General features: G+C 70.4%; 51 protein-coding genes and 1 pseudogene (2 of these 52 running past the window's edge). 26 read left to right on the forward strand and 26 right to left on the reverse strand.

Annotation, left to right across the window (positions count from 1 at the left end; translation table 11 throughout):
- The 6 genes and pseudogenes from OG787_RS43935 to OG787_RS43960 all read left to right on the forward strand — a co-directional run.
- Positions 1-210: the 3' end of a cysteine hydrolase family protein gene (locus tag OG787_RS43935; RefSeq protein WP_405539037.1), read on the forward strand. The gene continues 465 nt to the left of window position 1, outside the view; 210 of the gene's 675 nt are visible here — the last part of the coding sequence; its start codon lies off the left edge, out of view; its stop codon occupies positions 208-210.
- A complete protein-coding gene (locus OG787_RS43940; RefSeq protein ID WP_405539038.1) occupies positions 207-1,541 on the forward strand; it encodes an NtaA/DmoA family FMN-dependent monooxygenase in 1,335 nt (444 codons plus the stop codon). The genes OG787_RS43935 and OG787_RS43940 overlap by 4 nt, the downstream gene beginning before the upstream one ends.
- 1 nt (position 1,542) lies before the next feature.
- On the forward strand, positions 1,543-2,955 hold the full coding sequence (locus tag OG787_RS43945) for an MFS transporter (RefSeq protein ID WP_405539039.1): 1,413 nt from the start codon (positions 1,543-1,545) through the stop codon (positions 2,953-2,955).
- On the forward strand, positions 2,955-3,455 hold the full coding sequence (locus OG787_RS43950) for an NAD(P)H-dependent oxidoreductase (protein WP_369029993.1): 501 nt from the start codon (positions 2,955-2,957) through the stop codon (positions 3,453-3,455). The genes OG787_RS43945 and OG787_RS43950 overlap by 1 nt, the downstream gene beginning before the upstream one ends.
- Positions 3,452-3,952: a flavin reductase family protein gene (locus OG787_RS43955; protein WP_405539040.1), complete on the forward strand. Its 501-nt coding sequence runs from the start codon at positions 3,452-3,454 to the stop codon at positions 3,950-3,952. The genes OG787_RS43950 and OG787_RS43955 overlap by 4 nt, the downstream gene beginning before the upstream one ends.
- Before the next feature lie 114 nt (positions 3,953-4,066).
- Positions 4,067-4,720 (forward strand): annotated as a pseudogene (locus OG787_RS43960) (ROK family protein); the annotation flags it as partial.
- Between the two features lie 90 nt (positions 4,721-4,810).
- Here OG787_RS43960 and OG787_RS43965 read toward each other — a convergent pair.
- Genes OG787_RS43965 through OG787_RS43975 form a run of 3 tightly spaced genes read right to left on the reverse strand, consistent with a single transcriptional unit; the run spans position 4,811 to position 8,065 of the window.
- Entirely contained in the window at positions 4,811-5,833 is a 1,023-nt protein-coding gene (locus tag OG787_RS43965) for a TolB family protein (protein WP_405539042.1), read from the reverse strand.
- Positions 5,830-7,191, reverse strand: a complete 1,362-nt coding sequence (locus tag OG787_RS43970) for an MFS transporter (protein ID WP_369029990.1) — start codon at positions 7,189-7,191, stop codon at positions 5,830-5,832. The genes OG787_RS43965 and OG787_RS43970 overlap by 4 nt, the downstream gene beginning before the upstream one ends.
- A 25-nt stretch (positions 7,192-7,216) precedes the next feature.
- Entirely contained in the window at positions 7,217-8,065 is an 849-nt protein-coding gene (locus OG787_RS43975; protein ID WP_369029989.1) for a glycosyltransferase family 2 protein, read from the reverse strand.
- 380 nt (positions 8,066-8,445) lie between these two features.
- Here OG787_RS43975 and OG787_RS43980 point away from each other — a divergent pair, with 380 nt between their 5' ends.
- From OG787_RS43980 to OG787_RS44015, 8 genes are all read left to right on the forward strand, one after another.
- Complete coding sequence (locus tag OG787_RS43980; protein WP_369029988.1) at positions 8,446-9,792, forward strand: sugar transferase; 1,347 nt, start codon at positions 8,446-8,448, stop codon at positions 9,790-9,792.
- Between the two features lie 32 nt (positions 9,793-9,824).
- Entirely contained in the window at positions 9,825-10,910 is a 1,086-nt protein-coding gene (locus tag OG787_RS43985) for a Gfo/Idh/MocA family protein (protein ID WP_369029987.1), read from the forward strand.
- 47 nt (positions 10,911-10,957) lie between these two features.
- Positions 10,958-11,944: an SDR family NAD(P)-dependent oxidoreductase gene (locus OG787_RS43990; protein WP_369029986.1), complete on the forward strand. Its 987-nt coding sequence runs from the start codon at positions 10,958-10,960 to the stop codon at positions 11,942-11,944.
- Positions 11,941-13,080, forward strand: a complete 1,140-nt coding sequence (locus tag OG787_RS43995) for a DegT/DnrJ/EryC1/StrS family aminotransferase (protein ID WP_405539043.1) — start codon at positions 11,941-11,943, stop codon at positions 13,078-13,080. Before OG787_RS43990 ends, OG787_RS43995 begins: the two co-directional genes overlap by 4 nt.
- Complete coding sequence (locus OG787_RS44000) at positions 13,077-13,769, forward strand: acetyltransferase (protein ID WP_369029984.1); 693 nt, start codon at positions 13,077-13,079, stop codon at positions 13,767-13,769. The genes OG787_RS43995 and OG787_RS44000 overlap by 4 nt, the downstream gene beginning before the upstream one ends.
- Positions 13,766-14,884 carry a DegT/DnrJ/EryC1/StrS family aminotransferase gene (locus OG787_RS44005; protein WP_405539044.1) on the forward strand — a complete coding sequence of 373 codons (1,119 nt, stop codon included), beginning with the start codon at positions 13,766-13,768 and terminating at the stop codon, positions 14,882-14,884. The genes OG787_RS44000 and OG787_RS44005 overlap by 4 nt, the downstream gene beginning before the upstream one ends.
- Positions 14,885-14,962: 78 nt before the next feature.
- The gene (locus OG787_RS44010) at positions 14,963-18,565 is read left to right on the forward strand and encodes a DUF4082 domain-containing protein (RefSeq protein ID WP_405539045.1); all 3,603 of its coding nucleotides are present in this window, start codon (positions 14,963-14,965) and stop codon (positions 18,563-18,565) included.
- A gap of 94 nt (positions 18,566-18,659) precedes the next feature.
- Positions 18,660-19,706 carry a glycosyltransferase family 2 protein gene (locus tag OG787_RS44015; RefSeq protein ID WP_405539046.1) on the forward strand — a complete coding sequence of 349 codons (1,047 nt, stop codon included), beginning with the start codon at positions 18,660-18,662 and terminating at the stop codon, positions 19,704-19,706.
- A gap of 56 nt (positions 19,707-19,762) precedes the next feature.
- Here the strand turns inward: OG787_RS44015 and OG787_RS44020 are convergent, their stop codons facing one another.
- Entirely contained in the window at positions 19,763-20,434 is a 672-nt protein-coding gene (locus OG787_RS44020; protein ID WP_369029980.1) for a hypothetical protein, read from the reverse strand.
- A gap of 77 nt (positions 20,435-20,511) precedes the next feature.
- On the opposite strand from OG787_RS44020, the gene OG787_RS44025 reads away from it, so the two are divergent.
- The 3 genes from OG787_RS44025 to OG787_RS44035 all read left to right on the forward strand — a co-directional run bounded on the left by OG787_RS44025 (position 20,512) and on the right by OG787_RS44035 (position 24,635).
- Positions 20,512-22,557, forward strand: a complete 2,046-nt coding sequence (locus OG787_RS44025) for an O-antigen ligase family protein (protein WP_405539047.1) — start codon at positions 20,512-20,514, stop codon at positions 22,555-22,557.
- Positions 22,554-23,453, forward strand: coding sequence for a glycosyltransferase family 2 protein (locus OG787_RS44030; RefSeq protein WP_369029978.1), 900 nt, complete (start codon positions 22,554-22,556; stop codon positions 23,451-23,453). The genes OG787_RS44025 and OG787_RS44030 overlap by 4 nt, the downstream gene beginning before the upstream one ends.
- 78 nt (positions 23,454-23,531) lie before the next feature.
- Positions 23,532-24,635, forward strand: coding sequence for an acyltransferase family protein (locus tag OG787_RS44035; protein ID WP_405539048.1), 1,104 nt, complete (start codon positions 23,532-23,534; stop codon positions 24,633-24,635).
- Between the two features lie 87 nt (positions 24,636-24,722).
- Here OG787_RS44035 and OG787_RS44040 read toward each other — a convergent pair whose 3' ends face one another.
- The 12 genes from OG787_RS44040 to OG787_RS44095 form a co-directional block, all read right to left on the reverse strand.
- Complete coding sequence (locus OG787_RS44040; protein WP_369029976.1) at positions 24,723-25,709, reverse strand: class I SAM-dependent methyltransferase; 987 nt, start codon at positions 25,707-25,709, stop codon at positions 24,723-24,725.
- Complete coding sequence (locus OG787_RS44045; protein WP_369029975.1) at positions 25,703-26,380, reverse strand: class I SAM-dependent methyltransferase; 678 nt, start codon at positions 26,378-26,380, stop codon at positions 25,703-25,705. The genes OG787_RS44040 and OG787_RS44045 overlap by 7 nt, the downstream gene beginning before the upstream one ends.
- A gap of 48 nt (positions 26,381-26,428) precedes the next feature.
- Entirely contained in the window at positions 26,429-27,238 is an 810-nt protein-coding gene (locus OG787_RS44050) for a glycosyltransferase family 2 protein (RefSeq protein WP_405539049.1), read from the reverse strand.
- Positions 27,235-28,356, reverse strand: coding sequence for a hypothetical protein (locus OG787_RS44055; protein WP_405539050.1), 1,122 nt, complete (start codon positions 28,354-28,356; stop codon positions 27,235-27,237). Before OG787_RS44055 ends, OG787_RS44050 begins: the two co-directional genes overlap by 4 nt.
- 5 nt (positions 28,357-28,361) lie before the next feature.
- Positions 28,362-29,903 carry an oligosaccharide flippase family protein gene (locus OG787_RS44060; protein WP_369029972.1) on the reverse strand — a complete coding sequence of 514 codons (1,542 nt, stop codon included), beginning with the start codon at positions 29,901-29,903 and terminating at the stop codon, positions 28,362-28,364.
- Positions 29,866-30,729 (reverse strand): chain length determinant protein, encoded by an 864-nt coding sequence (locus OG787_RS44065; RefSeq protein WP_405539051.1) that lies wholly within the window; start codon positions 30,727-30,729, stop codon positions 29,866-29,868. The genes OG787_RS44060 and OG787_RS44065 overlap by 38 nt, the downstream gene beginning before the upstream one ends.
- Before the next feature lie 66 nt (positions 30,730-30,795).
- Positions 30,796-31,926 carry a non-hydrolyzing UDP-N-acetylglucosamine 2-epimerase gene (wecB, locus tag OG787_RS44070; protein ID WP_405539052.1) on the reverse strand — a complete coding sequence of 377 codons (1,131 nt, stop codon included), beginning with the start codon at positions 31,924-31,926 and terminating at the stop codon, positions 30,796-30,798.
- A 3-nt stretch (positions 31,927-31,929) separates the two neighbouring features.
- A complete protein-coding gene (locus OG787_RS44075) occupies positions 31,930-33,189 on the reverse strand; it encodes a nucleotide sugar dehydrogenase (RefSeq protein WP_369029969.1) in 1,260 nt (419 codons plus the stop codon).
- Positions 33,189-33,959 (reverse strand): WecB/TagA/CpsF family glycosyltransferase, encoded by a 771-nt coding sequence (locus OG787_RS44080; protein WP_369029968.1) that lies wholly within the window; start codon positions 33,957-33,959, stop codon positions 33,189-33,191. The genes OG787_RS44075 and OG787_RS44080 overlap by 1 nt, the downstream gene beginning before the upstream one ends.
- Positions 33,956-35,122 carry a hypothetical protein gene (locus OG787_RS44085; RefSeq protein ID WP_405539053.1) on the reverse strand — a complete coding sequence of 389 codons (1,167 nt, stop codon included), beginning with the start codon at positions 35,120-35,122 and terminating at the stop codon, positions 33,956-33,958. Before OG787_RS44085 ends, OG787_RS44080 begins: the two co-directional genes overlap by 4 nt.
- 275 nt (positions 35,123-35,397) lie before the next feature.
- The gene (locus tag OG787_RS44090) at positions 35,398-35,997 is read right to left on the reverse strand and encodes an acyltransferase (protein WP_405539054.1); all 600 of its coding nucleotides are present in this window, start codon (positions 35,995-35,997) and stop codon (positions 35,398-35,400) included.
- 157 nt (positions 35,998-36,154) lie between these two features.
- Positions 36,155-37,135 (reverse strand): NADPH:quinone reductase, encoded by a 981-nt coding sequence (locus OG787_RS44095; protein WP_405539055.1) that lies wholly within the window; start codon positions 37,133-37,135, stop codon positions 36,155-36,157.
- 162 nt (positions 37,136-37,297) lie between these two features.
- On the opposite strand from OG787_RS44095, the gene OG787_RS44100 reads away from it, so the two are divergent.
- On the forward strand, positions 37,298-38,404 hold the full coding sequence (locus tag OG787_RS44100) for an NAD(P)/FAD-dependent oxidoreductase (protein ID WP_369029964.1): 1,107 nt from the start codon (positions 37,298-37,300) through the stop codon (positions 38,402-38,404).
- 162 nt (positions 38,405-38,566) lie between these two features.
- Positions 38,567-39,970 (forward strand): cytochrome P450, encoded by a 1,404-nt coding sequence (locus OG787_RS44105; RefSeq protein WP_369029963.1) that lies wholly within the window; start codon positions 38,567-38,569, stop codon positions 39,968-39,970.
- A 138-nt stretch (positions 39,971-40,108) separates the two neighbouring features.
- Here OG787_RS44105 and OG787_RS44110 read toward each other — a convergent pair whose 3' ends face one another.
- From OG787_RS44110 to OG787_RS44135, 6 genes are read right to left on the reverse strand one after another with little or no spacing between them, the layout of a single operon-like run.
- Positions 40,109-40,990, reverse strand: coding sequence for an SDR family oxidoreductase (locus OG787_RS44110; RefSeq protein ID WP_405539056.1), 882 nt, complete (start codon positions 40,988-40,990; stop codon positions 40,109-40,111).
- On the reverse strand, positions 40,987-41,169 hold the full coding sequence (locus OG787_RS44115; RefSeq protein WP_405539057.1) for a hypothetical protein: 183 nt from the start codon (positions 41,167-41,169) through the stop codon (positions 40,987-40,989). The genes OG787_RS44110 and OG787_RS44115 overlap by 4 nt, the downstream gene beginning before the upstream one ends.
- Positions 41,166-42,206: an acyl-CoA dehydrogenase family protein gene (locus OG787_RS44120; protein ID WP_405539058.1), complete on the reverse strand. Its 1,041-nt coding sequence runs from the start codon at positions 42,204-42,206 to the stop codon at positions 41,166-41,168. Before OG787_RS44120 ends, OG787_RS44115 begins: the two co-directional genes overlap by 4 nt.
- Positions 42,207-42,215: 9 nt before the next feature.
- Positions 42,216-43,370, reverse strand: a complete 1,155-nt coding sequence (locus OG787_RS44125) for an acyl-CoA dehydrogenase family protein (RefSeq protein WP_405539060.1) — start codon at positions 43,368-43,370, stop codon at positions 42,216-42,218.
- Positions 43,371-43,373: 3 nt separating this feature from the next.
- A complete protein-coding gene (locus OG787_RS44130) occupies positions 43,374-44,138 on the reverse strand; it encodes an enoyl-CoA hydratase family protein (RefSeq protein ID WP_369029958.1) in 765 nt (254 codons plus the stop codon).
- A gap of 37 nt (positions 44,139-44,175) precedes the next feature.
- Positions 44,176-45,276: an NAD(P)H-dependent flavin oxidoreductase gene (locus OG787_RS44135; RefSeq protein ID WP_369029957.1), complete on the reverse strand. Its 1,101-nt coding sequence runs from the start codon at positions 45,274-45,276 to the stop codon at positions 44,176-44,178.
- 108 nt (positions 45,277-45,384) lie between these two features.
- Between OG787_RS44135 and OG787_RS44140 the strand changes: the two genes are divergently transcribed.
- Both OG787_RS44140 and OG787_RS44145 read left to right on the forward strand, forming a co-directional pair.
- Entirely contained in the window at positions 45,385-46,266 is an 882-nt protein-coding gene (locus OG787_RS44140; RefSeq protein WP_405539061.1) for a CoA transferase subunit A, read from the forward strand.
- Positions 46,263-47,102, forward strand: a complete 840-nt coding sequence (locus tag OG787_RS44145; protein ID WP_369029955.1) for a CoA-transferase subunit beta — start codon at positions 46,263-46,265, stop codon at positions 47,100-47,102. The genes OG787_RS44140 and OG787_RS44145 overlap by 4 nt, the downstream gene beginning before the upstream one ends.
- A gap of 12 nt (positions 47,103-47,114) precedes the next feature.
- Here the strand turns inward: OG787_RS44145 and OG787_RS44150 are convergent, their stop codons facing one another.
- The 4 genes from OG787_RS44150 to OG787_RS44165 form a co-directional block, all read right to left on the reverse strand.
- Positions 47,115-49,172, reverse strand: coding sequence for a non-reducing end alpha-L-arabinofuranosidase family hydrolase (locus OG787_RS44150; RefSeq protein WP_405539063.1), 2,058 nt, complete (start codon positions 49,170-49,172; stop codon positions 47,115-47,117).
- A 141-nt stretch (positions 49,173-49,313) separates the two neighbouring features.
- Positions 49,314-50,219 (reverse strand): amidohydrolase, encoded by a 906-nt coding sequence (locus tag OG787_RS44155; protein WP_405539065.1) that lies wholly within the window; start codon positions 50,217-50,219, stop codon positions 49,314-49,316.
- On the reverse strand, positions 50,216-51,778 hold the full coding sequence (gene hutH / locus OG787_RS44160; protein WP_405539066.1) for a histidine ammonia-lyase: 1,563 nt from the start codon (positions 51,776-51,778) through the stop codon (positions 50,216-50,218). The genes OG787_RS44155 and hutH overlap by 4 nt, the downstream gene beginning before the upstream one ends.
- Complete coding sequence (locus tag OG787_RS44165) at positions 51,775-52,776, reverse strand: ornithine cyclodeaminase family protein (protein ID WP_405539068.1); 1,002 nt, start codon at positions 52,774-52,776, stop codon at positions 51,775-51,777. The genes hutH and OG787_RS44165 overlap by 4 nt, the downstream gene beginning before the upstream one ends.
- A 136-nt stretch (positions 52,777-52,912) precedes the next feature.
- Between OG787_RS44165 and OG787_RS44170 the strand changes: the two genes are divergently transcribed.
- The 5 genes from OG787_RS44170 to OG787_RS44190 all read left to right on the forward strand — a co-directional run.
- On the forward strand, positions 52,913-54,085 hold the full coding sequence (locus tag OG787_RS44170; protein ID WP_369029950.1) for an ATP-binding cassette domain-containing protein: 1,173 nt from the start codon (positions 52,913-52,915) through the stop codon (positions 54,083-54,085).
- Positions 54,082-54,747 (forward strand): ABC transporter permease, encoded by a 666-nt coding sequence (locus tag OG787_RS44175; RefSeq protein ID WP_369029949.1) that lies wholly within the window; start codon positions 54,082-54,084, stop codon positions 54,745-54,747. Before OG787_RS44170 ends, OG787_RS44175 begins: the two co-directional genes overlap by 4 nt.
- The gene (locus OG787_RS44180; protein WP_369029948.1) at positions 54,744-55,433 is read left to right on the forward strand and encodes an ABC transporter permease; all 690 of its coding nucleotides are present in this window, start codon (positions 54,744-54,746) and stop codon (positions 55,431-55,433) included. The genes OG787_RS44175 and OG787_RS44180 overlap by 4 nt, the downstream gene beginning before the upstream one ends.
- Before the next feature lie 71 nt (positions 55,434-55,504).
- Positions 55,505-56,434 (forward strand): ABC transporter substrate-binding protein, encoded by a 930-nt coding sequence (locus OG787_RS44185; RefSeq protein ID WP_369030113.1) that lies wholly within the window; start codon positions 55,505-55,507, stop codon positions 56,432-56,434.
- A 93-nt stretch (positions 56,435-56,527) separates the two neighbouring features.
- Positions 56,528-57,346: the 5' portion of a MurR/RpiR family transcriptional regulator gene (locus OG787_RS44190; RefSeq protein ID WP_369029947.1), read on the forward strand. The gene runs 48 nt beyond the window's last position; only the first 819 of its 867 coding nucleotides appear in the window; the start codon lies at positions 56,528-56,530; the stop codon falls past the right edge of the window.

The following is a 57,346-nucleotide window of genomic DNA, read 5'->3' on the forward strand; positions in this document are numbered from 1 at the left end:
ACCGTGGTGGGGCTGACCAGCGAGTGCTGTGTGTACGCCACCGCCCAGGACGCCGTGCAACACGACTGGCCGGTCGTGGTCCCCACCGACGCCACGGCCGCCTACGACCTCGACGTCAACGCGGCGGCCCTCCAGCAGCTCGCGCTGAACGTGGCCGTGCTCGCCGACGCCGACGAGGTCACCGCACTGTGGGAGAGGAACTCGCGATGAGCGGCATGCACATAGGTTTCGACCTCTCCTTCACCCACACCGAGGGAGCCTGGGCCCGGCCGGGCTCCTGGGTGGGGCTGGACTTCCCCGACGTACGCATGTTCATGGAACTGGCGCGGACGGCCGAACGCGCCGGGGTGGGACTGCTGTTCTTCGGTGACGGCAGCGGCATCCCCAGCACCTGGCGCGGCGGTATCGGGCCCGCCGTGGAGTGGGGCATCCAGTGGCCGCGTCACGACATGTCGCCGGTCATCGCGGCGATGGCCACGGTGACGGAGCGGATCGGCTTCGGGCTGACGTACTCGTCGACGTTCATGCACCCGTTCTACGTCGCCCGGCTGCTGAACTCCCTCGACCATGTCACCGGCGGGCGCATCGCGTTCAACGTGGTCGCCTCCACCCGGGGCGCGGACGCGGCGAACTACGGCTACGGCGAGCTGATGGACCACGATCTGCGCTACGAGCGCATGGAGGAGTTCGTCGAGGTCTGCCGTGCGCTGTGGGACTCCGTGGCACCCGACGCCATCGTGCGCGACCGGGAGACGGGCCGCTTCGCCGATCCGGCCAAGGTGCACCCGATCGACCACAAGGGCCGCTTCTTCGATGTGAAGGGACCGCTCGCCTCCGTACCCGGCCCACAGATCCACCCGCTCATCGTCCAGGCGGGCAACTCGCCCCGTGGCATCGCCGCGTCGGCCCGCTTCGCCGACCTGATCTTCGGCTTCGGCGGCAACCTCGCCTCCCAGCTGCGGCACCGCCGACTCCTCGACGAGGCCCTCCTCGCCGAGCGCCGGGACCCGGCCGACACGGGCATCCTCTGGGCCACCCAGGTCATCGTCGGCCGGACGGCCGCCGAGGCACGGGCGCGCCGCGACGAGGTACACACCTTCTGGAACGAGGAGACCGTCGCCGTCCACCTCTCGCACAACATGGGCTACGACCTGTCGACGCTCCCGGAGACCTTCCGGCTGGGCGAGCTGCGCGACGAACTCGTCGCGGCCAACGCGTCCCCCGCCGGGCTCGTCGGCTCGCTCGTCGCGGAGTTCGGGGAGGAGTCGACGATGAGCCGCGACGAGTTCTTCGACCACGGCCGGGGCCGGGCGACCGGGCTCGACCACAGCATCGTCGGGGACGCGGAGTCGGTCGCCGACGCTTTGCAGGAGAACTTCGCGGCGACCGGGGCACGCGGCGGCTACATGCTGTCCAGCCCGCTCGCCATGCCCTCCGGTCTCGCCGACATCAGCGAACTGCTGCTGCCGGAACTGCGCCGCCGTGGCGCCCTAGCCTCCCCGGCCGCCGGCGCCACACTGCGCGAGAACCTGGCGGTGTGACATGACCGCAGGGAGCGAGCGACGGAACTGGCTCGCCCTCGCCAGCCTGTGCACGGGGTTCTTCATGCTGCTGCTCGACAGCACTGTCACCTCGGTCGCCCTGCCCGCGCTGATCGACGGGCTGCACACCGGCGAGGCCCGCGCGATGTGGGTCAACAGCGGGTATCTCATCGCCTACGCGGTCCCCCTGGTCATCGCCGGACGGCTCGGCGACCGCTACGGGCATCGGCGCGTCCACCTCGTCGGACTGGCCGTCTTCACCGCCGGGTCGCTGCTGTGCGCCCTCGCCACGAGCATCGAGGGCCTCATCGTGTGGCGGGTCGCGCAGGGCGTCGGCGCCGCCCTGATGACCCCGCAGTGCCTCACCCTCATCAAGGCCCTGTTCAGGCCGCCGCGTCTGGCCGTCGCCCTCGGCGTCTGGGGCGCGGTCGGCGGGGCCGCCGTGGCCGCCGGGCCGCTGGTCGGCGGGTTCCTCGTCGCCGTCGGCGGCTGGCCCGCGGTGTTCTGGGTGAACGTCCCGGTCGGCGTCGCCGCGATGGCCGCCGTGTCGGTGTTCGTCCCCGCCCTGCCGCGCCAGACGGCGGCCATCCCGGTCTGGGCGATCTGCGCCAACGCGGCCGGAGCCGGGGCACTCGTCCTCGGCGTCCAGGGCACCGACGCGACCGGCACGGACGTGTGGGGGATACCGCGCTGGCTGCTTGTCTGCGCCGGAGCCCTGACCGTCGCCGCCGTCGTGTGGCTGCAACGCGGCCAGGGGACACGCGCCCTGGTGCCAATCTCCCTGCTGCGCACCCGGGGGTTCGTCACCGCGACCTGGGGCGCCGCCGCAGCGGCCTTCTGCTCCGGGTCCGCCATGATCCCGGTGATGCTGTACCTCCAGCGGGAACGCGGACTCTCGCCCGGCGAGGCGGCACTCACCCTGATCCCGATGGGCCTGGTGTGCGTGCTCGGCGCTCCGGTGTCGGCCCGCCTCAACAACGGCGTCGGGACCCGTGCCGTCGCCGTTGTCGGTGCCTGCGCCCTGGTCCTCTCCGTCGGCGCGTCCGCCGCGCTCGTCGCCGCCGATGCCCCGGTCGCCGCCCTGACCTCGGCCTTCGCGCTGTACGGGGTCGCCAACGCGTTCGTCTGGTCGCCCCTGTCCATCGCGGCGGTGACCACCGTCGCCCCGGACGAGGTGGGAGCGGCCTCGGGCGCCTTCAACGCCATGAAGCAACTCGGCGCCGTGCTGGGCAGCGCGGTCTGTGCCGTGCTCCTGACCGCGTACGGCTATGCCGCCGCCCTCTGCTCGCTCGCCGCCGTCGGGCTGCTCAGCCTGCTCTCCGCCCTGCTGCTGCGCGTCGACCCGCCCAAGGCGCCACCCATACCGGACGCGGCGACCACCGCCGCGTCCGAACTACCCACAGGAGTCGCCTGATGAAGGCCGTCGCCGTCGTCGGAAACCCCAAAGCCGCCTCGCGCACCCGTGATGCCGCCGAACGACTCGCCGCCGCCCTCGGGTTGGACTGCGAGGTCCTCGAAGTCACCGAGCTGGGGGCTGGTCTGCTCGCCTGGGACGCCCCCGAGGTCAGCGCGGCCGTGGAGCGGGTACGCGCCGCCGATGTGGTGATCGCGGCGTCACCCACCTACAAGGGCACCTACACCGGCCTGCTGAAACTGTTCCTCGACCGGTTCCCCACGGACACCGGACTCGCAGGCCAGGTGGCGCTGCCCCTGATGCTCGGCGCGGGCCCCGCACACGCGCTCGCCCCCGAACTCACCCTCAAACCCGTCCTGGTGGAACTCGGCGCGATCTGCCCCGCCCAGGGCCTCTACCAACTCGACTCCACCTACACGACGGACGACTCACTGGCCCGCTGGACCGGGCGCTGGGGCCGGACCGTGCTCGACGCGGCGAAGGCGAGGACGGCACGATGACCGCGCTCGAAGGCTTGACCTCGGACCCCGACGAGGTGCGCGAGGCGTTCGGCGGATTCCCGTCGGGAGTCGCCGCCGTCGCGGCCCGAGTCGACGGCGAGCCGACCGTCATGGTCGTCTCGTCGTTCACCGTCGGCGTCTCCTACCAACCGCCCATGGTCTCCCTCGCCGTCCAACACACCTCGACGACCTGGCCGTTGCTGGCCGGCGCCGAGAAGCTCGGTGTCTCCGTACTGGGCGAGGAACACAGCGCCAAGACCCGCCAACTGGCGTCCCGGAGCAAGGAGGACCGCTTCGTCGGCCTCGGCACCCAGGAGGCCGCGTCCGGCGCGATCTTCCTGGAGGGCGCACCGATCTGGCTGGAGTGCGCGATCGAGCACACCTACCCGGCGGGCGACCACGACATCATCGTGCTGCGGGTGCTCGCCATGCGGGCCGACGACGACCGCAGCCCGGTCGTCTGGCACCGCCGACGGCTCAAGACCTTGGCCGGCTGACCGAACCGCAGTGCCCACGGGCCCGCGGAGTGAACAGTCACTTCACAGGAATCGTGTTTCTTTTATCGACAGCTTTTATCGACAGCAGAAAAGAATGAACCCAGAGTTCCCGCCATGCGCCCGCCCCCACCCCCACCCTCCGAGGCGTTCCCCGCTCACACCCCTGCCGCCGCCCAGATCTTCACCATCGTGCTCTCCCACGGCCCGGTCACCCGGGCGGAGATCGCGCGGCGCGCCGCCCTGTCCCCGGCGGCGGTGACCAAGGCCGTCCGGCCCCTGATCGAGACGGGCTATCTGCTGGAGGACGTCGACGAGGAACACCGGCGGGCGCTCGGCCGGCCCGCCAACCCGGCGCGGGTGCACGGCGGTCGCGCGCTGTTCCTCGGGGTCAAGGTGACGGGCGACGAGATCATCGCCGTACTGACGGATCTGTGCTGCCGTATCCGGGTCGCCCGGCACACCCCGCTCGGCGACCGGCGGCCAGGAGGCGTACTCGCCACCCTGAGCGACCTTGTCCTTGAACTGCTCGCCGCTGCTGAGGAGTTGGGTGCGCAGGTCAGGGGCGTGGGAATCACCGTCTCCGGCGATGTGGACCGCACGGAGGTCATGGTGCGGTACTCCCCGTTCCTGGAGTGGCGGCACGTTCCGCTCGCGCATCTCGCCGCCATGACCATAGGGCTGCCGGTCACCGTCGACAACGACGTACGCGCGCTCACCGTCGCCGAGCAGTGGTTCGGCGCGGGGGTGGGCCTGTCTGCCGAGGCCGTACGGCAGGAAGTCAATGAATTCGTTCGCAGCAGTGGCGAGTTCGATGCCGTGGCGGACTTCGACCGCTCCGCCCCCTGAACCCGACGGCGTCTACAGCGGCGCCGGTGAGGAAGCCCCCGCGATCAGCAGGCGGGGGCTTCCCTTGCCGTTCGCGGGCACGCTCCACAGGTCGCTGCTGCCGACTTTGCCCTCGGTGGGGAGGGCGTAGGCGAGGGTGTCGTTGTCGAGCCAGGTGGCCTGGTCGTCGACGCTGTGGCGTTCGGCCAGTGCCGTCTCCTTCAGGGAATTCAGGTCGAGGACGTACTCGTGCCAGAGGGCCGTACGGGACAGGACCCGCTTCTTGAAGGCGACGCGGGTTCCGTCCGGGGAGAGCGACGGGCACTCCACGTTCTCGATCAGGGTGGTGACCGTCTGCCTGGAGAGGGAACCCCGGACCAGATACGTCTTGTTGGCGGTGTTGAGGGTGGCGTAGAACGTGTCGTCGTCGGAGGCGAAGGTGACGCCCCAGAAGTTGACGTCCGAGGCGCGGTAGGACTTGCCGTCAAGGGTGATCTTGAACGTCTCCAGGCTGGGGATCAGCCGCATCGTGCGGGTGTCCAGGATGGAGGTCCGGGTCGAGAAGAAGGCCGACGCGTAGGACTCGCCGGAGACGAAGACCGTCCAGGCGGCGAAGCGGCCGCTGGGCGAGACCCGGGCGCGGCTGGGGGTGCCCGCGAGCGCGTAGGTGTGCACGGTGCGGAGGTCGGCGTCCAGGAGCAGGGCACGGTTGCTCTGCTTGAGGACACCGGGGACGGACTGGAGGCAGACGCCGGTGCCGGCCGCCGCGTAGAAGCGCACGCACTTCAGGTCCGAGGCGGTCCGGCCCGCGCCGGGGTCGGTCGACGGGACCGACGCGACGGCCGTGCGGTGCGGGCCCGCGGCCGCGTTGACGAAGGTCAGGCGGCTCTTCTGGTCGAGCGTCAGCTTGCCCGTGCTGACGGCGGGGCCGCCCGGCTGCGGCTTGTTCGCCTGCTCCGCGCGGTCGGCGGCGTGCAGGACGACGCCGGTTGCCAGGCCCGCGAGGAGCAGTACCCCCGTGACGAGTATGAGCAGACGGCCGCGCAGCGATGTCATCCGGATCCTTGGGGCGTTGTGGCTGTGGTGTCTGTGGTCTCTGTTGTGCCTGTGGGGTCTGTGGTGGTCGTCGGGTCCTTCGGGCGCAGCACGATGCCCGCGACTGCCGCGCAGCACAGCAGGCCGACCGCCGATCCGGCCAGCGCCGCGCTGTCGCCCCACAGCGTCCAGGCGGCGCCGAAGGACAGCGAGCAGCAGAACCGGGCCAGTGCCTGGCTGGTGCCGACGATGGCCAGACCCGTGGCGCGCAGTTGCTCGGGCACGATGTCGGCGAGGGCGGCCGGGAGTACGCCGTCGGTGGCCGCGTAGAACATGCCGTGCAGGGCGAGGACGAGAAAGGGCAGGGCCGGGGTGGCCGGGGACCACAGGAGGAGGGCGTAGGCGGTGAGCAGACCCATGTGTCCGGTGAGGAACACGATGCGCCGTCCGACCCTGTCGGCCAGCGCGCCGACGGGCACGGCCAGCAGCAGGAACACCGCGGCGGTGCCCAGCGGCAGCAGCGGGAACCACTCGTCGGCGATGCCCGCACGCCTTTGCAGCAGCAGATAGACGAACGCGTCGCTGACCGTGGTGAGGCCCAGCAGAGCGGCGCAGCCGGCGAGTGCGCGGAGCCGTGGCAGGCGCAACAGGGCCAGCGCGTCCCGTACGCGGACGGGTGGTGTGCTGCTCGCCGAACCCGCTTCGTCGCTCGGCTTGTTACCTGCTTCGTTCGTTCGCGTTACCTGCCCTCTGGCGGGTACGAACAACACCAGTACGAGCACGCCGAGCCCGGCGACGCACGCGCTGACCCCGAACACGGCGTCGTAGCCGTCGGCCGCCGCGCGCAGGATGAGGAAGGCCGCCAGCGGGCCGAGCATCGCGCCGGTGGTGTCCATCGCCCGGTGCACACCGAAGGCGCGGCCCTGCTTCTCGGACGGGGTGGACAGGGAGATCATCGCGTCGCGCGGGGCGGTGCGCAGGCCCTTGCCGGTGCGATCGAGGGCGAGGACCGTACCGAGCGTGCCGATGCTGCTCGCGAGCAGGAGCAGCGGTTTGCAGAGCGCGGACAGACCGTACCCGAGCCCGGCCATCAGTTTGTGATTGCGAACGCGGTCGGCGAGATGGCCGCCGGTGAGCTGGACCAGCGCGCTGACGCCGTTGTAGACGCCGTCGAGGGTGCCGAACGCCAGCGGGGTGAAGGCGAGCGTGGTGACGAGGTAGAGCGGCAGAACGGCGGTGACCATCTCCGAGGAGATGTCGGTTATCAGGCTGACCGTCCCCAGGACGAACACGACCGGGGCAACTCTGCGCCCCGGGGCGCGTCTTCGGCCCTGTTCGGCGTCCGTCTGTGCGGGGGCTGAGCGGTCGGTGAGATACATGATCGAGACTCCAGGTGCGGTGCGATCAGTTCTGCCGGCTGCTCTCGTCCCGAAGCCAGGTACCGAAGTCCTGTGCCCGGACGGCCTTTCTGGCTCCCCGCCGGGCGGCGACCGCCGCCGCGAGGAAGACTACGACACTGGTCACGAGCCTCGGCTCCCGGCGGACCATGGCCTTGAGGTCCGCGACGCTGGTGCGCGCGGAGGCCTCTTCCGGGCCCTGATGCTGCTCGACCTGGGCGGTGGACACCGCGGCCCTGATCCGCCGTTTCATCAAGTCCGGCCAGGTGCGCGGCGGATGGACCACGACGCTCGCTCCGCCGACGACGAGCCGCTCGTGCGGGGCGAACGCCAGGGACGCGGCCAGGTCGTCCGCCATCAGCGGCGGCAGTGCGGCGATCCGGGTGTGCCCGGCCTTGGAGACCGCGATGACACCCCGGCCGAACAGCCCCTCGCGCACGGCGGGCAGACGCTGCCACACCCGGTAGTAGGCGCGCACCCGCCAGGCGCAGCCGGTCAGCGGAATCCGCCGTTCAGGGGCGGTCGCGAGAACGTCCGAGGTGTCGTCGTTCAAGGGTTCGATCAGTGCTCGTACGTCGGTGCTCGCGAGGACGACGTCCGCGTCCACGTAGAGACGGGGGAAACCGTGGGCGTGGTCGTCCCCCGCGCGAAGGGCCGCGTGTTTGGAGGGCGTTGGTATCTCGACCACCCGGACGCGGGGTCCACGATCGGCCGCGATCCGCGCGGTGTCGTCCGTGCAGCCATTGCATACAACCACGATGTCGGTCTCGTCCTCGGCGGAGCCGGCCAGCAGCGAATCGAGGAGTCGTCCGATGACTCGGGCCTCGTTGTGGGCCGGGATCACGATGCTCGTCACGTGGGCAGTATGCCGCCAGTGTCACTAATGCGATGTGTGTTTCGTTCAACCGTTCCCGTGACTGCGTTCGGTGGTCTAGATTGAGTGCCGCCGGACCGGTTTGGGTGGGGAACTTGTCCTTGACTGCATGTCATGGTTCGGCTTTGTGCATGGATTTGAGCATTTCAGTACGGGCATGCTGGGGGGCATGAGGCGGTTGGGGAACCGCCGACGCTCCCTCGCTTTCCAGTGCCGCTGTGTGGAGGGCACTTCGGACGGGGGGTAGCCGCGCATGTGGTGGGGGGAGCATGACCATTGAGGTCACGCATGAGCAAGTGGTTGTGGAACGGACCAGTCCGGAAGCCCGCCGAAGACGGTGGGAACAGAAGTATCGATTCAGCTTGTTGGTCGCCGACGGTTTCGCAGCTGCTGCCGCGGCCTTCTTGATCCACGCGGCCTACGACCGCTGGACGGTCGCCCTCGTGCTTCCCCCGACGTGGATCGCGACCATGCTCGTCCATCGTTCCTACGACCGCAGGGCGTTGGGCGTGGGCGTCGAGGAGTACCGGCGGGTGCTCCGCGGAGCCGTCGCACTGCCGGCGCTGGCCGCGGGTGTTCACTACGTGTTCACCCACGACGCGGGACTTCTTCATGACATGGTCATGGCGACGATACCCGCTGTCGCGATCGCCCTGCCGGGCCGTTACGCACTGCGCCGCCGACTCCACCGAAGATGGGCCCGGGGCCGGGACCAGAGCACGGCACTCCTGGTCGGGCCGTCCCACGGCATCGCGGATCTGGTCGCCGTGCTGCGGCGCGGCGGCGAACAGGAACTGCACATCGCCGGGGTGTGCCTGAGCGATCCGCGCAACCGCGCGGAGATCCGCAAGCTGGGGCTCCCCGTCCTCGGCGGCGTCGGCGACATGGAGAACGTCGTCCGGGCCATGGGCATCGGCACCGTGGTGGTCGTGCCGGTCCCCGGGTCCGACGGCTCCGTCCTGCGCCGGATGTCCTGGACGGCGGCCGTGCAGGGCGTCGACTTCCTGCTGGCCCCCGTACTGACCGACGTGTCCGCCGCGCGGCTCTCGGTACGGCCCACCCACGGGGTCCCGCTGATGCGGATCCAGGCACCGAACCTCACCCAGACCTCCCGGCTGCCCAAGGAACTCCTCGACCGGTCGCTCGCGGCACTGCTCCTGGCGGTCCTCGCGCTGCCGATGATGGTGATCGCCCTGATCGTCCGCCTGGACAGCGCCGGACCGACCCTGTTCCGGCAGCAGCGGGTCGGCCGCTACGGCGACCACTTCACCATGCTGAAGTTCCGCACCATGCGGCCCGACTCCGAAGACCTCCGGGCCGAGTTGGAACACCTCAACGAGAACAGCGACGGTCTGCTGTTCAAGGTGAAGCAGGATCCGCGGATCACCCGGTTCGGATCGTTCCTGCGCCGCAGCTCGCTCGACGAACTGCCGCAGCTGCTCAACGTGGTCAAGGGACACATGTCGCTCGTCGGCCCCCGCCCTCCGCTGCCCGAGGAGGTCGAGGAGTACACGCCGGAGGTCAAGCGCCGACTGCTCGTCAAACCCGGCCTCACCGGGCTGTGGCAGGTCAGCGGACGCTCCGACCTGCCCTGGGACGAGGCGGTCCGGCTCGACCTCGGATACGTGGACAACTGGTCGATGGGCCTGGACCTGACCATCCTGGCGCGCACCGGCTCCGCCGTGGTGCGCGGAACGGGGGCCTACTGATGGACCGACCCGACCGACGGAAGAGGAACCAAGTGACGCAGGGCACGCAGCCGTTGGGCACCGGACCGTCGGGTACGGAGCCGTTGGGGGTCGCGGTCGTCGGGGCCGGCTACTGGGGCCCCAACCTCGTACGCAACTTCCAGGCCAGCGAGCGGTTCCGGCTGCGCTGGCTGTGCGACCTCGACGTGGACCGCGCCCAGCGCGTCCTCGGCGGCTACTCGACGGTCCAGGCCACCGCGGACTACGCGGCCGTCCTCGCCGACCCCACCGTCGACGCCGTCGCCGTGGCCACGCCCGCCGGCACCCACCTCGACATCGCCCTGGCCGCCCTGCGCGCCGGAAAGCACGTCCTCGTGGAGAAGCCCCTCGCGGCGACCTACGCCGACGGGATGCGCCTGGTCACCGAGGCCGAGGAGCGCGGGCTCACCCTGATGTGCGACCACACCTACTGCTACACACCCGCCGTGGGCCGTATCCGGGAACTGGTCCGCTCCGGCGAACTCGGCGACATCCACTTCGTCGACTCGGTCCGGATCAACCTCGGGCTCGTGCAGAAGGACATCGACGTCCTGTGGGACCTCGCCCCGCACGACCTGTCGATCCTCGACTTCATCCTCCCCGACAACGTCGAGCCGGTCGCCGTCGCCGCCCACGGGGCCGACCCGATCGGCGCCGGACAGGCCTGCGTCGCCTATCTGACGCTCCAGCTCAACACGGGGGCCATCGCCCACGTGCACGTCAACTGGCTCTCGCCGACCAAGGTCCGTACCACCATGGTGGGCGGCGCCAAACGCACCCTGATCTGGGACGACCTCAACCCCGCCCAGCGCGTGGCGATCTTCGACCGGGGCGTGGATCTGGCCGCGCCCCAGGAGATCGGCGACGACGAACGCCGGGACATGCTCATCTCCTACCGCTCCGGGGACATGGTCGCGCCCGCCATCGGCGAGAAGGAAGCGCTGCGCAGCATGGTCGACGAGTTCGGCGACGCCATCAGGGAACGCCGGGCGCCCCTGACCGACGGCCGGGCGGGCCTCAGGGTCCTCGACATCCTGGAGGCGGCGTCCCGGAGCCTGGAATTCAAGGGCGCGGTCGTCGGCCTGCGCGCCGGGCACTGACAGTCCCACATCACTGACAGTCCGAACCCATTGAGAGGGCAGCGCAGTTGAGCAGCGTACGAGGCAAGAAGATCCTGGTCACCGGGGGAGCGGGCACCATCGGCTCCAACCTCGTCGACCTCCTGGCCGAGGGCGGCGCCCGCGAGATCGTCGTACTCGACAACTTCGTGCGCGGACGGCGGGCCAACCTCGCCCAGGCCCTGCCCAGCGGTGTCGTGGAGATCGTCGAGGGCGACATCCGGGACGCCGCCACCGTACGGAAGGTCACCGAGGGCGCCGACCTGGTGTTCCACCTCGCCGCGATACGCATCACCCAGTGCGCGGAGGAGCCCCGGCTCGCCAACGAGGTGCTGGTCGACGGCACCTTCAACGTCCTGGAGGCGGCGGCCGCGGCCGGCGTGAGCAAGGTGATCGCCTCGTCCTCGGCGTCCGTCTACGGCATGGCCGAGGTCTTCCCGACGACCGAGCGCCACCACCCGTACAACAACGACACCTTCTACGGCGCCGCGAAGGCCTTCAACGAGGGCATGCTGCGCAGCTTCCACGCCATGTCCGGACTGGACTACGTGGTCCTGCGCTACTTCAACGTCTACGGCCCCCGGATGGACATCCACGGCCTCTACACCGAGGTGCTCATCCGCTGGATGGAGCGCATCGAGGCGGGCGAACCGCCGCTGATCCTCGGCGACGGGGCCCAGACCATGGACTTCGTCGACGTCCGCGACATCGCCAGGGCCAATGTGCTGGCCGCCGAGTCGGATCTCACCGACGAAGCGTTCAACGTGGCCAGCGGCACGGAGACCTCGCTGAAGGAACTCGCCCAGGGTCTGCTGGAGGCTATGGGCGCGTCCGGTCTGGAGCCCGAGCACGGGCCCGCCCGCGCGGTGAACGGGGTCACGCGGCGGCTCGCGGACACCTCGCAGGCCGCCGAACGGCTCGGCTTCACGGCGGAGATCGACCTGCGGACAGGGCTCAAGGACCTGGTCGCGTGGTGGCGCGCGGAGCGCTCCCTTTCAGAGGAGTCCGCCAAGTGAGCACCGACCGCATCCCGGTGATGATCCCCTGGCTCGGCGAGGAGGAGGCCGAGGCCGCCTCCGACGCGGTGCTGTCCGGGTGGGTCGCCCAGGGCCCCCGCGTCGCCGCCTTCGAGAAGGCCTTCGCGGAGCGGGTGGGCGCCGAGCACGGCATCGCCGTCAGCTCCTGCACCACGGCCCTGCATCTGTCGCTCGTCGCGCTCGGAATCGGGCCCGGCGACGAGGTCGTCGTGCCGTCGCTGTCGTTCATCGCCACCGCCAACGCGGTCCGTTACGTCGGTGCCGAACCGGTGTTCGCCGACGTGGACCCCGCCACCGGCAACCTGACCACGGCCACCGTGGACGCGGTCCGCACCCCCCGTACCAAGGCCGTCCTCGTCGTCCACCAGGGCGGCGTACCGGCCGATGTGCACTCCCTGCGCGCCGCCTGCGCCGAGTGGGACCTGCCCCTGGTCGAGGACGCGGCCTGCGCCATCGGCTCGACCGTCGGCGGCAAGCCCGTGGGGCACGGCGCGCTGCTCGCCGCCTGGTCCTTCCACCCCCGCAAGGTCGTCACCACCGGCGAGGGCGGCATGATCACCACCGACGACGCAGAGTGGGCGGCACGGCTGCGCCGACTGCGCGAACACGGGATGAACGCCTCGGCCGCCGAACGCCATGCGAGCAACCAGCCGGTCCTGGAAAGCTACTTGGAGGTCGGCTTCAACTACCGGATGACCGACGTCCAGGCCGCGATCGGCCTGGTCCAGCTCGGCAAACTCGACGCGATGATCGCCCGCCGCCGCGAACTGGCGGCCCGCTACGACGAGTTGCTGCGGGACGTCCCCGGCCTCACCCCCGTGACCGACCCCGCGCACGGGCAGAGCAACTTCCAGTCCTACTGGGTACTGCTGGCCGAGGACTTCCCCGTCGGCCGCGACGACCTGCTCGCCGCGCTCGCCGAGGCCGGCGTCTCCGCCCGGCGCGGGATCATGGCCTCGCACCTCGAACCCGCCTACGCGGACCACCCCGCCGTGCCGCTCCCGGCCACCGAGCGGATCAGCCGGGACTCGCTGATCCTGCCCCTCTTCCACACCATGACCGAGGCCCAGCAGGACCGGGTCGTGGCGGCGCTGCGCGAACAGGCCCGCGGATGAACGGACTTGTCGTCATCGGCGCGGGCGGCTTCGCCCGGGAGACCGCACAGGCCGTACGGGACGCGGGCGACTTCGAGCTGCTCGGGCACCTCGACGACAACCCCGACCTGCACGGCAAGGAAGTCGACGGCGTACCCGTGCTCGGCGGCTGCGACCTCGTCCACGCCCTGCCCGAGGCCAGCGTGGTGATCTGCGTGGGCAACCCGAGGGACTACGCGGCCCGCGCCCGCCTGGTCCGCAGGTTCGGCCTGCCCGTGGACCGCTACGCCACCGTGATCCATCCGACGGCGGCCGTGTCGGCGACCTCGGAGGTCGGCCCCGGCTCGGTGCTCCTCGCACACTGCGTCCTGACCGCCGCCGTGCGGGTGGGCGCGCATGTCGCGGTGATGCCGCATGTGGTCCTCACCCATGACGACGTGGTCGAGGACTTCGCCACGATCACCTCCGGCGTCCGCCTGGGCGGGGGCGTACGGCTGGAGCGGGGCGCCTATGTGGGCTCCGGGGCTCTGGTCAGGGAGGGCACGACGGTCGGCGCCTGGTCGCAGATCGGGATGGGAAGCAGCGTGCTCGGCGACGTCCCGCCGGGCGAGGTCTGGGTGGGGAGCCCGGCCCGGCGGCTGCGCGAGGCGGAGGCGCCCGCGCTCGACGAACTCGCGACACGGACAACAGTGGGGGGACCGCTGAAATGAACCAGATACCACTGGTGGACCTCAAGGCGGCACACGCCGAGGTCGCCGACGAGGTACGGGCCGGATTCGAACGGGTGCTGGCGAACACCGCGTTCATCGGCGGCGACGAGGTGGGCGCCTTCGAGCGCGAGTACGCCGACTTCGGCGCCGTCGCACACTGCGTGGGCGTCGCCAACGGCACCGACGCCGTCGAACTCGCCCTGCGGGCAAGCGGGGTCGGGCCCGGCGACGAGGTCGTCGTCCCCGCCAACACCTTCATCGCCACCGCCGGTGCCGTGGCCCGGATCGGCGCCCGGCCGGTCCTGGCCGACTGCCTACCCGACACCCATCTGCTCGACCCGCAGGCCGCGTCGGACGCGGTCGGCCCGGCCACCCGCGCGGTGGTACCCGTGCACCTGTACGGCCAGATGGCCGAGGTGACGCAGCTCGCCGCCCAACTGCCCGACCATGTACGGGTGGTAGAGGACGCCGCCCAGTGCCAGGGCGCCACCCGCGACGGCCGTACCCCGGGCAGCGGCGGGATCGCTGCGACCAGCTTCTACCCGGGCAAGAACCTCGGCGCCTACGGCGACGCGGGCGCCGTCCTGACTGACGACGAGGAGCTGGCCGACCTCGTGCGCGCGACCGCCAACCACGGCGGCGTCGCCAAGTACCGCCACGACGTCCCCGGGTTCAACAGCCGCCTCGACGGACTCCAGGCCGTCGTCCTGCGGGCGAAGCTGGCACGCCTGGCCGACGGCAACGCGGCCCGACGGGCAGCCGCCGCCCGCTACGACACACTTCTCGCCGACCTCGCGGCCACCGGACGCGTCGTCCTCCCGACGACGGATGCCGCCAACGTCCACGTCTGGCACCTGTACGTCGTCCAGGTCTCCGGCGCGGACCGCGACGACATCGTCGGCAAGCTCAACGCGGAGGGCATCGGCGCCGGGGTGCACTATCCCGCCCCCGTCCACCTCACGCCGGCGTACCGACATCTCGGCCACACCCAGGGGGACTTCCCCCACGCGGAGAAGGCGGCGGACCGGATCCTGTCGCTGCCGCTCTTCCCCCAGATAAGCCCCGACCAGCAGCAACGCGTCGTGGAAACGCTCGCCACGGCGCTCGAAAGCTGATCGGCCCCCACGGTCATCGCTCCACCCCGGCCTCATGGGCCGGCCCCGCACAGTGCACAGCACCGCTGAGAGGTACACATGAACAGATGGAGCAGACGGATCCGGGGCGGGCGCCTCGCCGTCGTAGCAGCACTCATATGGGCGGTGCTCCCGACGGGCTCGCCCGCCCAGGCGGCATCCGATCCGTGCGGCACGGGCTCGAACGCGATCGTGTGCGAGAACTCCAAGACGGGCAGCCCCATGTCCGACTGGTACGCGCCCAACTCCTACGGCGACATCAAGGGCTTCACCACCAAGGAGAGCGTCCAGGCCGGTGACACCGTCCAGTTCAAGATCCAGTCGCCGGTCACGTACCGCGTGGAGATCTACCGGCTGGGCTGGTACGGGGGCGACGGCGCGCGACTGATGTCGACGGCGGCCCAGGCGGCCGTGACCTACCCGGCCAACTACACGACCAACCCGGCCAGTTGCACCACCAAGGCCGGCACAGGCCTGGTCGACTGCGGCAACTGGCCCGTGACCGTGAACTGGACCGTGCCCAGCGACGCCGTGTCCGGCCTGTACATCGCCAACCTGACGCAGACCGACGGCGACGGCCTGATGCCGTACCCGTTCGTCGTCCGCAAGGACTCCAGCACCTCCGACATCGTCGTACAGACCAGCGACCAGACCTGGCAGGCGTACAACGACTACGGCGGCCAGGACCTGTACGGCGGCGCGGGACCCGCGCCGGACGGCCGTGCCTACGAGGTCAGCTACAACCGGCCGTTGGACATCGGCGGCGACAACGGCATCTACGGCTCCGAGTTCATGATGCTGGCCTGGCTGGAGCGCAACGGCTACGACGTCAGCTATCTGTCCGGTGTGGACGTGTCGACCCACGGCGACACCCTGCTGAAGAACCACGACGTGTACCTGTCCTCCGGCCATGACGAGTACTGGACGCAGAGCCAGTACTCCAACGTCCTGGCGGCCCGGAAGGCGGGTGTCAAACAGGGCTTCTTCAGCGGCAACGAGGTGTTCTGGAAGACCCGGTTCGCCGCGAGCAACGACGGCACCGGCACCGCGAACCGGACCCTGGTCTGCTACAAGATGACGAAGATGGCGTTCAACAACGGCATCGCCGACCCCAGCGGCACCTGGACCGGCACCTGGATGGATCCGACCAGCACCAACTACGGCCAGACCTACCAGCCGTCGAACATCCTCACCGGCTCCATGTTCCAGGTGAACGGCTCCCGCAGCGACGCGATCACCGTCCCCGGTTCGTACGGCAAGAACCGGATCTGGCGCAACACGTCCATCGCCAACCTCACGTCGAGCCAGACCGCCACCTTCCCGGCAGGCACTCTCGGCTACGAGTGGGACAGCGACATCGCCAACAGCACCAGGCCCGCCGGAGCGATCGCCGTGTCGTCCACGACAGTGGACATCGACGACGGCAAGTACCGCCTCGACTGGGGCAACATGTACGGCAACGGCACCGCGACGCACAATCTCGTCGAGTTCCGCGACCAGGACTCCGGAGCCCTGGTGTTCGGGGCGGGGACCGTGCAGTGGTCGTGGGGCCTGACCAACCTGCCGACGTACGACCCCGATGACGCGGTGGTCACCGAGGACGCCCGTATGCAACAGGCGACGGTGAACATCCTCGCCGACATGGGCGTCCAGCCGCTGACCCTACAGACCAACCTCGTCGCCGCCACAGCCACCACCGACACCACCGGCCCGACGATCACCGTGACGAGCCCGGCCTCCGGAGTCACCGTCCCGGCACTGAAGCCGGTCAACATCACCGGCACCGCCACCGACTCCGGCGGGGGCGTGGTGGCACGCGTGGAGGTGTCCACGGACGGCGGCAGCACCTGGAACGTCGCCACCGGACTGACGTCCTGGAGCTACAGCTGGACGCCGACGACCCCGGGCACCGCCTCCATCAAGGTCCGCGCGGTCGACGACAGCGTCAACATCGGCGCCGTCACCACCATCCCCCTGACCGTCGGCCCCCAGGCCTGCCCCTGCACCATCTGGCCCGCGACCGCCGTGCCCGGCACCGTCAACGCGGGTGACGGCGGCCCGCTGGAACTCGGCGTCAAGATCCGTACCACGGTGGCCGGTTCGATCACCGGCGTCCGCTTCTACAAGTCGCCCGCCAACACCGGCACCCACACCGGCAGCCTGTGGAGCGCCTCCGGGACCCGCCTGGCCACCGGCACCTTCACCAACGAGACGGCCTCCGGCTGGCAGCAGCTGAACTTCGCCACCCCGGTGACCGTCAAGGCCAACACCACCTACGTCGCCTCGTACTTCGCCCCCAACGGCGGATACTCCTACGACGGCGGCTACTTCTCCGGCAGTTCGGCCGGCCTGGCCCCGCTCACCGCGCTCCAGTCCGGCACCGACGGCGGCAACGGCGTCTACCGCTACAGCTCGACCAGCGCCTTCCCGTCCTCGGCGTCCTCGGGCAGCAACTACTGGGTGGACGTGGTGCTGGACACCGCGACGGCCAGTACGACCCCGCCCGTCGTCACCTCCACCTCACCGACGTCCGGGGCGACCAGCGCGTCGATCACGGCACCGGTGTCCGCCGTCTTCGACCACGCCATCGACGGCGACACGCTCACGTTCACGCTGAAGGACCCGAACGGCAACACCGTGCCGGGCGTCAAGACGCTCCCCGCGTCGAACCAGGCGACCTTCACCCCGTCGACGGAGCTGGAGCTGCACACCACGTACACCGCGTCCGTCCAGGCCGAGGACCTGTGGGGCAACGCCATGTCGGCCCCGGTGACCTGGTCCTTCACCACCAGCTCCACGCCACCCGCGGTCACCTGCCCCTGCACGCTGTGGAACACCAACACCGTGCCGGCCAGGACGGCGGTCACCGACGACCCCAACTCCCTCGAACTGGGCACCCGGTTCCAGTCCTCGGCGAGCGGCTGGGTCACCGGCGTCACCTTCTACAAGGGAGCCACCAACACCGGCACCCACACCGGCAGCCTCTGGTCCAACGACGGCACGCTCCTCGCCTCCGGTACCTTCACCACGGAGTCCGCCACCGGCTGGCAGACGATGACGTTCGCGACCCCGGTCGCGATCACCGCCGACACCTCCTACGTCGTCTCCTACCACGCGCCGAACGGCAACTACGCGGTGGACGGCGGCTACTTCGCATCGGCGCACAAGTCCTATCCGCTGACCGCCACCGCCGACATCAGTACGGCCCACAACGGGCTCTACCGGTACGGCAGTGACGTGGCCTTCCCCAACGGCTCCTACGGATCCGCGAACTACTGGGTCGGGCCCGTCTTCACCGCCGACGACCCGTCGGCGTCACTGGCGACGGTCGACATCTCGGAGGTGAGCGCCTCCTTGGTGGCACGCACCGCCGACGCTTCCAGACCCCTCGTCACCACGCTGCCCAGCGCGACCAACGTGGGTTCGGTCAAGGCAACGGTGACCGTCCTGCCGGGTGCGAAGGCCGCGGCCGCCAGGAAGCTCCACGTGAAGGCCTATGTCTCCTACGACCGGGCCACCCGCAAGGTGTCCGTCCATCTGTCCACCCCGCTGCCGGACGGCACGCGGTTCAAGATCACGGTCACGGCCCGGGACAAGAAGAACCACACGGTGAAGTCCCAGGTCTGGACCCTGACCAGCAAGACCGTCCGCAAGAAGAACTGACCGTCCGACAGAAGAACTGACCGACCACAACCCACCGCCGGTGGCCTCCCGCACACTCGCGGGAGGCCACCGCCGGGGATTGGCCTTCCCACCGATGAGCAGCGTCAGTGTTGTCATCCCCTGCTACAAGTACGGCCATTTCCTCGCCGACTGCGTGAGCAGCGTCCTGGACGAGCAGGACGGCGTTGACGTCCGGGTACTCATCATCGACGACGCCTCGCCCGACGACTCGGCGGAGATCGCGCACAAGCTCGCCGCCGCCGACCCGCGTATCGAGGTCCGCGTCCACGAGACCAACAAGGGCCACATCGCCACCTACAACGAGGGCCTCCTGGAGTGGGCGGACGGCGACTATGTCGCCCTCCTCTCCGCCGACGACCGGCTGGTCCCCGGCGCTCTGGTGCGCGCCGCCGCACTGCTCGACGCCCACCCGGAGGCGGGCTTCGCCTACGGCCGCCCCCTGCGCTTCCAGCACGGCGGCCCGCTGCCCAAGGCCCGTACGCAGAGCACCGGTTCGGTGGTCTACCCCGGGCACTGGTGGCTGGAGCGCCGCTTCCGCGAGGGCACCGGCTGCATCACCTCGCCCGAGGTCGTCGTCCGCACCAGCCTCCAGCGCGAGGTCGGCGGCTACGACCCCGCACTGCCCCACGCCGGCGACATCGAGATGTGGATGCGGCTCGCCGCCCGCGCCGACGTCGGCTACATCCGCGGCGCCGACCAGGCCTTCTACCGCGTCCACGGCAACAACATGTCCACCACCGACTTCGGCGGCCAGCTCGACGACCTCCGTCAGCGCCTGGTCGCCTACGACTCCGTCCTCGCCAAGTGCGCCGATCTGCTCCCGCAGGCCGAGCAGCTGGCCGACCTGGTGCACACCCGGCTCGCCCGCTACGCCCTGCGCCGCGCCTACCGCGCCTACGACCGCAGGCGCACCGACGTCGTCCCGGTCGACGATCTCGTCGCCTTCGCCGCCGAGTGCCGTCCCGGTTTCACCTCTCTCCCCGAGTACCAGGCGCTGCACCGGCGGCAGCGTGTCGGCGCCGAGCTGATGCCGTACCTCCAGCCACTGGTGTGGTCGGCCGTGTTCGAGCGCGGGCGGGAGTGGCTGTGGTGGCAGTCCTGGAAGCGCCGCGGCATCTGATGACCAAGCTCAGTCCGAGGACCGTGACCGGCCGCCCGGACCCACGGCTCCGTGGTTCAGCCCGCCACCGGAACCCCGCCGGGGCGGGGGAGCGGCTCCGAGGAGTCCGCCTTTCGCCTCCTGCGGTGCAGCGCGTACTGGTCGACCCAGAGCGCGCCGAGGATCGCGGCGAGGCCGCCCAGCAGCGCCGTACCCGCCAGTGCGCGGCTCTTGGTGCCCTGCACCAGGGCGGCGCTGGGCGCGACCAGGACGGATGCGTTGATCCGCGACCCGGCGGCGATCCGCTGCGTCTCCTGGAGCCGCGTCACATGACCGGAGTAGACCTCGATGATCCGACGGACCGCCGTGTTGGCCTCGTCGGGGCCGGCACCCCGGGCCTGCACCTGCAACGAGGGGATCAGATAGGCGGGCGTCGCGCTGGTGCCGCTGTTGCGCGGGATCAGCTGATACGTCCCCTGGACACCGGCGGACTTCAACTCCTTGCGCCCGGAAGGCGATTCGAGCTGCTGGACGACGCCGTACGAGAGCGTGGCGAGCGGCGGCTGCAGATTCGTCAGCTGGTTCGGCTGGTTGCCCGTCGCGGGCGGCTTGAGGACGACCACCGCCGAACTCAGATACTCCGGCGTGGGTCGCAGCACCGGATAGGCTCCGGCTGCGGTCAGCAGGAGCGCGAGCAACAGAACGTACCAGCGGCGGAGAAGCGCTTCGGCGACGTCTCGGGGCGACACGGGGATTCCTTCCGTCGGCACCGATCTTCGCAGGCGCGGGGGCAGGCCGCTACCGAATCACAGCGGGGAGAGTTCTCATGAGCCTGGGCGACCTCTGGGCCATCATGTGCAGGCGCTGGTACTTCATGGTGCCCGTCACCCTGCTCAGTCTGCTCGCGGGCGGCTACCTCTACCGGACGATCCCGGTGTCCTACGAGTCGCAGAGCTCCGTCACGCTTCTCGACTCCACGGCGGTCGCAGACATGGCGCCGACCTTCGGCAACCCCATCTCGAACGCGGGCGGTTCACTGGTCGTCACGGCCGACGTGCTGATCAGAACGCTCCAGTCGAGCGACTCGGCCAAGGAACTGCACTCCCGTGGTGTCACCGACCGGTACACGGCCGGTTTCGCGCCGGACGCCGACAGCCCGCTGCTCACCCTGAGCGTCACCGGAACCGACCGGGCGAAGGTGCTGCGGGAGACCACCGTCCTCACCAAGTTCGCCGGGGAGCAGCTGAAGGCCCTTCAGGCCGCCTCCAAGGTGCCGGCGAGGTACTCCGTGCAGGCCACGCCGGTCGTGCTGCCGCAGACACCGGTCTCGGAGCCCAAGGCCCGCTACCAGAACATCGCTGCGGTCCTCATCGTCGGCATGGTCAGCGCGTTCCTGCTGTCCATCCTGGCCGAGGGCGTCGCGGTCGTACGCCGCCGAGGACGCGCCCAGGCCGGATACGTCCCCCGGCGCCACCGCTCCAGGCCCCCCGAGCCGGCGCCCAGGGGCCTGCTGACGCGGAGACTGGACGCCACGACGATCCTCACCGGCTATCTGGTGCTGGCCTTCTTCGTCCCGTCGAACCTCACCCTGCCCGCGCTCGGCGGAGTCGGCACCCCGGCCAACGTCCTCGCCCTGCTGGGACTCCTCTGGTACCTCGCGACCTGGCTCGGCGGACGCATCCGCCCGGCCGAGGGCACCAGACTGCCGCGCGTCGCGATGTGCCTGCTCGCGATGGCGGTGCTGCTCTCCTACCTCGCGGACGCGACCCGCGCCGGCTCGCACCAGGAGATCCTCGGGGCCGACCGGGGGCTCATCGGCCTCGGGGTGTGGGTAGGGCTGGTGGTGCTGGCATCGGCCGGCATCCAGGAGCGCGGCCGACTGGAGACGCTGATGCGCCGGCTCGTCGTCCTGGGCACGGTGGTCGCCCTGATCGGCTACTACGACTTCTTCGCGGCGACCAACATCGCCGACTCCATCCACATCCCCGGCCTCCAGTCGAGCACCGCCGGGATGAGCGCCATGGACCGCGGCTCGTTCACCCGCCCGCGCTCCACCACGGCCCACCCACTGGAGTTCGGCGGGATGCTGGCCATCCTGGTGCCCTTCGCCGTCCACCAGGCGTTCGATCCCGTACGTCGTCACGCGGGCGCACTGCGCCGCTGGGCTCCGGTGGCGATCATGGCGGGCGCGCTGCCGCTGACGGTGTCCAGGACGTCCATCATCGGCGCCGCCATCGTGATCCTGGTGATGGTGCCCCGCTGGAAGCCGCAGCGGCGCTGGGCCGCGATCGCCATCATCGTGGGGTCGGTGGCCGGCTTCAAGGTGATCATTCCCGGGCTGATCGGAACCATCACCAACCTGTTCGCCACCTTTTTCGCCGGTTCCGACAGCAGCACCCAGGCGCGCACCGTGAAGTACAGCGCGATCGTCCCCTATCTCAAGGAACACCCCTGGTTCGGAAGGGGATTCGGCACCTTCACCCCCGACCTGTACTTCTTCACGGACAACCAGTACATGCTGACCCTGGCCGAGATGGGCATCGTGGGACTCGTCGCCCTGCTCGCCCTGTTCGTCACCGGCATCCACACCGGGGGCGCCATCCGCCGGCTCGCCCGCACCGACTCGGACCGGGAACTCGGACAGGCGTTCCTCGCCTCCGCGCTGGTCGCCCTGGTCATCAGCGCCACCTTCGACGCGCTCAGCTTCCCCATGTACGCCGGAATGTTCTTCCTGACCCTGGGCGCCGGCGGCAGCTACCTCGGCTTCGTCCGTCGTGAGGCGGCCGAAGCCGAGGCAGCGGAAGCCGTCGTGGTCCCCGCCCCCGGTAAGGCATCCGAAGCCCGGCTTCCCCAACTCGCGGAGTCCCGATGAGTCCCGTCGCCGTCATCGTCGTCACCTGGAACAGCGCCTCGGTGCTTCCCGGATTCCTCGCCGCGCTTCCCGGCGGCATGGCCGGCCTCGACTGGCGGCTCGTCGTCGCCGACAACGACTCCGCCGACGACACCGTCGAGGTTCTCCGGACACTGGCCCCGGACGCCACCGTCGTCCAGACCGGCCGCAACGCCGGGTACGCGGCAGGGGTCAACGCGGCGCTGGGCGCGGCCGGTGAGCACGGGTCCGCTCTGATCTGCAACCCCGACATCCGGATGCGCGAGGGCTGCGCCAAACGGCTCGTCGACAGTCTCGGCGAGGGGGTCGGGATCGCCGTACCTCTCCTCTACGAAGAGGGCAAGGACACGCCCCACCACTCGCTGCGCCGCGAGTCGAGTGTGACCCGGGCGCTCGGCGAGGCACTCATCGGCAACACGCGCGCCGGGCGCTTCCCGCGCCTGAGCGAACTCGTCACCGACCCCGCCGCGTACCAGCGGCCCACGCGCGCGGACTGGGCGACGGGCGCCCTCATGGCCGTCTCGGGGGACTGTCTGGCCACTTGCGGCCCGTGGGACGAGTCCTTCTTCCTCTACTCGGAGGAGACCGAGTACTGCCTGCGCGCACGGGACCGGGGATACGCCACGCAGTTGGAGCCGACAGCCGAGGCCGTTCACCTGGGAGGTGACTCCCAGGTGTCGCCCCGACTCTGGACCCTCCTCACCCTCAACCGGGTCCGCCTGTACCGCCGACGCCACGGCGCCCTCGCCACGGCGGCCTTCCGTACCGCCGTCCTCCTCCGGGAGACGTCACGCGCGGCACTGGGCCGCCCGGCCGGCAAAGCGGCCGCCGCCGCCCTCGCCCGGCCGGGCGCCCTGCGCGCGACGCCGGGACCATGATCGCGAACGCGGCCCGACAGCGCCTCAGAGGGGCGCGAGGGCGCATCGACATGCGGCTTCGCCGCATCAGGGGGGTTCATGAGCGCAGTTGAGGTCAACGACACATCGGACAGGTCTGTCGGAGCACAGGTCCACGGATCGAGGCTCCCGTCGCTGACGGGGCTCCGGTTCGTCGCGGCCTTCCTCGTCTTCTGCTTCCACATCTCGATATCGGGGCTGTTGGCCACGTCGTCGACGCAGCACGCGTTCGCTCGCGCGGCGGGTGCCGGAGCCGTAGGCGTCTCGTTCTTCTTTGTCCTCAGTGGTTTCGTCCTGACCTGGTCGGCACGGCCGGGAGACACCACTCGCGCCTTCTGGCGGCGTCGAGCGGCGAAGATCTACCCGAACTACGTCGTGGCCTTCGTCATCTCCGTCGTCGGGCTGTACGCGACCGGCCACGCCGTCGGGCTCCTCGTCGGAGCGACGAACCTGGGGCTCGTTCAGGCGTGGTGGCCGGACCCGGACATCTACTTCGGTGCGAACTCGGTCAGTTGGTCGCTCGCGTGCGAGGCGTTCTTCTACGCCCTCTTCCCGGTGCTGCTGCCCGTGTTGAGACGCATCCGTCCGGAGAGGCTGTGGGCGAGCGCCGCGGCGTGCGTGGTGGCCGTGTTCGCGGTACCCGTGGTGGCGACGCTTCTGCCTGCCGAGCGGCACTACTGGTTCGTCTACATCTTCCCGCCGGTCCGCCTGCTCGAGTTCGTGGTGGGGATTCTGATGGCGCTCGTCGTGAAGAGCGGGCGTTGGCCGCGGATTCCCGTGTGGTCCGTCGCGGCACTTCTCGTCGTCGCGTATGCCGTGACACCGTACTTCCCGCCGGACGCGGCGACTTCGGCCGTCACCGTGATCCCGTTCGCACTGCTCATCCCCGCCGTGGCTGTCGCCGACGTCGAGGGGAGGCGGAGTGTGTGGCGGAGCCGTACGGCGGTGTGGCTGGGAGAGATCTCGTTCGCCTTCTACCTGATCCATCAGTCGGTGATCGTGGATCTGATGCGGGGTCTCGACGCTCAGGGTTCGGCGCCGGCAACGGCGTGGGCGCTCACCGTCGGAGCGCTCGCTCTCTCAGTGGCGCTCGCGGGGCTCATGCACCGGTTCGTCGAGATGCCTGCGATGCGGCGACTCGGACGCAGGAGAACGCGCCCCTGACGCGGATCGGCCCCGTCCCTGAGAACTCGTCTCCGGGACGGGGCCGAGCCGACGGCGTCAGAAGCAGAACCGGAACCGGACGAAACACTACGAACCCGCGCCGCGCGGTCGGCAGACCATGGCGACGAAGTCGTGCCCCACGTCCGGGAGGGCCGCGTCCTCCGCCGCAAAGCACCGTTCCAGCAGCGCCAGCGTCTCCCGCTCCTGGTCACGGAAGTTGTGCGCGATCCCCGAGAACGCGATGTGCAGCACCGTCCCCCCGTACGGCCGCTCCTCGACGACGTCGAACTCGCGCCGCAGCCCCGGCAGCAGCGCCGCCGCGTCCACCGCCTCCGACGGATCGTCCAGCACCATCGACATCCTGCTCGGCCGCACGACCCGCCGCTTGATCCGCCCGTCGGCCAGCCGACGCCGCGCCTCCGGCAACTGGGCCAACAGCGCGTTCGCCGCGTCCAGTTGTGCGTCGGTCCACTGGAACCTGGTGGGCCCGACGAACTCGTCGACCACGAACGTCCCGCCGGGCTCGATCAGTTGGGAGAGCCGGGGCAACGTCTCGTCGAGGTTGTCGAAGTGGTGCAGCGACTGGAGGCCCAGCAGCACGTCGAAGCGTTGCCCGTCGGCCGCCATCCGGTTGACGTCGGTGACGCTGAACCGCAGGACATCGGCGAGACCGTTCTCGGCGGCGGCACGGGTCGCGAAGTCGATCCGCTGCTGCGCCACGTCCACGCCCTCCAGCAGACCGAACGCGCCGGTCTTCGCCCAGAGCAACTCGTTGCCGCCGGTGCCGCACCCGAGCGACAGGCCACGCAGATCGGTGCGCGGAGCGAAGTGCTTGGCGGCCACGTACTCGGGAAAGGACGTGTCCGCGTCGCCGGTCATCAGCAGGTTCCACCGCTTGATGACCGACGGAATCGCCCACCACTCGGTCAGCGACGGGTCGACCTGCGACCAGTGCTGGACCACCCGCGCACCGCCGCGCACCCGAAGCTTGGCCAGCACCGGATCCAGGTCCAGCTTCCGCACCTTGCGCAGGAGTCGGTCCGCGTCATGTCTGTTGACGAGGTTGTTCAGCATGCGGGCTCCGTTCTTACGGCTATGAGTGACTTCGGGGCACCGAGCACGCGCTCACTGAGAAGCACGGATCCGGGGAACAGGTAACGCATCTCGGTGCGGGTCAGCAGCTCGATGTTGATCACCGCGTTCATCGCCGACTCCGGGCTGTCGGGGCGACTGTGGACAAGCGGCCAGCGCCGTACGAGGCGGGCCCTGGCAGCCAGAGGCAGGAACTGGAAGCCGGGGGCCACGAAGTGCGGCTCGACGGGGAAGTAGCGGTACGGCGTCTGGATCCAGTGCAGCGGGGCCAGTTGCTCGACGGCGGCGACGAACCTCTGCCGCTGGCTGTGGCCGCCCACGTGCTCGATGGTCGAGTTGGAGAACACCATGTCGTAGCCGCCCTTGGCGCTCAGTTCGGCGGCGACCTCCGGGTCGGTGACATCGGCGTTCTCCGCCGTGATCCAGCCGGGCAGTTCGGCGGGATGCGCCTCCAGGTTGATCAGGTGGACGTGCTTGGCGCGCACCGGAGCGCGCAGCCACATCTCGGCCGTACCGCCCAGGTCCACGACGCTCATGTTCTCGATGCCGGGGAAACAGCGCCGGAACCGCTCCCAGCGGGCGACGCGCATGCGTTCGCCCAGCGAGCCGGGAGCGTCGACGAACTTGTTCCTGAGGGCGCGGGAGCGGGGCATGGGATCAACCACCTGTGGTCGGAACGGAATCGGAGGAGGGGGAGGGCCTCAACTGGGCTGCCCCCATTGCGTGTAGAAGCTGGCCGGGTTCATCAGGTACCGGACGGTGGGGTGCGGCACATGGAGCACCCGGTACCGACGTCCGTAGCGGTGGATCAGCTCCCAGTCCTCGCGGGGCATCACCTCCGGTGTCCGGCGCAGCCGGCTGAAGCGCAGAGAGCGATTGCGGCGGGCGACAAAGGCGTTGGTGTCCAGGAAGGACTCGCGGGCGGCCCTGCGCCGGTCGTAGGGCACCGACAGGATGTCCTTCTCGCTGCCGTCGGGCAGGACGCGGCGCAGCGCCGTGTAGACGCCGTCGGGCCCGTCGGGGGGCTCCAGGACCGCCAACGCCCGTTCCAGATGGTCGGATTCCCACAGATTGTCGTCGTCCAGGAACGCCACATATCGTGAGCGGCTGAGGCGGATCCCCACGTTGCGCACGACCCCCGCCACGCCGGTGTTGCGCGTCAGTGAGACCGCGAACAGCCTTGGGTCGTCGGGGAGTTCGGGCAGTCCGGCGCCGTCGTCGACCACGATCACGACCTGGTCGCGAACGGTCTGGTCCAGCGCCGAGCGCACCGCGGCACGCAGCGCCTCGGGACGACGGTGGGTGGCGATCACCGTGGCGACCAGCGCCGAGGGCGGCGACGCCGGGCCGACGGCCAGCCGTCGGGTCTCGGCGTCCTCGATCCGGCGCAGCCGCACCGCGGTGGGGGCCAGCAGGACCTTGTTCCTGGCCTCGAAGAGCACCAGCCAGCCGAACACCGCCTTGAGCAGCGACCAGGGCGCCCGTGCGACACGCCGCACGACCCCGCTCACGACGACGGCTCCGGCTGGATCAACCTGCCGTCGGACATCCGGTTGTCGCGCCACACGTTTCCGGCGCCGCCCGCGTTCCAGTGGGCGACCACGCCGTATCCGCCGGAGGCGGGGTGGTACTCCGTGGAGAAGATGTTGTCGGTGACCCTGATCCCGGTGGCGCCGGTGCTGCCGCCGTAGAGGGCGTACGCGCCGCCCGCTATCCAGTTGTTCTCCACGGTGACGTTGCGGACCACCCCGGTGTCCGCGAACAGACCGATGCTCCCCGAGGCGCCCTGCTTGAGGCTGGTCGGGTTCAGCAGGGTGTTGTGGCGGATGATCAGATGGCCGGTGTTGCCGCCGCCGCTGATCACGGTGTTGGTGTGCTGCCACTCGCCGCCCAGGTTGATGAAGGGGGCGAGGTCGTGCACGTAGTTGTCGTGCAGATTTCCCTGGCCCATGGCCAGGGCGTCGCCGAACACCGAGACGTCGCACCAGCCGACCTCGATGGAGCTGGTCCCCATGTTCGACACCGCGTAGTCCACGCCGCCGTTGTCCGGTCCCTTGCCCGGCACGGCCGTGATCTCCGAGTGCAGGACCTTCAGACCGCTGTAGCCGGGGCGGAGGTTGATGCCCCACCAGTTGTCCGAGGTGATCTTCGAGTCGATGACGGTGACGTTGTCCGCGTAGATGTCGAGCGACCCGGTGATGTCCTGGCCCCGGATGACGAGCCCGTCGGTACGGACCGCCCAGTACCCGGCCTTCTTGGGCTTGAGGGCGATCCGTGGACCGGTGCTGCCGGCGTCGGGGAAGCCGCAGTCGCCGGGAGAGGCGCAGTTGCTCCTTGCCACGGGCGTTTCGGGCGCCCCGCCGGAGGTTGCTGTCGCCGTGGGCTTCGGCGTCGGGGTGGGCTTCTGCGTCACCGTGGGCTTCGCCGTCGGGGTCGGCGAGGTGGTGGGGCTCTCTGCCTCCTCGCCGGGTGCCGTCGATGGACCGGAGCTGGGTGACGGCGAGGGCCCTCTCGTACGGTCCGCCGACGTGGACCGGTCGTCCGTTCCCGAGCAGGCTGCGCCCAGGACCGCCAGCAGGGCCGCGAGCAGCAGACCCGTGAACGAGTTGCGGCTGATGCGCCGTGACATCAGGTTCACCTCATGTCCTGTTGGGAGGACCGGTACCGGCCGTGTGGGGGCCGGTCGTCGCGGCCGACGCCGCGCAGGAAGTCGCGGCTGGGCAGTACGCACAGTGCGTACGCGGCCAGGGCGATCGTGCTGATGGCGACCAGAGCGAGTCGGCCGTCGCCGAGGGGCCGCTGTAGGCCGAGGATGACGGCGGCCATCACGGCCCCGCCGAGGAAGGGCCACGCACAGGCCTTGGCGACCCGCCCGACACCGATGCCGCCGCGGCTGAGGGCGACCAGGAACACGGGCACCACCAGGCCGCCCGCGACCAGGACATGGGCCTGTGAGACTCCGACGATGCCGTCCAGACGGGCGGCGACGAGGAGCACCGGGATCAGGGCCACCAGCCACAGGCCCTGCACCAGGAAGAGCGACCGGCGCTGTCCGATCGCGACCAGACAGTCGTAGGCGAGTTCGCTGCCGATGCGGATCAGCCCGAGGACCATCAGCCAGGGCAGTGCCGCGGCGGCGGGCGCCCACTTGCTCCCGTAGATCAGCTCGACGGCGGGCTCCGCGAGACAGGCCAGCAGGACGCACAGCGGAACGGTCGCGGTGATCACCACACCCAGGGCGCGGCTGAAGCCCTGGGCGAGCGCTTGCGGTGACTCGGCCAGCCGGGAGAAGCCGGCGAAGGAGACTCGGCGGGCGGCCTCGGAGATGATCCGCACGGGCCAGCCGGAGATGTTGAAGGCCAGCACGTAGAAGCCCAGAGCGACGTTGCCCAGAGTCGCGCCCACGACCATGGTGTCGACGTTGACCACCCCGAGCGCCAGCATGCTCGCCCCCGCCAGCGGAAGCCCGAACCGGAGCAGCGCCCGGGCCTGCTCGGGGTTCCAGCCGAACTTCAGGGTGCCCGGCGCCGCCAGCGCGCAGCCGATCAGTGTCACGACGTTGCCCGCCACGGCTCCCACGGCGAAGCTCATCGCGCCCCAGCCCTCGAAGGCCAGCAGCAGCGTCAGAGAGGTGCTGACCACGAAGTTGAGCCCGTCGATGACCATCCGCCTGCCCTGGGCGAACTCCCGGGTGAGGAAGTTGGCGGGCACCTGTGCCACCCCGTCGATCAGCACGCACAGGCACATCACCCGCAGTACGCCCGTGGCGTCCGGCGAGCCGAGCAGTTCCGCCAGTGTCGGTGCCGCCGCGAACAGCGCCACGTACAGCAGGCCGCTGGAGAGGGTGCTGAGGGTCAGCACGGTCGGCGCGAACCGCCGTGCGTCGCCCTCCCAGCGCACGATGGCCAGGCCCACGCCCAGTTCGTTCGCGGACAGCAGGACCAGCAGCACGGTCTGGGCGATGCCGTAGACGCCCCACTCCGCCGGTCCGAGGGCGAAGCGCGCCAGCAGGATGCCGGTCGCGAAGGTGCCCAGGCGCATCACGACGGTGTTGATCAGGCTCCAGCGGGCCGCCGAACGGACCTTCTTGCCGAGGCCGGGGGAGACAGGAGCCGGAGGAGCGGGGGTGTCGCCCGGCTCAGCGGTCCCGCTGTCCGGTGTGCGAACGCTGTCCACTGGTCGGCTCCTCGTCGAGCGGCTCGGCTGCGGGCGCCGTGACCATGGCGGGCCGCTCCGCCTTCGGCTCCTTGGCAGGTCTGTTGGCGGACCGGGCCCAGGCGGGCGGTGTGCGCAGAGCGATCGTCTGTTCCGCGACCGACTCCTCGTCCGACGACCGGGCCGCGGGGGCCGGGGAGTCGGTCGCCGGTTCGGTGGCTTCGGCCGGCTGTTCGGGCTCCTGCGGATGCGACCGGCGGCGCGCCTCCACATAGAAGACGGCGACCAGACTCAGCACCAGGCCCAGCCCCCCGGCCATGATCATGTACTGGAGCCGGGTCTTCGTCTGCGCCACCGGCGGCTGCGGGGCCACGATCGTCGTCAGCCGGATCATGGCCTGCGGGGCGACCGACTGCTGCTCCTGGAACTGCTCCAGCCGGTCCTTCGCGTACGTCGTCAGGATGCGGTCCGAGGCCAGGACGGCGGACTTGTCGGTGCCTGTGACGGTGAGCCACATCAGCGGCCCCTGGGCGTTGTCGGCGAGCTTGGCCTCGAACGTGCCGGTGGCACCACGGGACTTGAGCTCCCGGACGGAGACATCGGAGTTGAGATTGCGGGCCAGGCTGTCGGCCATGCCGGTGAGCGAGGTCTGGGTGCTGAGGAAGGGGTTGCCGTCGTAGGCACGGGTGGCCTTCTCGGAGTTGAGAAGGACCACCGTGCTCTGCGACTGGTAGGTGACCGGGACCAACAGCACCACGGCGGCGATCAGACCGCCGGTCAGCAGCAGTCCGGGCAGCAGGACGTACCAGCGCCTGCGCATGACCCGGAAGATCTCAGCGAGATCCATGGCGGTCCCCCCTTGCGATCAAACGTTCTGTGATCAAACGTTCGACGAGCGTGTATTTCAAGCGGATCATATGGGGAACGTTCGGTCCTCGGGTCTCGGCTGGTCGGTCGGTCTCGGCCGGGTGCTCGCCGTGCCCCCCGCCACCAGCACATCGGCAATGCGGTCGCTCGCCCGGCCGTCCCACAGCTCGGGCCTGCGCGGCGCGGGCGGATCGTCCAGCACCCGGTTCACGGTGGCGACGATCCGCTCCGGATCCCGCCCGGCCAGCACATTGGTGCCCTGCTCGACGGTGATGGGCCGCTCGGTGTTGTCCCGCAAGGTCACGCACGGCACACCCAGCGCGGTGGTCTCCTCCTGGATGCCGCCGGAGTCGGTCAGCACGACGCGGGCGGAGTCCTGGAGCGCGATGAAGTCCAGGTATCCGGCGGGCGGTACGAGCCTGATGCCGCCGGGGACACCGATCTCGGCCAGCTTGTCCGCCGCGCGCGGATGCACGGGCAGTACGAGCGGGAGGCGGCCGGCGATCTCGCCCAGGGCCTTGAGGAGCCCGGAGAGGACTTCGGGGTCGTCCACATTGGCGGGCCGGTGGAGGGTGACCAGGCCGTACTCGCCCTTGGTCAGGGCGTGTTCGGCCAGGACGTCCGAGGCCCTGGCCCGCTCCAGATTGGCGAGCAGCGTGTCGATCATGACGTTGCCGACCAGGTGGATCTGGTCCTCCCGGTAGCCCTCCGCGCGCAGGTTCTCGGCGGCGTCGGGGGAGGGGGCCAGCAGATAGTCGCTGACCCGGTCGGTGGCGACGCGGTTGACCTCCTCCGGCATGCTCCAGTCACGGCTGCGCAGCCCGGCCTCGACATGGGCGAGCAGCGGCCCCGCCTTGGCGGTGACCAGGGCGCAGGCCAGCGTGGAGTTGATGTCGCCGACCACGACGACGATGTCCGGCGCCACCTCGCCGAGCAGCGGCTCGAACGCGGTCATCACACGTCCGGTCTGCTCGGCGTGGGAGCCGGAACCGACCCCGAGGAAGCGGTCGGGCGGACGGATCCCGAGGTCGGCGAAGAACACGTCGTTCATGGCCGGGTCGTAGTGCTGACCGGTGTGGACGAGGACCACCTCGGCGCCCCGGCGTTCCAGGGCGTCCATCACCGGCTTGATCTTCATGTAGTTGGGGCGGGCCCCGGCGACGCAGACGACTCGCATGGGTCAGAGCACCTCGACAGTGGAGCCCGACGACAGCCGGCGACGGCAGTCGAGGACGAAGGGGGCGTGTTCGGCGACGAGTTCGTAGTCGAAGCTGTCGTGGTCGGTGAGCAGGACCACCACATCGGCGGCGGCCAGCTCCTCCGGCACCGGTTCGACCCGCACCAACCGCGTGTCCACGGGCAGGCTCTCGACGACGTGCGGGTCGGCCGCCCTGACCTGGGCGCCCATGTCGAGCAGGAGTTGGGCGATGCGCAGGGCGGGCGACTCGCGGGCGTCACCGGTGTTCTTCTTGTACGCCAGACCGAGCAGCAGGATGCGCGAGCCGTTCACGGACCTGCGTCTCTCGTTGAACAGGTCGCTGATGCGTCTGGCCACGTACTCGGGCATGTGGTTGTTGATGTCGTTGGCCAGCTCCACGAACCGGAAGCTCTGGCCGAGTTCGCGCTGCACCCGCCACGACAGGTACGAGGGGTCGATCGGCAGGCAGTGGCCGCCGACGCCCGGACCGGGCGTGAACCTCATGAAGCCGAACGGCTTGGTGGAGGCGGCGTCGATGGCCTGCCAGACGTCGATGTCCAGATGGTGCGCGAACATCGCGATCTCGTTGACCAGCGCGATGTTCACATGCCGGAAGGTGTTCTCCAACAGCTTGGCGAGTTCGGCCTCCTTCGGCGAACTCACCGGCACTGTGGTGTCGACGAGTTGGGCGTAGAAGTCCTGAACGGCCTTCAGGGACGCCTCATTTACCCCGGAGACGACCTTCGGGGTCTCCTTGAAACCCCAGACGGCGTTCCCGGGGTCGATCCGCTCCGGGCTGTACCCGAGGTGGAAGTCGGTGCCCGCGGCGAGACCCGAACCGTCCTCCAGGATCGGCGCGAACAGCTCCTGCGTCGTACCGGGATACGTGGTCGACTCCAGGACGACCGTGGCCCCGGGGCGCAGATAGCGGGCCAGGGTGACCGCCGACTCCTTGATGTAACGGAGGTCGGGAGTGCCCTCGTGCAGCGGAGTCGGCACGGTCACCACGGCGATGTCGAAACCGCCGCAGTCGCGCGCCGACTCGCTCGGGCGGTACGAGCCGGCGTCCAGTGCCGCCCGGATCCGCTCGGAGGAGACGTCCTCGACGAAGGACTCACCGGCGGCGAGGCTCTTGACCCGCCGGGAGTCGACGTCGTATCCGATCACCTCGTGTCCGACCTCGGCGGCGCGGATGGCCAGCGGCAGGCCGACGTATCCCTGTCCGACCACGACGACGCGCATCAGTTGCTCCTGTTCGCGGAAGCGGGCGACGGGGTGAGCCGGATCAGCTCCCGCGCCGTCATGAGGACGAAGGCCGCGTTGGTGGTGAGGTAGCGGCGGCCGAGGCGGCGCGGTTCCTGGAGCGCGCGGTAGAGCCACTCGACGCCCCACCGCTGCCAGGACTCGGGGGCCCGTTTGGTGATCCCGGCGAGGATGTCGAAGGAGCCGCCGACGCCGTGGACGACACGGGCGCCGGTGCGGGCGCCGTACGCGGCGGTGAAGATCTCCTTTTTCGGCGAGGTCATGCCAAGGAAGAGCATCTGGGCGCCGCTGTCCGCGATATCGCCCGCGATGGCCTCCTGCTGGGAGTCCTCGAAGTAGCCGTTGCGGCTGCCCGCCACCTTCAGCCCGGGGAAGCGGTCGGCCACCCGGCGCAGCATCTCCTCCAGCACCTCCTCCTTGGCGCCGAGGAAGTACACCGACATGCCCGCCGACTCCGCCTCGGCCAGGAGCCGCAGGAACAGGTCGATACCGGCCACCCGTTCCGGCAGCGGGGCACGCAGGATCCGGCTCGCCCAGACCACGGCCTGTCCGTCGGCGAGGACGAGGTCACAGCCGGACACGGCGTCCGCGAGGCGCGGGTCCCGCCGCATGTTCACCAGCTTGGCGGCGTTGACGACGCCGATCTCCAACTGCCTGTCGTCGCGCACCGCTCGGAGGCAGTGCTCGACGGTCTCGTCCATGGTCAGCGGGTCCAGCTCGACCCCGAACAGAGTCTGGCGCTCGCTCATATCCGTCCCCCCTGCCAGGCGTGGAGCATCCAACCGAACTCGTACGGACGGCATTCGCGGTCCACGGAGAGGGGGCGGTACACCCGGTCCAGGGACTTCAGCCGGAGGTTCGGAGCGACCCGGGTGCCGAGTCCCCGGGCGGCGCGTACGGCCTTCTTCGGGTCGCCCCGGTAGACCTTGCGCCAGGTGACGCCGAGTTCCTCGCGGATCATCGACTCCTCGTGACCGGCGGCCAGTTCGGGTACGTCGGTCATCCAGCGCAGGCCCTTGCGGATGGCCGCGCCGAAGTCGCTGCCGCCCGCGTCGGTCAGGTCGAACAGGGCGGTCGGCGCCATCGCGTGCTGGTGGACGCTGTAGACCGGGTAGCCCTCCACGACACCGCCGGTGCGCGCGTCGTAGTGCCACCACCACTGCCCGCCGTCGCCCTGGAGCTCGCAGATGCGCGCCGCACAGGCCTCGGACGCGGCCAACGCCTCGGGGTCGCCGCCCTGTTCGTCGCTGGCGTGTGCGCGGGCCAGGGCCTGGAGCGGGTACGTCTGGTCGGCGAAGCAGCTCACATGCGCCCGGTACCAGGGCACCAGACCGGGTCCGGTGGCGTGCGGGAACAGCGGGCTGTCGCCGATCCGGGCTTTCAGCAGCCGGTCCCGAGCTGCGGTGAAACGTCTCTCCACGTCGACCGTGCTGCGAGCCGCCGCGAGGGCCGACAGCACCCAGGCCGCCTCCACCGTGTACTGCGGCCGGCCCTCCTCGTCCAGGGCGTCGACCCGGGCGAGGGCGTCGGAGAGTTTGGGGTGCTCGGTCTCGGCGGCGGCCCAGGCGATGAGCGCCGCGTCACCGAGGTTGGTCACCGCGGGCAGCGACTCGACGAGCAGACCTGTGAACTCCTGCGCCGTGTGCCCGCCGAGCACCGCGCGTTGCCGGTCCTCGGGCAGAAAGCGGGCGCCCAGCACGGTGATGGCCGCGTACCGGGTGCTGGTCCCGCGCCGCTCCAACGTCCAGGAGCCGTCCGGGATTTGCCGCCCGGACATGGTGAAGACGAAGCCCTCGCCGCCGGGGAGGAGCATCGACGGGAGCCCCGACTCGGCGACGGCGAGCAGCCGTTGGGCGAGCGGGAGCAGCGGCGGCTCGTCACGACCGAGCGCCGCCAGACGTGTTGTGGTCATCGTTTGGGCACACCAACCCCCCTGTGGGTCCTCTGCTTTTGAACAGCCTGGTGATCGCCGCGGCGCCAAGGGCCGCACGGCGGAAGGCAGACATCAGACATCACGCGTCGGAGCGGTCCTGGCTCCTCGCTTCAGGCACAGCTGTCCCTACCCGGTAACCCCCCCTGGGCACTGGTTTCGTGTGCTCATTGTGCTAGGTCTGCATAGTTCGCACACATGTTATGCCTGAGGATGTTCGAAGATTTGCGTTTTGTGGGAAACATGGGAAAGAGGCGTCATGCGCGCTCGATGAGTTGGCCGTCCTTCTCGTCGAACAGCCCACCTGTCTCGGGGCACTCCCACACGCCCGGCTCGCCGTCCCGTTCGACCAGCCGTACGCCGGCCCGGCCGACCCAGCCGATCCGGCGCGCCGGAACACCGGCCACGAGCGCGAAGTCCGGCACGTCCTTGGTCACCACGGCACCCGCCGCGACCAGCGCCCATCGTCCGACGCGCACCGGCGCCACGCACACCGAACGGGCCCCCAGCGACGCCCCCTCGGCGACCACCACCGCCACGGCTGTCCAGTCGTCGCCGCGCTTCAACTTGCCCTGGGGGTCGACCGATCGGGGGAAGTAGTCGTTGGTGAGGACCGCCGCCGGGCCGACGAACACCCCGTCCTCCAGTACCGCGGGTTCGTACACGAGTGCATAGTTCTGAAGCTTCACGTTGTCGCCGATCCGCACTCCCGGGCCGACATACGCACCACGGCCGATGATGCATCCGGTGCCCAGCCGGGCGTCCTCCCGGATCTGGGCCAGATCCCAGACCGTCGTTCCGTCGCCGACCGTGGCCGCCTCGTCGACCTGAGCGGTCGGCTGGACTCTGAAGCTCACCTGGTTGAACCCTTCTGTTCGTCGGGACTCGTCGAGATCCGTGGAGTCCCTGGAGTCCGTGGAGTCCCGTGGGGACGACAAAGGCGCGTTCACGAGATCACCATATGTATGCCGAACTCGGGTGCGGGAGGGCTCAAATGTGAACGTTTGCTGCCTGTCAGTTGGCGACGGTGATCAGCACTCGGCCCCGTCCGCCCGCGTCGACCCGTTCGTGGGCCTTGGCGATGTCGGTGAGTGGGTAGCGGTCGCCGATGTCGACGGTGAGTGCGCCGACCGCTGCCGCCGCCGTGAGGTCACGGGCGGCCTGCCGTCTGGCATCGGTGGGGAAGTCGTCGCTGCCGAGCAGGCGCAGGGTGATGTTGTTGAACAGCATTGGCCAGAAGGGGAGTTCGGTGCGGTCGGCGTGGGTGCCGTACGCGGCGATGACCGCGTCGGGTGCGGTGACGGCGTTGTCGAGGTCGGCGTTGGTGGACAGGGACACCTCGACCACGCGGTGCACGCCGCCGGGTGCGTGGGCGCGGATGTCCGCGGCCGGGTCGGCGGCGTCCAGGGCGACGGCGTGGGAGACGACCGCCGGGTCCACGCGGTCCAGGTCGCCGGTGCGGCGGACGGTGCCGATGACAGCGGCTCCGCCCCAGCGGGCGAGTTGGGCGGCGAGTGAGCCGACGCCGCCGAGCACTCCGTGCACGAGGACGAGCCGCCCGTCGACCGGGCCGTCGGCGAACACCGCGCGGTGGGCGGTGATTCCGGGGATGCCGAGGCTCGCGCCGAGTTCGTCGCCGAGGTGGTCGGGCAGCGGGACGGCCTGGTGGTCGGGTACGACGGTGTACTGGGCGGCGGTGCCGGACGCGCGGTAGGACTGGGCGCCGTACACCCAGACCCGCTGCCCCACGCGGCGGGCGTCGACCCCGTCACCGACTCTGTCGACGACTCCGGCGGCGTCGCTGTGCGGGATCACGCGGGGGTAGGGCATCGAGGAGCCGAGCCAGCCGCGCCGCTTCTTGGTGTCGCCGGGGTTGACGCCGGAGACGGTCACGCGGACGCGGACCTCGCCGGGGCCGGGCTCGGGGTCGGGGAGTTCGCCGACGTGCAGGACGTCGGCGGCGGGGCCCTGTTCGTCGTACCAGGAAGCGAGCATGGACGTACCTCCGGAGAGCTGTGGATGCACTACTTCACGGAATGCACACAGAAACACATCGGATCTTTAAGTTTCAAGCGCTACGCTCGGGGCAGTCGAGTGGCCGCCGGAGTCCACCCACCGCGCGGTACTCGCTCCCCCCACCAGGCACAGGAGACTCGCGTGCGTGACGGCGACGTAGTGGTGATCGGCGGCGGTTATGCCGGCGTACGGCTGGCGAGACGGTTGGACGAGACGGCGCGGGTCACGCTGGTGGACCGCAAGGAGGTCTTCTTCCACCGTATTGCCTCCCTGCGGGCCGGCGTGCACCCGGAGTGGACGGTCGCTCCGTTCATCCCGTACGACCGGCTGCTACGCCACGGCCGTGTCGCCGTGGGCAAGGCGGTCCGTATCGAGACCGCCGAGCGGGAAGTGGTGCTGGCCACGGGCGAGCGCCTCCCGTACGACGTGGTGGTGATCGCCACCGGCGCCGACTATCCCGAGCCGGCCCGCTTCACCGGCACCACCGTCGAGGAGGCGGCCGAGTCGTTCGCCGGGCACCAGCGGCAGATCGCCGCCGCGGACCATGTCCTCGTCGTCGGCGGCGGGCCCTCCGGTGTCGAACTGAGCGCCGAGATACGCCTCGCCCGGCCGGACGCCCGGGTCACCCTCGCCCACTCCGGGTCGGCGCTGCTGCACGCCACGGGCAGCGAACGGGCCGGACGCAAGGCCCGCGCCTGGCTGGAAGCGCACGACGTGGAGGTGCTGCTCGACTCGTTCATGTCGCCCGGCAACGATTTCGGCACCTACCGCGACGCACACGGGAACATCATCGCCGCCGACCGCTCCTTCTGGGCCACGGGCACTACCCCCAACACCTTCTGGCTGCGCATGGCCGGGCACAGCGACTGGCTGAACGCCTCCGGGCATGTGAAGGTCGACCGGACGCTCCGGGTCGAGGGGCGGCCGGACGTGTTCGCGGTCGGGGACGTCAACGACGTCACCGAACTCAAGATCACTCCCATGGCGCTCGCCCAGGCAGACCTCGCCGTCCACAACATCCGCTCCTACCTCCAGAGTTCGGGCAGGCACCGCAGACAGCCCCGCTTCTACCGGCCGGTCCACCGCACCCCGCTGGTCGTGCCGTTCGGCCCCGCGGACGGGGTGACCATGGTGCCCGTGCCCGGCGGCGAGACCGCGGTCCTCGGCGGCCGCACGGCCACCCTGGCGAAGGCCAAGACCCTCATGACGCCGTACATGAGGCGTCAGTTGGGCTACACGGCGGCTTGAGACCGGCGGGGTCGGGTGGGACTGGGTGGGACTGGGTGGGCCGCAACTGTGGGTTGCGCCCCCGTTGTTACCGCGCCGTACGCTCTGCGATAGGGTCCCAGCGTTTCCAACTACCGGCTGAACGTAAGCCGGTACGGGGAGTGTTGGAGGGGCGACGCGACGATGGAATCCCAGTGGGGCGACGGCGGATCCGTGGACCTGGACGGCGCACGGTTGGAGGAGATGTCACCTGAACCGTTGCTGACCAGGGACTACGAGACGCGCCCCTCGCTCGTGTACGAACGGCTGAGGCAGCGGCACGGCCCGGTCGCACCGGTCGACCTGCTGGGCGTGCCCGCCTGGCTGGTCCTGGGCTACCAGGAGTCGCTCCAGGTCCTCCAGGACGACGACGGCTGGCCGAAGGGGCTGGAGAACTGGCGGGCCCGCTCGGAGGGCCGCGTGCCGTCCGACTGGCCGCTCGGACCGTCCCTGGAGGTCAACCATGTGCTGATCCAGGGCGGCCCCGGATACCGGCCGCTGCGGGCCGCGTGGGACATCGCGCTCAAGCCGTTCCAGGATCCCGGCCACCCCCAGGCGAGGCGCCTGAAGAGGGCCGTCACCGCCTACGCGGACGAGCTGATCACCCTCATGGGGCAGGGCGGCACCACGGGCCTCGCGGACCTGTCCGCCCAGTTCTCCCGGCCGCTGCCGCTGATGGTGGCCAGCCATCTGCTCGGTATCCCCGGTTCACAGGGCGACGACGCGCTGATGGACATGTGGCGGGTACTGGACGCCGGCCCGGACGCGGAACCCGCCCTGGAACGGCTGCTGGCGACGCTGGCCGAACTGGCTGCGGCGAAGCTGGACAGGCCGGGGGACGACTTCCCCTCCTACCTGCTGGCCGCGCACCCCGGGCTCTCGATCGACGAACTGGCCCGTGAACTGTTCATGCTGCTGGGCATGACCTCCGACCACGTCGGAATCCTCATATCCAACACGGTGGTCGAGGTCATCTCGGGCGAGGGCAGCGTGCGGGCCAGTCTGTCCGCCGGGATGGTGAAGGAGACCATGAACCGGGTGGTGATGCGCAAGCCGCCACTGGTCAACTTCGTGCCCCGCTTCGCCGCGAAGGACACTCCGCTGGGCAACTACACGATCCGGGCCGGCGACCCGGTGTGGGTCTCCGCCGCGGCGGCCCACGCCGACCCGCTCTTCGCGAAGAACGTGTGCCCGAGCACCACGGTCAGCACCCGGGCCCACTTGTCCTGGGGCGCGGGCCCACGCCAGTGCCCGGCGCGCGAACTCGCGTCGACGGTCGCCGCGGTCGGAGTGGACCGCCTCTTCGAACGCTTCACCCACCTGGACCTGGCCCTCCCGGTCGACCAACTCCCCTGGCGCTCCTCCCCGTTCATGCGCGGTCTGCGCTCACTGCCCGTGCGGTACGAACTCGCTCCGGTGGCCCCCGAACGACGCCTGGCCTACGACCAGGCAACACCGTCGACAGAGCCGGACCTGCCGGATCCCTCGGCCCGACAGCGGTCGTCGCTGTGGCGGTATCTGACGGGGCTGATCCGCACGGGGAGGTGACCTTTCAGCCCGTCCGGCGTTTGAGGACGAGGCCGTTCAGGCCGAAAGGGGGGTCTGGGGGCGCAGCCCCCAGGGATGGGAACGGGTAAGGGCGGCGGGGGCGAAAAAGGTCTCCAGGCCCACCACGACGGGCCGCGCTCAGGCGCCGTACACCGGCGCCGGCAAGGCCACCTCGGTGAGCAACTCCCGTACCGCCGGGCCGACCTCGCCCGGCGACCAGCGACGGTCGCGTACCCGCCGAGGACCGTGCTGCCACCCGTCGGCGACGCCGATAGTGCCGCCCTCGGCCTCGAAGACCCGCCCGGTGACATCGGACGACTCGGCCGAGGCCAGCCACACCACCAGCGGGGAGACGTTGCCGGGGTGCGCGGCGTCGAAGCCGGACTCCGGGGCGCGCATCTGCTCGGCGAAGGCCGCGACCGCCTCGGTCATCGGCGTGCGGGCGGAGGGCGCGATCGCGTTCACGGTGACGCCGTACCGGGCCAGTTCGGCGGCGGCGATCACGGTCAGCGCCGCGATACCCGCCTTCGCGGCACCGTAGTTGCCCTGGCCGACGCTGCCCATCAGCCCGGCACCCGAGGTGGTGTTGACGACCCGGGCGTCGACCGCCCGGCCCTGCTTGCTCAACTCCCGCCAGTACGCTGCCGCGTGTCGCAACGGCGCCGCATGCCCCTTGAGATCCACCTTCAGGACCAGGTCCCAGTCGGCCTCGGTCATGGAGACCAGCATCCGGTCACGGTTGATGCCCGCGTTGTTCACCAGCGCGTGCAGCGCCCCGAACTCACCGACTGCCCGCCCGATCAACCGCTCCGCGTACCCCCAGTCGCTGACGTCCCCCAGGTCGGCGACAGCGGTCCCCCCGGCTGCCCCGATCTCCTCGGCCACCACCTTCGCCGCCTCGCCCAGATCGTTGACCACGACCCGGGCCCCCTCCGCCGCCAGCGCGAGGGCATGCTCACGCCCCAGCCCCTGCCCCGCTCCGGTGACGACGACGACCCGGTTCCGACAGATCCCGCTCACGTGCGCGCTCCCTTGTTGACGATGCCGGAGCCGGCGTCAGCGGTGCCGCCGGTCGTCTTGACCTCGTCGATCACCGCCATCTGGGCCCCTACGGCGGCCGGCGCGAGGCCGTACTCGTGACCTGGGCTCCGGCCCGCTCCGGTGACGCGGACGACCTGACCCCGACGGATTGCGCTCACATCCCCGCTCCTTCACTGACGACGTCGAGTCCGAGCCGCCCCGCGATGAACTCCCGGTGCTGCGCGGGCCCGCCCCAGTCCGCGGCCAGTGCCCAGGCCCGTTTGGCGTACAGGTGGAGGTCGTACTCCGTCGTGTACCCCATGGCGCCGTGGCACTGGATCGCAGTACGGGCAGCCTTCCGTGCCGCGTCCGAGGCGAGCACCTTCGCCATCGACGTCCGTACGGCGGCCTCCGCATCCCCGGCGGCCTGAGCCCAGCCCGCCGCGAGGACCGCCGGCCGGGCGAAGCGCAGCGCCAACTCCACGTCGGCCAGGGCGTGCTTGACCGCCTGGAAGGAGCCGACCGGCACGCCGAACTGGTGGCGCTCCCGGACATGGGCCACCGTCAGTTCGAGCATCCGCTCGCCCAGCCCGATCAGCAGCGCGGCCGTGGCCAGCACCCCGCGCCGGTGGGCGACGGCCAGTTCACCAGGCCCCTCGGCCAGCAACAGCCCACCGCCCGCAGGGGCGTTGACCCGCGCCAGCCACCGGGAGCCGTCCACCGAGTCGACCGGCTCCAACTCCACCTCATCGCGGGTGTACAGGCGCAGCCCGGCGCCGTCGGGTACGGCGATCAGGTCGGCGCGGGCGGCGAAGGGGACCAGGGCGTCCGGGGTGAGCGACACCGTCAGCAGGGCCGATCCCTCCAGGACAGCAGGGAGTTGGGGGGCGCCCGCTGCGGCGAGCAGAGGGGTGCCGACGGCCACCGTCTCGGCGGCCGGTACCGGCAGACCGCTGCGGCCGAGGGCCTCCATCAGCGGCGGAATCGCGTTCTCGTCGAGCCCGAGGCCGTCGGAACCCCCCGAACCCCCCGAACCCTCGGGGACCAGCGCACCGGTGACCCCCACCCCCGCCAACGTCCGCCACACCGCGTCCACCGCCTCCACGCGGCCCCCCGGCCACCCCGCCCGGATCTGCTCGGCGCCGGCCTGCTTGGCCAGCACCTCACCGGCCGCCTCGGCGAGAGCCGCGTCCCGTTCCGCTACGGCGAAGCGCATCGCTTCCGGTCACCTCCTCGGCAGGCCGAGCAGCCGCTCGGCGACGATGTTGCGCTGGATCTCGTTCGTGCCGGCGTAGATGGGACCCGCCAGGGAGAAGAGGAAGCCTCGGCTCCAGGTGCTGTCCAACTCGGCCTCGGGTCCGAGCAGTTCGGCCGCGGTCTCGTGCAGGGCGATGTCGAGCTGGGACCAGAACAGCTTGTTCAGGCTGGACTCCGCACCGACCGGCCGCCCCTCCACGATCGAGGTGACCTGCTCCAGGGTGAACAGCTCGTAAGCCTGCGCCTCGATCCACGCCTGCACGACCCGGTCCCGAAACGCGCCCGCTCCCGCTCCCGCTCCAGCCCCCGTCCCCTTCGCCCGCGCCAGATCGAGCAGTCGCTCGGCGCTGTGCAGGAACCGTCCGGGGGAGCGCAGCGTCAGCCCCCGCTCGGACCCCGTCGTAGCCATCGCCACCCGCCAGCCCTCCCCGACCCCGCCCAGCACATCCGCGTCGGGCACGAGGACGTCGTCGAGGAAGACCTCGGCGAACCCCTCGTCGCCGTCCAGGCGCTGGAACCCCCGGACCGTCACACCGGGCGCGTCCAACGGGACAAGGAAGTACGTGAGCCCGCGATGCCGCTCCGCCTCCGGGTCCGTACGGAAGAGCCCGAACAGGTGGGTGCAGAAGGCCCCACGGGTCGTCCAGGTCTTCTGGCCGGTCAGCCGCCACCCGCCCGCCCCCTCGTCACGCACCGCCCGACTACGGATCGCGGCGAGGTCGCTCCCCGCCCCCGGCTCGGACCAGCCCTGTGCCCAGAGATCCTGTGCGGCGGCCATCCTCGGCAGGATGCGCCGCTGCTGCTCCTCCGTACCGAACGCGAAGACGGTCGGGGCCAGCAGGAAGATGCCGTTCTGGGTGACGCGGGCGGGCGCCCCGGCCCGGTGGTACTCGTCCTCGAACACCAGCCACTGCCACAGCGACGCGTCCCGCCCGCCGTACGCCTCGGGCCAGGACACCACCGACCAGCGGGCCTCGAACAGCGCGCGCTCCCACTCCAGATGGGCCGCGAACCCCTCGCGGGTGTCACCGGACGGGAGCGGGTTCCGCGGCACGTTCGACGCCAGCCACTCCCGCGCCTCCTGCCGGAAGGCCTGCTCCTCCGGGCTCCAGGTGAGGTCCATGGCTCAGCCCTCCCCGTCCGGGCGCCCGCCGAAGGTGTCGCGGACCTCGGCGGCGACGCCCGAGAGGTTGATCTCGAAGGTGAAGCCCTGTTCGTAGCGGTAGCTGCGTTTGACGTCCCAGAGGTCGATGCCGTTGAAGGCCTCCTTGGCGGCGCGGATCACCGTCGGGTTCTTCCCGGCGATCTCGGTCGCCACCTCCAGGGCCCGGTCCCGGAGGCGGTCGGCCGGTACGACGTCGAACACCGAGCCGAAGGCGTGCAGTTCGGCGGCGGACGCGGTGGCGCAGGTGTACATCATCGCCCTGGCCCGATGCTGCGGGACGAGACGCGAGAGGTGCGTCGCGGCACCCAGCGCGCCCCGGTCCACCTCCGGCAGCCCGAAGTAGGCGTCCTCGGCCGCGACGATCACGTCCGAGTTGCCGACCAGACCGATCCCGCCGCCGAGACAGAACCCGTGGACCGCCGTGACGACGGGCACCGCACAGTCGTAGACCGCCGCGAACGCGGAGAAGCAGCCACGGTTCGCGCCGATGAGGGCGGCGTGGCCGGTGTCGGCCTGCAACTCCTTGACATCCACACCGGCGTTGAAGCCGCGGCCCTCGGCACGCAGCAGCACCACCCGGACGTCAGGGTCGCGGCCGAGCCGCTCGACCGTCTCCGCCAGTTGGTACCAGCCCGCCACCGGAAGGGCGTTGACCGGCGGGCAGTCGACGACCACCTCGGCGACACCGCGCTCGTCGACGGTGGCCCTGATGATTTCCGTGCCCATGCGCTCTCTCCCGTCCTGGTCACCGTGCCTGTCCTGGTCACCGTTCGCCCTGTGCTCCGCCGGCCGTGGTCAGGCGGGTGAGGACCGCGTCCGCCTCCGCGACGATGCGTTCGACGAGTTCCGCGCAGCTGGGCAGGTCGTCGATGACGCCCGTGACCTGGCCGGAGGCCAGGGTGCCGAGGTCCGTGCGGCCGTCGACCATGCTGGCCCGCAGCATCATCGGAGTGTTCGCCGCCATCACGACCTGGGACCAGCCCAGTTCATGGCTGCGCCGCATCGCCAGCCCCTCGCGGACCAGGTCGGACCACGACGTCCCGGAGACCTTCCGGAACGCGACGGCGTGCCGCAGTGAACGCACGAGCCGCGCGGGCGCCCGTTCCCGCAGCAGCCGTTCCACCGCCTCGGTGCGCAGGACGCGCTGCGGGATGCCGTCGAGGACCGGGGTGACCACGGTGTCGGTGACGCCCCGCTTGAGATACTCGGCCTTGACCGAGTCCCGTACGGTGCTGTCGCTGGTCAGCAGGAACCGCGTGCCCATCGCGATGCCCACGGCACCCTGGGCGAGCGCGGCCACCAGCCCCCGCCCGTCCCGGAACCCCCCGGCCGCGATGACCGGGATGTCGACGGCGTCCACGACCTGCGGGACCAGGATCGACGTGGGCACCCCACCGGTGTGGCCACCGCCCTCACCGCCCTGTACGACCACCGCGTCCACGCCCCACGCCTGGACCTTCTCCGCGTGCCGGCGGGCGCCGATGGACGGGATGACGACCAACCCGGAGTCCTTCAGCTCCCGGATGACGCGTTCGTGCGGCGCGAGCGCGAAGGACGCGATCCTCACGCCCTCGCGCACCAGGAGTTGGCCGCGCTCCAGGACGTCGGGGGAGTCGCCGCGCATGTTCACCCCGAACGGCGCGTCCGTGCGCTCCCGTACGGCCCGGATGGCATCGCGGGTCTCGTCGAGCGAGAGGGTCGCACTGGCCAGGATGCCGAGCCCACCGGCCGCCGCGGTGGCCGCAGTCAACTCCGGTCCGGACACATACCCCATGCCGGTCTGCACGATCGGGTAGCGCACACCGACCAGGTCGCACAGCGCGGTGTGCAGGGCCGGATGGACGGGGGCGATGGGGGCGCTCATGCCGGGACTCCTTCCGCTTCCGAGGGGTTGTCGGTCGACCCAACGTAACCTAACAATTGTTTGCTAGGTAAGGCTGTGGATAACTTGGACGCGGGGGAGGAGCAGCCCATGGGCGACAAGTCGATGTCCCTGGCGGACGTCGCCGGAACCGTCGAGTCGGGCATGACGATCGGTATCGGCGGCTGGGGATCACGGCGTAAACCGATGGCGCTGGTGCGTGAACTCCTGCGCGGAGACGCGCGCGACCTGACCGTCGTCTCCTTCGGCGGCCCGGACGTGGGGCTGTTGTGCGCGGCGGGCCGGGTGCGCAAACTCGTCTACGGCTTCGTCTCGCTCGACAGCATCGCGCTCGACCCGCACTTCCGCGCCGTACGGGAGCGGGGCGGGGTGGAGACCGCCGAGTACGACGAGGGCATGTTCGTCACCGGTCTGCGGGCTGCCGCGAGCCGGCTGTCCTTCCTGCCCACGCGCGCGGGCCTCGGCTCCGACGTCCTCACGATGAACCCCGACCTCGTGACGATCGCCTCCCCGTACGACGACGAGGAGTACGTCGCGATGAAGGCGCTGCGGCTCGACGTGGCCCTGGTGCACGTCAACCGTGCCGACGCGGCGGGCAACGCCCAGTACCTGGGCCCGGACCCGTACTTCGACGACCTGTTCGCGATGGCGGCCGACCGCTGCTACGTCAGCACCGAGCGGATCGTGGAGCCGGGCGGCCTGCTCGCCGGCGGGCCCGCACAGTCGCTGCTGATCAGCCGCCTCTTCGTCAACGGGGTCGTCGAGGCACCCCGAGGCGCCCACTTCACCTCCTGCGACCCCGACTACGCGCGTGACGAGGCCTTCCAGGCGCACTACGCGTCGGCGGCCCGGGACGCCGACTCCTGGGAGCTGTTCCGCAAGACGTTCCTCGACGGCGACGAACAGGCGTACCACGAGGCCGTGGCCGAGTTCCACGCCAACCGCGACGGACGACAGGGGGAGGGACGATGACGGAGAGCACCCGGGCCCGGACGGAGACCACGCACGCCGACACAGAGATCACCCGCGCCGAAGTGTGCGCCGTCGCCTGCGCCGACGTCTGGCGCGGCGCCGGGGAGATACTCGCGCACACGGCCGGTGTGGTGCCCTCGATAGGCGCTCGCCTCGCCCGGCTGACGACCAGCCCGGACCTGGTCCTGACCGACGGCGAGGCCTACTTCATGAGCGATCCGCCGCCGCTCGGCCGAACAGCCGCCGACGGAGGCGTGGTCGAGGGCTGGGTGCCGTACCGGAAGGTCTTCGACATCGTCGCCAGCGGCCGTCGGCAGAGCATGATGGGGGCCAGCCAGATCGACCGGTACGGGAACCAGAACATCTCCCTCATCGGCGACTGGCGCCGTCCCACCCGCCAACTCATCGGCGTACGCGGCGCTCCCGGCAACACGGCCAACCACCGCACCGACTACTGGGTGGCCCGGCACACCCCGAAGGTCTTCGTCGAGAAGGTCGACGTGGTCTGCGGCGTGGGCAACGACCGCGCGCGCGGGGCAGGCGGAAAGGGCCTGAGGTTCCACCACCTGGGCGTGGTGATCACCAACCTCGCCGTCCTCGACTACGGGGAGGACGGGAGGCTGCGCGTGCGCTCGCTGCACCCCGGAGTCACCGCGGACGAGGTCCGGGCGAACACCGGTTTCGAGATCGACGCGAGCGGTGCCACCGAGACCCGGCTGCCCGACGAGACCGAACTGCGGCTGATCCGCGAGGCCGTGGACCCGCGCGGCCTGCGCGACCGCGAGGTGAGCCGGAGCACCGGGTCGCAGGGCCCGGCACCCCGGCTCGGAACGTGAGCTATCGGTCGGTCAGCAGGGCGAGTTGGTCTGGGTGAGCAGGCCCAGGCGCCACGGCAGGGTGTTGTAGTCGCCGGTCGCGTTCGGGTCGAGGCCCTGGTACACGTACTGGAGCTTGCAGCCGGGGATCGTCAGCGTCTGGTCGTTCCCCGCGCGGATCATCTCGCCGTGACTGATGTCCCGCGTCCAGGCCCCGGCCGGGAAGGTGACGTTGTTCGCCCGGGCGAACGGGTTGCTCTCGGTCGCCGCCAGCGCCGTCCACGACCCGGCGAGACTGGTGGAGGTCCAGGAGCGGAACCAGCGTTTCCCGTCCGATCCGATCGCCTCGACGAGCAGCAGATACTGGTTGGTGCCCTGGACCTTGTAGACGTTGGCGGCTTCGAACAGGGCGTATCTGTTGGCGTCCTGGGCCGCGATGACCGTGTTGGTGAATCCGTTGGGGAACTGGCCGACGGTCGTCTGGGAGCGGTACAGATGGCCGTTGTCGTCGGAGGAGAACAGATAGCAGTTGGCGCTGTCGCAGATCACCCACATGTCGACCCAGTAGCCGTTGCCGATGTTCTGCTTGATGATGTCCGGCATCGCCGAGTAGAAGTGGCGGGGCGCGGTCCAGCCGTTCGGGTTGCTGATGTCGGAGTTGGTGGAGAAGGAGGCGTTCCCGGTCTGGTAGACGAGGTACCACAGGCCCTGCGGCGCGTAGTAGAACACCTGCGGCGCGGCCCGGTACCCGGTGCCGATCGCGGAGCGGTCCAGGTAGTAGTGCGTGGCCGAACCGGCCTGCGACCAGTCCGTGAAGTTCAGGTACACCAGGTTGTACCCGGAGGCGCTCGCGGTGCTCGCGAACACGTGGTACCTGCCGTTGTGGTACACGACCGACGGGTCCTTGATCCCGGCGATGTCGGGGTGCGTCGAGTCGGACTTCGGAGCGATCAGCGAACTGCTCGAACTCCAGGTGAAGTTGGAGGGCAGAGCAGCCGCCGAGCCGGCCGAGCGGGTGCTCGCGGCGGACTTCGCCGCCACCGTGGCAGCGCTGCCGCCCAGCGCGGTCAGCGTCGCCGTGTAGGCCGCCTTCTTGTTGCCGCCGCTGTCGAACAGCAGCGGATTCTCCCCGGCCCGCCAGGAGTCGGTGTCGCGGATGCCCCACACGGTGATCCCGGTGCAGCGCGACACGTTCATGCACGCCCGCACGGTGTTCGTGTACGCGGCCGACGGCGCCTGCGCGATGTCGAGTTCGGTGATCTGTACGTCCACACCGAGCGCCGCGAAGCTCGACAGCGTGGTCTGGAAGTTCGACGGCGGGCCGCCGGTGCCGAAGTGCGCCTGGAAGCCGACGCAGTCGATGGGCACGCCCCGCGCCTTGAAGTCGCGCACCATGCGGTAGACGCCCTGCGTCTTCGCAGCGGTCCAGTTCTCGATGTTGTAGTCGTTGTAGCAGAGCTTGGCCGCGGGATCGGCCGTCCGCGCGGTGCGGAAGGCCTGCTCTATGAAGCCGTCGCCCAGCAGGTTCTGGAACACCGAGGCCCGGTGCGCGCCGCTACTGCCGTCGGCGAACGCCTCGTTGACGACGTCCCAGGAGTGGATCCTGCCCTTGTAGCGGTTCGCCACTGTGGTGATGTGGTTGTTCATCACGGTGCGCAGGGTGTTCGCGTCCGTGATCGAGCCGACCCAGCCGGGCAGTTGGGAGTGCCAGACCAGGGTGTGGCCGCGCAGCCGCTGCCCGTTCGACGAGGCGTGGCTCGCGATCCGGTCCGCGGGCGCGAAGTTGAACGAGCCGCGCGCGGGCTCCGTGGTGTCCCACTTCAGCTCGTTCTCGGGCGTGACCATGTTGAACTCGCGGTTCAGGATGCCCGTGTAGGTGCTGTCGCCGAGCTTCCCGGCGGCCACCGCGGTCCCGAAGTACCGCCCGGACTGGGCCGCTTGGGCGCCCAGGGTGGAGGCGCGGACGCCCGCCTCGGGCTCGGCGGCGGGCACGGCCGTGGCGGTGCCGGTCACCAGCAGGATGGTCGCGGAGAGCAGCCCCAGCGCCGGTGCCCGACGCCACCCCGCTCGTGTTTGTTGTAGGCATGACATGTGAAATGCGCTCCTCTTGGGTGCGGGTTAAGAGGTGTGCGAGGTCGGCACGGATACTAGGAGGCGCCCGGCGCGCGTCAATCCCCCTCGCATCATTCGCATTTCACTTCGAAATGTTTCGACACTTCTGTGCTTCCGCGGTCAGCCCTTTCCGGTGAGCAGCCGCTGCGGATTGGAGATCCGGAAGGCGTACGCCGCCGCTCCGCCGAGCCCGAACCCGGGATGCAGCGGCGGCTCCGCGTAGGGCCGGTCCGAGCCCTGGACGACGGCGCCGGTGCCGAGGGCGCGCACGACCGCGTCGACGGCACGGGGGCCGTAGGACGACGTGTCGACGAAGACACCCGGGTCCACGTCCCCGTCCTCCGGACCACCACCCCGGGCGGCGAAGCGCTCCCCGTGCAGCGGGGCCAGCCCGGCCAGCAGCGCGAAGCACACGCGCAGACGCGGATGGCGCGGCCGGCCGAAGGCGCGGAACGCGAACCAGGCGGCGTGCATCTGCTGGACGTACGGCACCATCGCGGGCCACCACCCGGGGCCCTCGGGCTCGCCGGCCGCCGGTCCCGGGTGGACGAACAGCGGCAGGTCGCGCTCTTCGAGCAGGTCGAGCAGTGGTGCGCAGCGCGCGTAACCCGCCGCGTCGGCAAGGGCGTTCGCCGGGAGCTGGAGGCCGGCGAACCCCCGGTCGAGGTCCTTGGCCGTCGCGTCGGCATCGATGTCGCGTACGCAGGCTGCGGCCCAGGCGTCGAATGGTTTCGGAAGAGCGGCCGATCCTTCGTGGTACGCGTCCAGCAGGGGCCGGGCCTCGGCGGCGGGCAGCCACTCCACTCCGATCGGGGCGGACAGCGAGACGAGCACCCGGCCGAGCCCGTCGGCGGCGGCGAGTTCCGCGCGGCGGGCGATGTCGTGGTCGGCGGGCGGGATCGCGAAGGGCGGCTCACCGCGCAGGTACAGGGTCCAGCCGTCCAGGAACGGTGGTTCGCGGCGGGCGCGCAGGGCCGCCACCAGCGACGGGGTCCACAGATGCTGGTGTACGTCGACGCTGGTCATGACGTTCCTCCCGCCGGTGCCGACGATTCTTCCAGCAATGCGCGCAGCGCGCCCCGGATGTCGTCGGACCCCAGGATGCCGTCATTCACCGCCGTCACGTCCACCCCGCAGGGCCGGTCGTCGTCGAGGCGGGGCACGGCAGCCCGGATCGCCCGGTGCAGCAGGCGCGATCCCCGGCCCAGCACCGGGGGTGCCGCCAGGTCCACCGCCTGCGCGGCGACCACGGCCTCCACGGCGAGCAGCTGCCGCAGCCGGACCAGGATCGTGGCCAGCCGCCGGGCGCCGAGCGACGCGTTGGTCGAGTCGTCCTCGACGGCGTCCGCGCCATGGCGGGGATCGGTGGACACCGGCGTGGACAGCAGCCGGATCTCGGCGACGAGCGCCTGCGCGGTCTTGGTCAGGGGCGCGAAGCCCGACCGCTCCGGCCCGTACGGCGACAGGTTCGCGGGCAGCCCGCTGACACCGGGATCGAGCAGCCGGCGCATGCGCTCGGCGGAGATCGAGGCCGTCTGGGTCAGGGCCAGCGCGAGGGTGTCGAGGGCGAGGGCGAGCGCCGGGGTGTGGAAGTTGCCGGAGGAGAGGATCTCGCCGGTGTCGGGCAGCACCACCGGGTTGTCGCCGCAGCCGTTCAGCTCCGGATCGAGGGCGGCCCCGGCGAAGTCCAGGGCCGCGTAGGCCGCCCCGTGCACCTGCGCGGCGCAGCGGAGGCTGACGGGGTCCTGGACCCGCCGAGCGTTGCGCGGATCGCCCAGCTCACCCCCGTCCAGCAGGGCGAGCAGCTCGCGCGCGGCGCGGGACTGGCCGGGCGCGGGGCGCAGGCCCAGTACCCGGGCGTCCAGCGGACTCGTGTTCGCCCGGAAACCCTCGTACGTCAGTGCCGTGACCGCCTGCGCCAGGGCGAGGAGTTGAGCGGCCTCGTGCAGGACGAGCGCCCCCTGTCCGGCCGCCAACGGGCTCGCGCTGCACAGCACATGCCCGTCCTTGGGGCCCAGCTCGGCCGGCGTGAGACCGGCCCGCCGCAGCGCCGTCGCGCCGTCGAGCACCTCGCCGTCGAACTCGGCACTGCCCTCGCCGATGACGACCAGGCCGACATGCGCGAGCTGGCACAGGTCGGAGGCGCCGATCGACCCCACCTCGGGGATCACGGGATGCACCCGCGCGTTGAGCATCGCCACGAGCAGCCGCACTATCTCCGGCCGCACCCCGCTGCCGCCGCCCGCGATGCCGTTGACGCGGGCGAGGACGGCGGCGCGTACGACGGCCACCGGCAGCGGATCGCCGACCGCGTTCGCCCGTCCCCGGACCGTACGGACGCTGAACGCCTCCAACTCGGCGCGCGGCAGGGCGTACGACGAGCGGGTGCCCAGGCCCGTCGTCAGGCCGTACGTCGGGACCTGGCGGTCGACGATGTCCTCGACGACGGCCCGCTCACGCACCAGCCGCGGCAACACCTCGTCGGCCAGGGCGACTTGGGCGCCGTGATGGGAGACGGCGACGACATCCTCGTACGACAGGGTCCGCCCGTCGACGACGACCGTGCTGCTGCCGATGCTCGTCATGAGAAGCGGAGCTTCTGGCCGAGGCCGCGCTCTTCGGCCTTCTTGAGCATGGCGGCGCCGAGTGCGATGTCGGAGAGGGAGAGGCCGCGGTGCCAGAACAGGTTCGTCTCGTCGGGGCTCTCGCGGCCGGGCTTGTGGCCCGCGACGATCTCGCCCAGTTCGCCGTGCAGGTTGTCCTTGTTGAGCCTGCCCGAGTCGACGTGGGTGCGCAGAGCGCCGAAGGGTCCGGCGTGGGCCTGGCCCCAGTCGTCGACGACGATCTTGTCCATGATGTCCGTGAGGCTGAGTTCCACCGCGCTGTTCGTGCCGTAGGGCACGACCAGGGCGCCGGGCGCGATCCACTCGGTCCTGAGGAGCGGCTCCGGGCGTTCGAGGCGGGACGCCTCCACCACGATGTCCGCGCCCTCCACACAGGTCTGCCAGTCCTCCGTGACGACGACCGGCTTGCCCAGGTCCCGTTCCAGCCGCTCGGCGAAGGCCTCACGGCTCTCGGGGCGGCGCGAGTGGACGCGGATCTCGGTGAGGTCGAAGATCCGGTCGAGCAGCCGGACGTTCCAGTACGAGGTGGCGCGGGCGCCGATGTGTCCGAGGACCCGGGAGTCCGCGCGGGCCAGATGGCGCGCCCCCAGCGCGGTGAGGGCGCCGGTGCGCATCTCGGTGAGGGCGGTCGCGTCGACCACGGCCACCGGCATACCGGTGCGCGGGTCGAAGAGGTTCAGCAGAGCCATCTCGGACGGCAGACCGGCCTTGTAGTTGCCGACGTAGTCGCCCACGATCTTGACGCCGGCCAGCGCGAGCGGGGCGACATAGCCGCGCAGCACGTTGAAGTGGCCGTCGAACGCGGGGTCGGGGACGAGATGGACGCGCGGTTCGATCACCGTCTCGCCCTGGCCCTGGGCGCGCAGACCCTGCTCGACGGCGTCCAGGATCTCTCCGTCGGTGAGTTCCAGCTGTTCGATGTCCGAGCCGTTCAGAAAGGTGAACCAGACCGGTTTCATGCGCTGTCTCCATACATTTCGGACGTCCCTGGCCTGATTTCGTGTGACTGTAACGTGCCGTTTACAGATGGGCATTGACTGTCATTCAGTCACGGATAACTCTGCATGACCATATGCAGTCGGGTAAGGGGCAGCTTTGATCAGATTCGACGCGGTGAGCAAAAATTATCCAAACGGCACCACTGCGGTGGACGATCTGTCGCTGGAGCTGGCCGAGGGCGGCATCACGGTCCTGGTCGGTCCCTCCGGCTGCGGCAAGACCACCACCCTGCGCATGATCAACCGCATGGTGGAGCCGACGGCCGGGACGGTGAGCCTGCGCGGCCAGGACATCCGGGAGGTCCACGCACCCGAGCTGCGGCGCGGCATCGGCTATGTGATCCAGCACGCGGGGCTGTTCCCGCACCGCACCATTCTGGACAACATCGCCACCGTTCCGCTGCTGCTCGGCTGGAGCCGGAAGAAGGCGCGGGCGCGGGCGGCGGAACTGCTGGAACTGGTGGGCCTGCCGAGCGAGATGGCCAAGCGCTATCCGAACCAGCTCTCCGGCGGACAGCAGCAGCGCGTCGGGGTGGCCAGGGCGCTGGGCGCCGACCCGCCGGTACTGCTGATGGACGAGCCCTTCAGCGCGGTCGACCCGATCGTCCGGGCGGAGTTGCAGGCCGAGTTCATCCGGCTACAGAAGGAACTCCACAAGACGATCGTGTTCGTCACCCATGACATCGACGAGGCGATCAAGCTCGGCGACAACATCGCGGTGTTCCGGACCGGCGGCAGGCTGGCCCAGTTCGACACCCCCGAGCGGCTGCTCGCCGAGCCCGCCGACGACTTCGTGGCCGACTTCGTGGGGCACGACCGGGGCATCCGCCGGCTGTCCTTCGTCGACGGGGCCAATGTGCCGCTGCGCGACGGCCCGGTGCTGCCCGCGACCTCGTCCGTGGCATCGGCCCGGACGGGCGACGAGCCCTGGGTACTGGTCGTCGACGACGCCCGACGGCCGCTCGGCTGGGCGGCGGTCGCCGACCTGCCGGAGAGCGGCACGCTCGCCGATGCGACCCTGGCGCCGCTCGGTCACACCTTCAGCCTCGTCGGCGACTCGGCACGCGCAGCTCTCGACTCGGCACTCCTGTCGCCCGCCCGGCTCGCGGTGGGCGTGGACGCGGACGGCGCGGTCGTGGGGGTCGCGGACGCCCACGAGCTGTCCGCCGGGACGCCGGACGTTGCCGACCCCGCCGGGGCAGCCGACATAGACGCCGATCCCGCTGGGACGGACTCGGGCGCCGACGGGACGGGCGGTGCGAAACGATGAGTGACGACGAACCGTTGATCCGGTGGCAGTGGATCGGCGACCACGCCGCCGAACTTGCCGACTACACCGGAATCCATCTGAGACTCGGTCTGCTGCCGGTGCTGTTCGGGCTGATCATCTCGGTGCCGCTCGGCATCCTCTGCCACCGCTGGCGCTGGCTGTACCCACCGGTGCTGACCGTGGCCAACATCCTGTACTCGATCCCGTCGCTGGCCCTGTTCATGATCTTCGTCCGCTATACGGGGCTCACCGAACGCACAGTGATGATCCCGCTGACGCTCTACACGCTGTCGGTGCTGGTGCCCAACGTCGTGGACGGGCTGGCCTCGGTCCCCGAACCGGTCCGGCTCGCGGCCACCGCGATGGGGTTCGGCGCCATACGGAGTGTCGTCCAGGTCGAACTGCCGATCGCCGTACCCGTCGTGATCGCCGGTGTACGCGTCGCCGCCGTGTCGTCCATCAGCCTGGTCGCGGTCGGACAGCTGATCGGACAGGGCGGACTCGGGTACTACATCACCCGTGGTCTGCAACTCGACTTCCCGACCCCGATCATCACGGCCATCGTGCTGATCATGCTGCTCGCACTCGCCACCGACGCCCTGCTGGTGCTCGCCCAGCGGCTGCTGACGCCGTGGTCCCGGAACAAGGTGACGGCGCCATGAACGACTTCCTGAACCAGGTCGAACTCGTGTGGGACTGGCTGACGTCCTCGCAGCAGTGGCACGGCGACGACGGCATCCCCCATCGGCTCCTCGAACACCTCACCTACAGTGGCATCTCCCTGTTCTTCGCCGCCCTCATCGGGCTGACCTTCGGGCTGCTCGTCGGCCACACCGGCCGGGGGGCGTTCGCCGTGGCGAGCGTGGCGAACCTGGCGCGGGCGATCCCCACCTTCGGTCTGGTGGTCCTCGTCGTCACCCTCGCCGGGCTCAGCGTGACGCCCGTCCTGATCGCCCTGGTCGCGCTCGCGGTCCCGCCGATCCTCATCAACACCTTCGAGGGTGTCCGGGGTGTCGACCCCGACACCAGGGACGCGGCGCGCGGGGTCGGAATGACCGAGTGGGAGGTTCTGGTACGGGTCGAGGTGCCGATAGCGCTGCCCCTGATCCTCCTCGGCCTCCGGGTCGCCGCGATCCAGGTCGTGGCCACCGCGACCGTGGCCGCCTACCCCGGTCTCGGGGGCCTCGGCCGGTTCATCGTCGACGGGCTCTCCCGCAACGACTACGAACTGGTCATCGGCGGCTCGACCGTCGTCGTCGTACTGGCCCTCGTCGTCCAGGTCGCCTTCACCGCGCTGCGGCGCGTCATCGTCTCGCCGGGCCTTCAGGTCTCGGCGTCGAAGTCCTGATTTTCTTCGTCTGAAGAGTTGCCGAGCCTCCGGGCTCCGAGAAAGGAAACACCATGAGCACCAAGCGAGGCATGTACCGTGGCGCCGCCTTCGGTCTGATCGCCGCACTCTCGCTGACCGCCTGCGGAGGCGGTGACAGCGACAGCAGCAACCCGCTGACGGGCGACAGCGCCGACAGCGGTGGCAGCGGGAAATCCATCGTCGTCGGCTCGGCGAACTTCCCCGAGAACCAGCTGCTCGCCGAGATCTACTCCCAGGCACTGGAGGCCAAGGGCCTCAAGGTGACGCGGAAGTTCGACATCGGCGCCCGCGAGGTCTACTACGACCAGGTCGTCAAGGGAGGCATCGGCGTCTTCCCCGAGTACAACGGCGCCCTGCTCTCGGTGGCGGTCGACAAGAACAGCACCGCCACCAGCACGGAGGAGGTCAACGCCGAGCTGAAGGCGAAGCTCCCCTCGTCGGTGGAGATCCTCGACTCGGCCGCCGCCGAGGACAAGGACTCGGTGACCGTCACCGCCGAGACCGCCGCCAAGTACAACCTCAAGACCCTCGCCGACCTCAAGCCGGTCGCCAAGGACATGACGATCGGGGCCGGTTCGGAGTTCAAGACCCGCAAGCAGGGCGGGGAGGGCCTGAAGTCGGTGTACGGCGTCGAGTTCGGCAAGTTCCAGCCGCTGGACGCGGGCGCCCAGACCACCCTGGTGAAGCTCCTCAAGGACGGCGACGTACAGGCCGCGAACCTGTACACCACCGACCCCGCCATCGTCGAGGACAAGCTGGTCGTCCTGGAGGACCCGAAGAACCTCTTCTCCTCGCAGAACGTCACGCCCCTGGTCTACAAGTCGGCGGTCGACGACACGGCGAAGGCGGCGCTCAACGGCGTCTCCGCCAAGCTCACCACCGAGGACCTGCTGGAGATGATGAAGAAGCTCGTCAACGACAAGGAGGACTCCAGCGACGTCGCCAAGGAGTGGCTGACGAGCGCCGGTCTCGTGAGCTGACCCGGTCCGGCTGTGGCAATACCGTCCGCCCTCTCTCCCGCCCGGCCCGTCGGGCGGGAGAGAGGGGACCGAACACGACCGGCTGGGGAGCAGATGAGCGACGGCGTCGGCACCGACACGGCCGAGGCGGCCGGTTCCTCCGTACGGCTGCACCAGCTCTTCGAGGGGCGTCGGCTCACCCCGACACAGCGCCGTATCGCGCACTGTCTGGTCCGGCAGGCGGCGGACGTGCCCTTCCTGTCGAGCGTGGAACTGGCCCAACTGGCAGGCGTGAGCCAGCCGTCGGTGACCCGGTTCGCGGTCGCCCTCGGCTTCGACGGCTATCCGGCGCTGCGCAAGCATCTGCGGGATGTCGCACCCACCGGCGCGGAGCCGGGGGAGCGGTCGGACAACCCGTACCAGCAGGCCGTACAGGCCGAGATTGACAACCTGCGGCAGCTGGCGTCCCTGCTCGCGGACCCCGGGCCCGTGGAACGGGCGGGACGGCTGCTCGCCGCCTCCCGGCCGCTGCCGGTGCTCGGGCTGCGCGCGTCCGCCGCCCAGGCACGGGGGTTCGCCTACTTCACGGCCAAGGTCCACCCCGACGTACGACTGCTCGACGAGGGCGGCTCGCTGCTCGCCGACCGGATCGACGCGGCCCGGCAGGCCGGTGCGAGCGCCCTCCTGTGCTTCGCGCTGCCGCGCCATCCCCGCGAGCTGCTCGACGCCCTCGACCATGCCCGGGACGCGGGGCTGACGGTGGTGACGATCGCCGACGGCACCTTCGCCCCGGTGGCCGCCCACAGCGATGTGCTGCTTCCGGCGGCCGTGGGCACCGGCCTGGTCTTCGACACCGTGAGCGCTCCGATGCTGCTGGGGCAGGTGCTCCTTGAGGCCATGTGCGACGCATTGCCCGACGCGCAGGCCCACTTG

It is taken from the genome of Streptomyces sp. NBC_00075, assembly GCF_045041225.1.
In the GTDB taxonomy this organism is placed as follows: Bacteria; Actinomycetota; Actinomycetes; order Streptomycetales; family Streptomycetaceae; genus Streptomyces; species Streptomyces adonidis.

What these genes read in the sequence shown, in the direction of transcription:
- OG787_RS43940 (WP_405539038.1), top strand. Translation starts at nt 207, where the DNA reads ATGAGCGGCATGCACATAGGTTTCGACCTCTCCTTCACCCACACCGAG.
- OG787_RS43945 (WP_405539039.1), top strand. Translation starts at nt 1,543, where the DNA reads ATGACCGCAGGGAGCGAGCGACGGAACTGGCTCGCCCTCGCCAGCCTG.
- OG787_RS43950 (WP_369029993.1), top strand. Translation starts at nt 2,955, where the DNA reads ATGAAGGCCGTCGCCGTCGTCGGAAACCCCAAAGCCGCCTCGCGCACC.
- OG787_RS43955 (WP_405539040.1), top strand. Translation starts at nt 3,452, where the DNA reads ATGACCGCGCTCGAAGGCTTGACCTCGGACCCCGACGAGGTGCGCGAG.
- OG787_RS43965 (WP_405539042.1), bottom strand. Translation starts at nt 5,833, where the DNA reads ATGACATCGCTGCGCGGCCGTCTGCTCATACTCGTCACGGGGGTACTG.
- OG787_RS43970 (WP_369029990.1), bottom strand. Translation starts at nt 7,191, where the DNA reads ATGTATCTCACCGACCGCTCAGCCCCCGCACAGACGGACGCCGAACAG.
- OG787_RS44000 (WP_369029984.1), top strand. Translation starts at nt 13,077, where the DNA reads ATGAACGGACTTGTCGTCATCGGCGCGGGCGGCTTCGCCCGGGAGACC.
- OG787_RS44005 (WP_405539044.1), top strand. Translation starts at nt 13,766, where the DNA reads ATGAACCAGATACCACTGGTGGACCTCAAGGCGGCACACGCCGAGGTC.
- OG787_RS44010 (WP_405539045.1), top strand. Translation starts at nt 14,963, where the DNA reads ATGAACAGATGGAGCAGACGGATCCGGGGCGGGCGCCTCGCCGTCGTA.
- OG787_RS44015 (WP_405539046.1), top strand. Translation starts at nt 18,660, where the DNA reads ATGAGCAGCGTCAGTGTTGTCATCCCCTGCTACAAGTACGGCCATTTC.
- OG787_RS44025 (WP_405539047.1), top strand. Translation starts at nt 20,512, where the DNA reads ATGAGCCTGGGCGACCTCTGGGCCATCATGTGCAGGCGCTGGTACTTC.
- OG787_RS44030 (WP_369029978.1), top strand. Translation starts at nt 22,554, where the DNA reads ATGAGTCCCGTCGCCGTCATCGTCGTCACCTGGAACAGCGCCTCGGTG.
- OG787_RS44035 (WP_405539048.1), top strand. Translation starts at nt 23,532, where the DNA reads ATGAGCGCAGTTGAGGTCAACGACACATCGGACAGGTCTGTCGGAGCA.
- OG787_RS44040 (WP_369029976.1), bottom strand. Translation starts at nt 25,709, where the DNA reads ATGCTGAACAACCTCGTCAACAGACATGACGCGGACCGACTCCTGCGC.
- OG787_RS44045 (WP_369029975.1), bottom strand. Translation starts at nt 26,380, where the DNA reads ATGCCCCGCTCCCGCGCCCTCAGGAACAAGTTCGTCGACGCTCCCGGC.
- OG787_RS44055 (WP_405539050.1), bottom strand. Translation starts at nt 28,356, where the DNA reads ATGTCACGGCGCATCAGCCGCAACTCGTTCACGGGTCTGCTGCTCGCG.
- OG787_RS44065 (WP_405539051.1), bottom strand. Translation starts at nt 30,729, where the DNA reads ATGGATCTCGCTGAGATCTTCCGGGTCATGCGCAGGCGCTGGTACGTC.
- wecB (WP_405539052.1), bottom strand. Translation starts at nt 31,926, where the DNA reads ATGCGAGTCGTCTGCGTCGCCGGGGCCCGCCCCAACTACATGAAGATC.
- OG787_RS44075 (WP_369029969.1), bottom strand. Translation starts at nt 33,189, where the DNA reads ATGCGCGTCGTCGTGGTCGGACAGGGATACGTCGGCCTGCCGCTGGCC.
- OG787_RS44080 (WP_369029968.1), bottom strand. Translation starts at nt 33,959, where the DNA reads ATGAGCGAGCGCCAGACTCTGTTCGGGGTCGAGCTGGACCCGCTGACC.
- OG787_RS44085 (WP_405539053.1), bottom strand. Translation starts at nt 35,122, where the DNA reads ATGACCACAACACGTCTGGCGGCGCTCGGTCGTGACGAGCCGCCGCTG.
- OG787_RS44095 (WP_405539055.1), bottom strand. Translation starts at nt 37,135, where the DNA reads ATGCTCGCTTCCTGGTACGACGAACAGGGCCCCGCCGCCGACGTCCTG.
- OG787_RS44105 (WP_369029963.1), top strand. Translation starts at nt 38,567, where the DNA reads ATGGAATCCCAGTGGGGCGACGGCGGATCCGTGGACCTGGACGGCGCA.
- OG787_RS44120 (WP_405539058.1), bottom strand. Translation starts at nt 42,206, where the DNA reads ATGCGCTTCGCCGTAGCGGAACGGGACGCGGCTCTCGCCGAGGCGGCC.
- OG787_RS44125 (WP_405539060.1), bottom strand. Translation starts at nt 43,370, where the DNA reads ATGGACCTCACCTGGAGCCCGGAGGAGCAGGCCTTCCGGCAGGAGGCG.
- OG787_RS44130 (WP_369029958.1), bottom strand. Translation starts at nt 44,138, where the DNA reads ATGGGCACGGAAATCATCAGGGCCACCGTCGACGAGCGCGGTGTCGCC.
- OG787_RS44135 (WP_369029957.1), bottom strand. Translation starts at nt 45,276, where the DNA reads ATGAGCGCCCCCATCGCCCCCGTCCATCCGGCCCTGCACACCGCGCTG.
- OG787_RS44140 (WP_405539061.1), top strand. Translation starts at nt 45,385, where the DNA reads ATGGGCGACAAGTCGATGTCCCTGGCGGACGTCGCCGGAACCGTCGAG.
- OG787_RS44145 (WP_369029955.1), top strand. Translation starts at nt 46,263, where the DNA reads ATGACGGAGAGCACCCGGGCCCGGACGGAGACCACGCACGCCGACACA.
- OG787_RS44150 (WP_405539063.1), bottom strand. Translation starts at nt 49,172, where the DNA reads ATGTCATGCCTACAACAAACACGAGCGGGGTGGCGTCGGGCACCGGCG.
- OG787_RS44155 (WP_405539065.1), bottom strand. Translation starts at nt 50,219, where the DNA reads ATGACCAGCGTCGACGTACACCAGCATCTGTGGACCCCGTCGCTGGTG.
- hutH (WP_405539066.1), bottom strand. Translation starts at nt 51,778, where the DNA reads ATGACGAGCATCGGCAGCAGCACGGTCGTCGTCGACGGGCGGACCCTG.
- OG787_RS44165 (WP_405539068.1), bottom strand. Translation starts at nt 52,776, where the DNA reads ATGAAACCGGTCTGGTTCACCTTTCTGAACGGCTCGGACATCGAACAG.
- OG787_RS44175 (WP_369029949.1), top strand. Translation starts at nt 54,082, where the DNA reads ATGAGTGACGACGAACCGTTGATCCGGTGGCAGTGGATCGGCGACCAC.
- OG787_RS44180 (WP_369029948.1), top strand. Translation starts at nt 54,744, where the DNA reads ATGAACGACTTCCTGAACCAGGTCGAACTCGTGTGGGACTGGCTGACG.
- OG787_RS44185 (WP_369030113.1), top strand. Translation starts at nt 55,505, where the DNA reads ATGTACCGTGGCGCCGCCTTCGGTCTGATCGCCGCACTCTCGCTGACC.